We start from the raw sequence: 57,671 nt of genomic DNA on the forward strand, positions 1-57,671 counted from the left end.
TGGTAATTTTATTTCAAATCTACTCTCTGGCTTAATAGCATACTCGTTTTTTCAAAAGAAACCAGCTATAAAATATGAAGCCGATTTTAACACGCTGCCACAACTATTTTAGAATCGAACTCAGGTTGTTAGTTATTTGTAAACAGTAAATTTCGATTGAATAATATTCATCCAAGATGCGTTGCATTGAGCGGCGTCGAAATGTGTATAGAGATTAGTTTAGGGATAGGGTACGGGAAGGCATTGAATAACAAGTATTTGACGAATCTAAATTCCCACAGATAGATAACAAATCCAAACTTCAATTATATTATTTTCGAGTCAACAATGAACTCTTTTTCGCTCTACGAAATTTATATTCAGCGAACTATAATAGGAAAACCAATCTCCTCCTTCCAAAAACCCTTAATCCTCTTAACTCCTTAATGGTTCATTTTTTAAAAAGCCATGAAGGCATTAATCCCCATTTTCAAAAAAAAAGCCGCTGCAAACTAATGCAACGGCTTCATAATAAGGTTATACTCTAGAGAATCAACTCCGATTAATTCATCGCCGGTTCCGGTTCTTTCTTCTCATTCATCCGCTCTCGTGGAGCTTCCGGCAGGGGTGCCTTTGCATTCATATCTTTTACCGATCTGGTTTTTACAAGCGTCATCTCGTCAATTAGGTTTTGAGCACCGCCCATCTTGTCGATAATGAAAAGCACATAGCGAATATCAACCGAAATGGTGCGCTGAATAGATTTTTCAAAATTAATGTCACCGCTCATGGCCTCCCAATTTCCGTCAAAGGCAATACCGATAAGCTCACCATTTCCGTTTATAACCGGGCTACCCGAGTTGCCACCGGTAATGTCGTTTGTGCTAATGAAGTTTACGTGCAGCTTTCCATCTTTGGCGGCATATTGTCCGTAATTTTTAGCTTCGTAAAGCTCTTTTAATTTGGCCGGTACAATAAACTCATCGTTGTTTGGATCTTCCTTATCCATCACCCCTTCAAGCGTAGTGTAAAAGTCATAAGTTACTCCGTCTCTTGGTTTGTAATTCGCTATATTTCCAAATGATGCACGCATTGTTGAATTAGCATCAGGATAGAAGTCTTTATTGGGTTCCATCTCTCTCAAACCTTCCTGAAAAAGGCGGTTTCCTTTTGTAATCAACTCTCTACCTTCAGCGTTTTGCTGTGCCTGTCCGCGGTAAATTTCAAATAGATCGTCAGCAACTTCTTTCATCATATCCTTTTCAAATTTCTTCTCATTTGGATTTTCGATAAAAGCAGTCAGTGTATTTTTATCAGTAAAGAAACTTTTTGAATATACTTTGTCAGCGAATTTATCCCACTTTCCATTGTACTTGTCACCAAGATCGCGCATGTATTGTGGTTGCTGATCTATAGGCACATTTTTAGCATAGAGATCCTGCGTTACCGCAAATAGCTTCTTATCAGTAGGAATGTTTGTTTCTTCAAAAAATTCGGCAGTAGCAATTTTAAGATTGTCTTTTGTCTCTTCTTTATCAATACCGGCTTCCATCGCCATATAGGCTTCTATTTGACGAGCCATTCTATAGGTAAACAAAATTATATCGGCGCCCACAAGTCCGCCTTCAATTACGTAAGTTCCGCTTATTACATTATTGTCGGTCTCTTTATAACCTTCTTCAATCATGCTAAGTGCATTTCCGTACTTCGCTTTACGTGTCTCATCGGCATCGGCCCATTCTTGAAACTGTGCTTCGAGTCGCTTTTTTGTACCGATTACGTCATTCTGATTCAGCTGCTCTGTTTGTCCAATAAAGTACTTCCAGTAGTTAGCAATTTGAGCGTATTTAGCAGCGTATTGCAGGCGCACTGCATCGCTGGCCTTCATATCTCCTCTAAGTGCAGCAAGCTTGGCATCTCGAATTTCAACAATTGTAGGGTTCTTTTTGGCAATAGCCTGATCCACACCGTAGCTTGTAAGGTAGCGGTCTGTACTTCCGGGATATCCAAAAGTCATTGTAAAATCACCATCTTCTAAACCGGCAATAGATACAGGCAAGAAGTGCTTGGGCTTCATTGGAATATTGTCTTTACTGTATTCTGCCGGTTTTCCGTCAGGACCGGAATACACTCTAAATACCGAGAAATCGCCTGTTTGGCGTGGCCACATCCAGTTGTCGGTATCGCCACCATATTTACCGATTGACGAAGGTGGGGTACCTACCAATCTTACATCGGTAAATCTTTCGTAAACAAAAAGGTAAAACTCTTTGCCTACATAAAAGCTCTTTACGTTCGCATCGTAATGTGTGCCTTCTTCTGCTTGATCTGAAATGGCGTCACTTAATTCGGCGATTTTTGCATTGCGTTCAGATTCTGATTCTATTCCTTCAAGTTGAGGTAAAATCTGATCGGTTACATCTTCCATGCGTACCAGAAACGATACGAATAGGCCTTCGTTGGGCTTCTCTTCTTCGTAAGATTTAGCCCAGAAACCATTGGTTAGAATATCATCTTCTACCGTACTGTTTTCACGAATGGCATCAAAACCACAGTGGTGATTTGTAAGCATCAATCCGTTTGGAGAAACTATTTCGCCGGTACAAAATCCACCCATCGATACTATTGCATCTTTTAGGCTGGAGTTGTTTACGCTGTAAATTTCTTCAGGCGTAAGCTGCAATCCCATTTTTTGAAGATCGCGCTGATTTAAACGCTTAATAAGCATGGGCAACCACATACCCTCGTCGGCCTTAACCGGGGCAATGGAAACAATCGCCAGCAAAAGGGCGAGGAGGAACGACTTTTTCATCATAATTCTTAATTTCTAAAAAGGTGTAAAGTTAAGTTTTTGAGAGTGCAATAATTAATTTCGATATTTATATTCGTATGTGGTGATTACAATTAGTTGATTTTCTTCTTCGCGTTTTAATTCAGCTTTTAAGTGCATGTTTTTACCGAGGTACACAAATTCGGTGCGATACATCACTGCATCATCTACTAGCTTTCGCTCTTCAAGCAGGTTGCCCACATCGTCGTAGCTGTATTGCAAGGTATAGGGATTTGAACCATCGCTTATGGTTTTTTCAGAAAGCCAGCCTCGATCATTGTAGGCGTAAGTTTCTTCCAATCTTCCACTGCTCATGATATACGTTTTGAGGTATTTTACCAAGTATTTATTTTCGTCGTAATAACGAATTTCCTTCAAATAAGGCCTTCCAACAGAGTTGTGCAAGGTGGAGTGAAGCTGGTTTTCGTAGGTTTTATAATCGTAAATCTCGGCGGTTATTTCGGTTCCCAGCGACCTGTCAAGCGAGGCAGTAAGTGAACTGTATCGTTCGGCACGGCCGTATCTCAATACAATGGGTCGCCCACTATTATCGTATTCGTAGCAATAGCTATACATACCTGCTGCGTCATTTCTCACCTCACATTCCAGTCGGCCATTGGTGTATTCAAAAAAAGTAATGCTCGTATCGCGGAGTTTTTGATTGATGTGCGAAATCATTTTCAAATCGCCATTCTCATAAAAATGATACACATCTATCCGGTAGCTGTCGCGAATGCGGTCACCGTCTTTCTTTACATCCACACTACAGCGTATTTCTGAAATCTTATTGGTGCGGATAAAAGTGCTATTAAACTTGGTGTGGAGACCGAATTCCATTCCTACAGGTGGTTGCACAAGCTGGCCAAAACCCGATGGGCTTAATGCGATTAGTGCTAAGAAAAGCAAAAGGAGTCTATTGGCTTTCAAACTTTTTTCTAAGTCTTATTATTTCAATTTTTGCAGCTTCTATGGTCTCTACCGGTTTCAAACAAGCGTGATTTTGACAGATATAGATCAATGTTTTTTCTGCTTCATAACGATCGGCGAAGATAGGCAACCTACTGTTTTTATCGCTTACAGCCAATATAAAATATGATAAATCGCCCTTTTTCATTTCTTGGTGATATTCATGAGCGTTTTCGCCAATAATTACAAGCTCCGGAGAGCCCATTACATTCTGCAAATACAGATTTGCCCAATTGCCATAACCTTCGGGATATTCTATCATACTTTTTTCTACTGCAGAGAGAAGTCTATTTGCGATTTCAGTATAATATGGCAAACTTAAATAAGCACCAAGTATGTGTAAACTCCTTGCCATTACAGAGTTTGACGATGGAATAACATTATCGCTAAGCTCTACCGGACGGTTTATTAAATCTGACTGATCTGAAGATGTAAAAAAGAAAATTCCTTTTTCTCTGTCGTAAAATTGGTCTATGGCAATAGCTGTAAATTCTTTAGCGCGATTAAGAGCTTCTTCATCAAAGGTGGTTTGATAGAGGTCTATCCACGCCGAAATCAGAAAAGCATAGTCTTCCAAAAATCCAAATTCACTTGCTTTACCGGTTTTCCATGAGTGCGTAAGTTTTCCGGTGGTTGCATCAAAAAACTCATTATCAATAAATTTTAGAATGCCTTTAGCATCGGTAAGTGCCGTTTCATCGCCTGTGGCGGCATAGGTTTTTAGTAGCCCGCTTGCTAGCATGGCGTTCCACGAACAAAGGGTCTTGTCGTCAGTAAGTGGTCGGGTACGCTTTCCGCGAATGGCTAATAATTGTTCATTTAGCGTATCGAAATTGGCTATGGTTTCCTTTTCAGAAATATTTATGGCGGAGGCTATTTCCTTGAAAGATCCTTTGCGCACCGGAATAAGCTTTCCTTCCCAAAGCGCATGACTATCAGTAAAATAAAATTTTGAAAATGCGTCAAGCAATCCTTCAGCTTTTAATTCTGCAGTTTCAAAAGTGTAAAATTTGCCTTCCACACCTTCGCTATCGGCATCGAGCGCACTGTAATAACTTCCATTTGCTTCTGCCATTTCGCGCCGCAGCCAGCCAGTAATCCCTTCTGAAATGTGCAGATAGTCTGATTTTTTATAATGATTATATGCCTCTGCATACAGGGTTAGCAACTGCGCATTGTCGTACAGCATTTTTTCAAAATGGGGCACTTTCCAGAATTTATCGGTTGAATATCTGGTAAAACCGCCACCCACCTGATCGTAAATTCCGCCTTGTGCCATTTTATCGAGGGTTAGCTCTACATGGTTTAAAAGCGACTTGTCGTTTTTGATTATTCCGTACCGAAGCAGGAAAATATAATTTACCGGAAGGGGAAATTTGGGAGCTTTATCAGGGCCGCCATATGTGTTGTCCATCCGCGACTCCCAGTTTTTTATTGCATCGCTAAGGCTTTTCTCTTCCCAGACTTTTCTGCTGTCGTGTACCGCAATTGAACCCGAAACCTGCATGCCTTCGGCTAATTTATCACCATATTCCTGCACATCTTTAGGTGTTTTTTGCCAAAGATCTGATAGCTGATTTAAAATATCAATCCAGTTGACTTTTGGAAAATAGGTGCCTCCATAAACCGGTTTCCCATCGGGTGTTGTAAAGCAATTGAGCGGCCAGCCGCCCTGTTTTCGCATGGCTTGCACGGCGTCCATATACACTTGATCTACATCGGGTCGTTCCTCGCGATCGACTTTTACGCATACGAAATTATCGTTCATTAGCTGTGCAACTTCTTCGTTTTCAAAGCTTTCTCGCTCCATTACATGGCACCAATGGCAAGCACTGTAGCCAATGCTTACTAGCATAAGCTTATTTTCGGCGGCAGCCTTCTGCCTCGCTTCATTGCCCCAGGGAAGCCAGTTTACGGGATTGTGCGCATGTTGCAGCAAGTAGGGGCTACTTTCCTTACTAAGTGCATTTGTGTGTTTCGGATCGTTTGGCATTGGAGAAGTTGATTAGGAAGAGTTTATGCACTTAGATGCTCACTATGACCGCTTCGCGGTTAAAAAACAAACATTGACGCATCAAAAAGTTGCTTTGTGCTCGTAATCGAAATCAAATTTCTTTCCGATAATAAACGTTTTGGCTTTCGCTGTTCCTTTAATTTCTATGTTAACGCTGCGCTTTACCGATGCTCCTATAATAATTGGAATAAGCTGAACACTTCCGGCAGTAAAATCGGTGCGTATTCTAAAATCGATAAAATCATCAAAATTAGCGGGTATCACCACTTTGTCGAGCAATTTGGCTTCACCTGCTTGCCTGCCGTCCAGAAAAAGATCAGCATCAGTGCTCTGCACTTTTATTTTGTAATTATTCGGATTGTAAACTTTTGCGCTTCCGCGAATTTCAATTCCGTTTTTATCGAGTTTTTCAATTTTTATCTCTCGAATGTCGCGCAATTCCACATCGCTGTAATCACATGCCGTGAGCAGGATTACAGCGACCAGGAATAAAAATTTACTTCGAAAGTTCAGCAAAGTGCTTGTAGAATAGCGGAATTGTTTCAATGCCTTTGTAGTAGTTAAAGAGTCCGTAATTTTCATTGGGTGAGTGGATTTTATTTGAATCCAACCCAAATCCCATCAGGATTGTTTTTAGACCCAGTGTTTTCTCGAAAAGTGATACGATAGGAATTGAACCACCTCCACGCATCGGAATCGGTTTCTTGCCAAAGGCTTCTTCCATAGCCATTTCAGCAGCGCGGTACGCTACAGAATCTATTGGCGTTACAGCAGGTTCACCACCGTGATGCGGAATGACTTTCACCTTCACGTAGTCTGGTGCAATATTATTGAAATGACGTGTAAACTTATCTGTTATTTCTTTGGAAGTCTGATTTGGAACCAATCGCATAGAAATTTTGGCGTAAGCCTTAGATGGCAATACCGTTTTGGCACCCGGCTGGGTATATCCACCCCAAATACCGTTTACATCAAGCGTAGGTCGAATGCTTCCGCGCTCTAAGGTGGTAAATCCTTTTTCTCCATGCACTTCATTAATTCCGAGGTCTTCGGTGTATTCCTTCTCATCAAATGGGGCAGAGTTAAGACCAATGCGCTCCTCTGGAGTTAAATCATTTACATTGTCATAAAATCCGGGAATGGTAATGCGGTTGTTGTCATCAGTTAGAGAGGCAATCATCTTGCAAAGCACATTTATTGGATTTGCAACGGCACCTCCATATATTCCGCTGTGCAGATCTCGGTTTGGGCCCGTAACTTCTACTTCCATATAGCTAAGCCCTCGCAAGCCCATAGTGAGGCTTGGAGTATCGTTAGAGAGCATGGCAGTATCAGATACAAGAACAACATCGGCCTTGAGCTTCTCCTTATTGGCTTCCAAAAATGGCCCCAGACTATCAGAACCCACTTCTTCTTCGCCCTCTATCATAAACTTGATATTGCAGGCGAGCGAATCGGTTTGCATCATGGCCTCAAATGCCTTCACGTGCATGTACACTTGCCCCTTATCGTCGGCAGATCCGCGCGCAATCACTGTACCGTCTTTTACCACTGGCTCAAATGGCGGTGAGTCCCACAGCTCAAGTGGGTCGGCCGGTTGCACATCATAATGTCCGTAAACCAAAACCGTAGGAAGATTTTCGTCGATAATTTTTTCACCATAAACAATTGGGTACCCACCTGTTTCACAAACTTCTACCTTGTCGGCTCCCGCTTCTTCGAGTTTCTTTTTCAGAAAATCGGCGGCTTTTAATATGTCACCTTTAAAAGATGCATCGGTACTTACCGAAGGTATTTTGAGTAAATCAATAAGTTCCTGAAGGAATCTGTCTTTATTTGATTCCAGGTATTTTGTAGTATCTGTCATATTATTGGATTTCTATAAGGTCGCCAAATATAAGAAATTCAAAACCCTTTTTGTTTTTAGGAACTACGGTACATTTTTACTAATTTTATAACTTTAACTTTAGGGCAACTTTGCGGATGGTGCGCCGTCAGGTAGAGTAGTATCAAATTAGTTTTTTGATTACATTAAAATCTATCATGCTGAAAAGACTTCTATCTACTTCATTTATATTTGCTTTCATAGCTGTTTCGACGAGTTTAACTGCTCAAATACAGATAGATACCACCTTAACTCCTGAGCAATTGGTTCAAGATGTTCTATTAGGAAATGGTGTTAGTGTGTCTAATATTACATTTAATGGACAGCCGGCCAATACACTAAATGCGCAAGCGGCTCATTATATCGGGCCAAGTAATTTCGTGGAATTTCCAGAAGGAATTCTACTTAAATCGGGTCATGCTTTTGATGTTCAGGATCCGACGTTTTTTCCACCCTTTAACCCCCCTTTTCCGGACCCCAATATTCAAAGCGATAATGACTTAGAAGATATTTGCGGTCAAAACATTAATAACGCCGCCATTTTGGAGTTTGATTTTGTTCCTAATGGCGATTCGCTGGTGTTTCGATACGTGTTCGCATCCCAAGAATATCCCTCTTTTACATGTTCAAGTTTTAATGATGCTTTTGGTTTCTTTATCAGTGGTCCCGGAATTAATGGCCCGTTTGAAAACAATGCGATAAATCTTGCTCTTATTCCGGGAACCAATATTCCGGTTGCAATCAATACTGTGAACTCAGGAACACCCAGCGGTGGAAATGCACAACCCTGTCTTAATGCCAATCCGAATTTTGTTGAAGATAGCCAATACTTCGTTGAGAATGGGGATGAGCCGGAAGGTGATATTCAGTTTCCGGGTATGACGGTTGCTCTTTCGGCTTTCGCCAATGTGCTGTGTGGTGAAACTTACCACATAAAACTTGCCATTGCAGATGCATCTGATGGTGCACTCGATTCAGGCGTTTTCCTCGAAGCGGGTTCATTTACATCAAATAGCTCCGTGCAAGTTAATCTAGACATTCCTGTAGGTGTTAACGACTCTACACTCTACGAAGGTTGTGGTAGCGCAAATCTTCAATTTATCCGTCCCGGCGAAGGTGCAGGTCTTCTGGAAATTGCCTATCTCGATATTTCCGGTTCAGCAATTAATGGCGTTGACTACATACCGATGCTGCCAGATAGTGTAATCTTTCCTGCTGGGGTTGATACAGTTACTTTTGAGCTCTTTGCCCCAAACGACGCCAACTTTGAAGGCGAAGAATTTGCGCATATCCAAATTACCAATATCGCATCAGATTGTTCCGGAGCAGTAGTTACTTCCGAATTTCAATTTTATGTTAATGAAGCCGAACCGCTTCAAGTATCCGGATTTGACGGAACTCTGATAGATTGCCACGACGATATTCAACTTTTCCCAACCGTTTCGGGTGGGTATGGCGAATACAATTATTCATGGAGCAATGGCATGAATACCGATTCCGTAACAGTTTCTCCGGGGCAAACTACGACCTTTTTTCTGGTCGTATCAGATACCTGTGGTGTAAACGCGGTGCAAACCACTTTCGATGTGGAAGTGCCTGTTTATCCACCTGTTCAAGTTGTCTTGCCCGAAGATTTTGAAGTCGCCCAATGCGATGTTACTGTAAATCTTATCCCCCAAGTATCAGGCGGTTTTGGAAATTATGACTATTACTGGACAGGCAATGGTGCTTTGATTAGCGAAAATCCTGCGCTTAACTTTCTGGTAGAAGAAACAACTGATATTGTGCTTGTTGCCACCGATGATTGCGATGCCACAGGAAGTGATGATATACGCGTAACCATTCCACAGGTTGAAATCACCGCTTTCCTTCCCGATGCTTTCGAAGCAAATTCATGTTTAGAAGATATATTATTACCGGCTATTGCCGAAGGTGGAATAGGACAGAAAAAATATGTTTGGATAGTAGATGGTATTTCTCAAGACACCACACTTTCTACCTACTTTATGTATAGTCCGTCTATGGGTCAAAATGTGGTAATAAAGGCAATTGATGAATGTGAAAATTTTGGTTCCGATAGTACCTTTATTCCATTTAATTTTCCGGAAGTAGAAATTACTGCTTCTGCAGATACCTCTATCTGTCCCAAAACTACTGCACTGCTTCAAGTAGATGTGCTTAATGGATCGGGAGGATACCATATAGATTGGGGAGATTCAGACTCAACCTCTTATTTGGTCAAGCCAAAAGGCGATCAAAACTACACAGTAGTGGTAACCGATACCTGCGGAATGCGTGCCGAGAAAAGGATAAATGTAAGGGTACGAGAGGTAAAAGCCGATTTCGATTATATATATAAGGACTATTACGGTCTTGAATTTACCAACTATTCCAGAGCCATTAACCCAACTTTCTTTTGGAATTTTGGAGATGAAGAAACCAGTACCGAGCGCAACCCCATTCATTTCTATGAGGAATCTCTACCTTACAGGGTTATGCTTACCACTACGGACGACATAGGGTGCAGAGACTCTGTATTTTTTAGAACTATACCTCCACTAGAAATTTTTATTCCAACATCATTTACACCAAATGGCGATGGAATCAATGATCTTTTTGGTGTGGAAGGCTCTAATATCAAAGAATTTTCAATGCGCATTTACGACCGTTGGGGGCATCTTGTATTCCATGCCAACGACATAGATGAGAAATGGAATGGTGCAAATAATGACGATGGTTACCATTCAGGTGCGGCAATTTACTCTTATTTTATTCGCTATAAAGGTGAAAAAGAGGAAGATGCAATAGAAGTAACAGGAAATATTACTGTAATCCGCTAAAAGCGTATATTTACCGACTCTTAATCTTATTTATTATGAAATTACGATTACTCTTAATTAGTTTTATTATTGTATTGTTTGGTTATAACGCCCATTCTCAGGTAACTGTTGATAATACCTTGACCGTTCAACAACTCGTTGAAGAGTATTTCTTGGGTGAGGGAATCTTTGTTTCAAATATTACATTTAACGGGCTACCAGCGGATTCTGCATTTATACAGATAGGACTTTATGAAGGAAATGGTAGCAGCAATGTAATTGATTTTGAGAGTGGCTTGGCCATGGTTACTGCCGATGCGGCGGCTCAAATTACTGGTGAAGGATTGGTTGCGAATCCTGTAGATACCGATAATTCTGGTAATGGATATGGGAATGATGATAGCGATCTTGTAACAATAGCCAATCCTTCGGGAACCAGTTTTAACGTTAATGATGCCGCTATACTTGAATTCGATTTCGTTGTAGTTGGAGACTCAATTACCTTTAAATATGTCTTTGCTTCTGACGAATATCCTAGCTTCACATGCAGTAATTATAATGATGCTTTTGGTTTCTTTCTTAGTGGTCCAGATATTAGTGGACCATTTGAGAATGGAGCCATTAACCTTGCCTTAATACCCGGTTCTGATACTCCTGTTGCGATAAATACATTAAATTCGGGAGTTTCTTCTAGTCCCGGGAATGAGTCAAATTGCGCAGCTGCCAATCCGAATTGGGTTGAAGACAGTCAGTATTTCGTTAGTAACTCTGGTACGCCATTTGGAGATGTATCTTTCCCTGGAATGACCCAAACATTAACTGCTGCCGCTAACGTGATTCCGTGTGAAACATATCACATAAAAATGGCCATTGGCGACGTGTCTGATCAAGGCTTTAATTCAGGTGTTTTCCTAGAGGCTGGTTCTTTTGAACTTGAAGGTGATATAGAAGTAAATCTATCTCCAACTATTGATGGAGCTCCTGTTACTACTCCGGGATTTGAGAATGTGCTCATCCCAGGTTGTAGCACGATTGATATTTCAATTACAAAACCTAGTTGTCTTCCGGCTGATACGGCTTTTATAGTATATGGAGGAACAGCGATTCAGGGTGAAGATTACGAATTCCTAAACCAAGAAGATTCTATCACCTTTTTTCCGCCAAATATCAACGCAATAACGATCCAATTCGATATTCTTTGGGATGGTGTTCCAGATGAAAATGAAGTGTTGGAGATTTACGTAATCTGGGTAAATTTATTTGGCGAACTTGACACAGTTACTGCTTCAATCCCTTTTATCGATCCGTATTCTATTTCTTCTGAAACAGAAGACGTGGTGGTAACATGCCCTGCAGATCAGGTACAAATTGCTGCTCAGGGACTTGATGGAATTGAGCCTTATTATTACGATTGGATTGACAATCTCGCAGGAGAAGACCTTACGGAAGTCATGGTGGATGTTCCACCAGACTCTGTTTATTATTTGGTGGGTATTTCAGATCAATGCGCCTTTGAAGTTATATATGATAGCGTGTTGGTTACCAATAACATTCCGCCGCCGCTCCAAGCTACAATAGATGGGTTTACTCAACCGGAGTGTACCAATGAACCCGTAGGTCTGCATACCAGTATTCAAGATGGAAATGGAGAATATACCATTGTTTGGACAGATGGTAATGACAATGGATACTTTCCAAATGAGAACATTACAGTGCAAAATATCAATAGTACCATCGTTTTTAATCCCGATCCGATTGGATATACAGAAGTGCTGCCGGTTTACCTGATGGTTATAGACACCTGTGGAACGATTGTTACTGATACCATCCAAATTAACTATCCATTCTTTGAGCCGCTTACTGCCAATTTTACGCCTCTTACAGACAATTGTCCGGAAGAGCCTGTAGTCATTACATCACAGCCTGAATTTGGAGCCGGAGATTACTTTTATGCGTGGGAAAAGACAAATGGTGAATTTGGTGTGGGTGCCGATCTAAATGCATCTTTCATCCATGTTGTTCCTGCCGGAGGGATGAATAATTATACGCTCACCGTTACAGATTTTTGTGCGCGCGAAGGGTATAGCTATAATTATGTAGAGGGAGATTCCGGAGATCTATTCTCAGGTGGACTTGCGGTTTACGAAGATTCTTTGCGCGTAATTAAGCTCGATAAAATAATGAACATTATTACACCGAATGGTGACAATAGAAACGACTTCTTTGCCATAGAAGGCGTAGAAGAGTTTGAAGATGCTCGCCTGGAAGTGTACGACCGTTGGGGTAAGCTTATTTTCGAAACAGATAATTATATGGCCGGAAAACCACAAATTAAAACCGACAACGCCTTTGATGCGGACGGTTTTGGCGATGGCACCTACTTTTATATTATCAATGTTGAAAGTGGCGAATGTGTAACTTCAGGTACGATTGAGGTTCTTCGTGGAAGTAATTAGTAGAGATTGCAATTTGGGAAGTTTCCGAAATCTAAAAAATAAGTATGATAAACCTCGTTTCTCGGAAAGAAACGGGGTTTTTACTTTATCTTCTTTAATGAAATTTGATCGAATCCAGACCAGGTTTCTAAACTTAGCGGAGCGATCTCACAACCGAAGGGCGTAAACCTGGCAGGTCTTTGACTTTGGCGATTTCAGTATTGAAATGACGCCGTATTTTCTTGGCTGTAAGTTCGCAATAGATTGCGGAGGCTAATATGAATTCGCTGTACTTGATACTCAACAGGTAATTGAATCTATCTAAAAACCAAAAACTAAAAACCAAAAACTCGCTATTCACTACTCACTCCTAACGCACGCGCCTCCTCCTGTGCCTCCACAAAAGTCTTGTGAGCAGCAATTTCGTTCTCCCAAATACTTCCGTGAAAAGCGGCACCGTGAAAACCATAATCATTTACTTCCTTAAGGCGTTGAACCGTAATGCCACCCAGCGCATAAATAGGCTGTTTAGCCTGGGGAATAATAATGAGTAAAGCGCGTTTGCTAAACCCTCCCGCCAGCGAGCTTCTGGTTACGCTGTCAAAAACGGGGCTTAAAAAGGCGTAGCTATAGCGGCGCCGGTCACTTGTAATATCTGTAAGTTTATGAAAAGTTCTGGTTACAATCAATTCAGGATTCATTTTGCGTTTTAGCCATAAGCGAAATGAATAAAACTTATTTCGCCTGCGGTGCTCACGGCTTAGGTGAATGCCGCCAAGATTAAACTGTTTAGCCAGGCCGTGGTAGGAATGCAAAATCATTTGACTGCGAAATTTATTCGGAAATCGCTGGATATAATTGGCGAGCTGTTGCTTATTCATCCGTGGTTTTCGGATATGAAAATGCTTTAAGCCGGAATCAAACATACGCACCACATCTTCTATTTCGGTGAGTTCATCGTCAGCCGATGATATGACAGTAATTTCCATATTACACCCTTATTTCGCTTAATTCAGAAATAAACTCCGGCCTTTTTTCAGCGCCGTTTCCAATAACCAGAATATCTGCACCAGCATCGCGAAGTGCCGCAGCATCTTTTGTTGTTTTAATTCCACCACCAACAATAATGGGAGTGGAGACCCATGCTTTTACCTTGGCGACCATTTCGGGAGAAACTGGTTTTTCTGCTCCGCTGCCACCATCTAAATAAATGAGTTTTAATCCAAGCATTTCGCCGGCAAGAGCAGTAGCGGCAGCAATCTCGGGCTTGTTATATGGAACGGGGCTTGTATTACTTATATACTGAGCAGTAGTGGCTGCACCGCAACCCACAAGTATATAGCCGGTGGGTAAAATTTCTAAACTAGATTTCTTCAAAATCGGGGCGGCAGCTACATGATTTCCAATCAGGAATTCTGAATTGCGCCCACTAATTAAGGATAAAAACAGAATCGCATCGGCACTTTCGTCTATATGAGCAGGCGATGAAGGAAAAAGAATTACCGGTATATCAGATATATCTTTTAAGGCTTTTACAATGTCAAATTTGGGATTAGCCGTTATTAGGCTTCCGCCAAAAAAGAATAGGTCCACTCCGGCACTCGCTGCACGATTTACAATATCGCTCAAATGATCGAAATCGCGTATGTAATCGGGATCAATAAGTTGTGCGATGAGCATCCGCCCTGCTTCCCGTGCCTGATATATATGTGATAGGATTTTCAATTTTCCGCAAAAGTCCAAATGTAATTTTATTCTATCACATAAGCCAGACTCATTCCATCAATATAATCCACAATGAGTTTATGGGTTTGCTTTTCACCATTTCTATTGGCTACAGCCAGTGCAGTATCGCTTACGGGATCATAGTGTTTAACCTCGATATGCTTAAAAGTCAAACCGGTGCCGTAGTATTTAAAAACAGCTTCTTTTATTGACCAGATAATGCTAAGAGATATTATTTCATCAGAGGTTTTTACCGTTTCCATATCCATATCATTCAGAAACCTAGCGGAAATAACTTTTAGTTTCGGGTCTGCCCACTGCACATCTATTCCAGATTTGTAATGAGAAATCTGAACGGCCACAACATCTTGCGAATGGCTAAAACTTATTTCGGGACCGTTAAACAGATAGGGTTTTCTTTGCGAATAAAGCTGAATGGCAGCGGGATAAATCCGGCAAAGCAAAAAACGAGAAGCGTACCATTGGTGAATTTTTTCGGGATGGTGAATCTGCTCTACCTGATCTGTCGGAAAGTCCTGCTCCTTTAAATTATCTCTAAAAAAGTCGCTGTGTTCCGTGGCTTTCCAGAGAGCTATTTCCGCATTTTGCAATGATCGGTAGTATAGTAGAGGCATATTTTTAAATCCTTTTCGAGTCAGATTAGATTCGTCAAATATAGTCAAGACGATTTTGTATCTTTGCCCCTTAAAATTTAAAAGCATTTATATACATGAGCAATTCTGCCGAAACGAAGAAATCACCTTATAAAGTAAAAGACATCAATCTCGCTGATTGGGGTCGGAAAGAAATTAGACTAGCCGAGGCTGAAATGCCGGGACTTATGGCTCTGCGTGAAGAGTACGGAAAGGAAAAACCGCTTAAAGGAGCGCGTATTGCAGGATGTCTTCACATGACCATTCAAACTGCTGTTCTTATCGAAACCCTTGTAGATCTAGGTGCCGATGTAACCTGGAGCAGTTGTAATATTTTCTCTACCCAAGACCATGCCGCCGCTGCGGTTGCTGCCGCTGGCGTTCCGGTTTATGCGTGGAAGGGAATGACTGAAGAAGAATTTAACTGGTGTATAGAGCAAACCTTGTTCTTTCCGAACGGCGAGCCGCTAAACATGATTTTGGATGATGGTGGCGACCTTACCAATATGGTTTTTGATGAATATCCAGAGCTTGCCGCAGGCATTCGCGGACTTTCTGAAGAGACTACAACAGGTGTGCACCGCTTGTATGAGCGCATGCGCAATGGTACGCTGGTTATGCCTGCTATCAATGTTAACGACTCTGTAACGAAGTCTAAATTTGACAATAAATACGGCTGTAAAGAATCATTGGTTGATGCAATTCGCCGTGCTACTGATATAATGATGGCCGGAAAAGTTGCTGTAGTTGCCGGTTACGGTGATGTAGGTAAAGGATCTGCCGCATCTCTTCGCGGAGCAGGTGCACGTGTAATCGTTACCGAAATCGATCCAATTTGTGCGCTTCAGGCTGCAATGGACGGTTTTGAAGTAAAGAAAATGATCGATGCTGTGCAAGAAGTTGATATCGTAGTTACTGCTACTGGTAACAAGGATATTATTGGCGGAGAACATTTCGAAAAAATGAAGGATAAAGTGATCGTTTGTAATATCGGTCACTTTGATAATGAGATAGATGTATCATGGTTGAATAAAAATCATGGAAGCACTAAATCTGAGATCAAGCCGCAGGTTGATATGTACACCATTAATGGCAAAGACATTATTCTTCTTGCCGAAGGCCGTTTGGTAAATCTTGGATGTGCCACCGGACACCCTTCATTTGTGATGTCAAACTCATTTACGAATCAAACATTGGCGCAAATTGAGTTGTGGAAAAATCACGATAATTACGAAAATAAAGTATATACACTGCCAAAATATCTTGATGAAAAAGTAGCACGCTTGCACCTGGAAAAGATTGGTGTAACGCTTGAAACGCTTCGCAAAGATCAGGCAGATTATATAGGAGTGGAAGTTGAAGGGCCGTACAAGCCAGAGCAATACCGCTACTAAGCCTTTTAAGATTATATTTTTTTTTACGCCCCGGCAATTTGTCGGGGCTTTTTTGTGTGGTGATATAAATGGAGATTTATACTGAAGAAACCCGGCAAGATGCCGGATAAGTAGTCCCCAAGTTAAACGGCTTGGCGACTGCGCTCGCCCACGCTCGCGTCCCGCGAGGGTGTCTTCATCTGGCGTCCCGCCAGGCTTGTTTTAACTAAACTTCGTGCATAAGTCGGCGCGGATTATTTCTTGGCTTCTTGTAAGGAATTTTATAGAAGGAAACCCGGCAAGATGCCGCTTGAGTCGTCCCCAAGCTAAAAAGCTTGGCGACTGCGCTCGCCCACGCTCGCATTGCGAGAATACTGGTCACCAAAAACCAATCACCAAACACCAATCACCAAACACCAAACACCAAAAACTAATTATAAATCCTCAATAAATTCGCATTTGGATTGTACTGTGTATTAAAGTATTGAAGGGGGCGTGTAGCTTCGCCAGAAACCGGAGTTCCGGTTATTATCTCAAATGTAGAGTGGCAGCATTCTTCATCTTCGGCTATGGTTCCATCTAAAACATTTACCTTGCAGCGTTTTTCTACCTGATAGGTACAGTGCCTGTCAAAAGCAGAAAATTCATCAATAGATGATCTGTACACAATAATTCCCTGCGATCCGCCATTTACATATACCCAGCCGCCGGGATTTGCCAAAGCACTGAATCCGGGAAGGTTAATGTTAATTGTTACGTCTGTGGAAACCCTGGGAACTTGCAATTCATCGCTGTTGTCCTTTTTGCAACCAAAGGCGACCGTTAATAAAATAAGAGAAAAATAAATCGTACGTTTCACGAAAGTTTATTTCAAGATGATAAAACGCAAAAATACATTCATTATTTCACTCTTTATCTTTTTTACTGTTTTTGCTGCTTCAGCACATGCACAAAAGCCGGAAAAGCAAAAATCGGTAGAGAAACAACGTAAGGAATTTCTTCAATTGCAGGATGACCGCGATGCAGAGCTTAGTAAAAAAATGGGTGAGGATCGTGAAAAGCATGTAAAGATACAGACCAAAGAAACACAGAAACGAATGAAGAAAAACCGCAAAAAGATGCGCAGACGCAAGGAAGGAAAGCATGAAAAATCATTTTTTGAAAGATTGTTTACAAAAAAACCACATTAAAAGGGGCCTCCTAACTTGATAAAAACGTGAAGTTTCTGTTTAAGGATTCATGCTGTAATTTAAAGTCTATGTGTATGTTTACATACCGAACAGCCTATTATTGAGCCGAAAAGGGTAACTCGATTTTTAGTAAAATGAGGAGTGTAATATGTTAGGATTGTAAGAGGAGTGATAAAATTCATTTGAACCGTTTCTCAAATGGTCTTGGTTAGGTGGGTTAAAAATCTATATATTTACCGCCTTGTTGCAAAAAAGTTAAAAATACGTAAACTATACTATATGTTGCGAAATCTCTACCTACTGGGTTTAGTATTCCTGTTATCTACTTCTTCTTTACTCGCACAGGTTGGTGCGGGAACACTAAAAGGGAAGCTTACCGATTCTGAAACAGGGGAACCCCTACCTTTTGTTAACATCGTTTTACAGAGCGGCGACCAGCAGGTTGCCGGTGGGTCAACCGATTTTGATGGGAACTACACCATCAAACCGATCCCGCCGGGATCGTATAATGTTCTAATCTCTTACGTAGGTTACAACGCTAAGAGAATTGAAGGAGTGATCATTAATAACTCCAAAATTACCTTTTTGGACATCGATATGGATTCTGGTATTAAACTTACCGAATTTGAAGTAGTGGAATATTCTGTTCCGCTTATTGATAAAGATGGAGGTTCTACCGGGGGTACTGTTACCCGCGAAGATATTGCGCGTATGCCCGGTCGGTCTGCTACTTCTATCGCTGCAACCGTTGGTGGAGTGCAGGAAACCAGCGGTGGAGATATTTCAATTCGCGGAGCCAGAACAGACAACACCTATTATTATATAGATGGAATTAAGGTAAGGGGCTCAAGCAACTTGCCTAAAGCCGCCATTGAAGAGGTATCTGTTTTAACAGGAGGTATTCCGGCCAACTACGGTGACGCCACCGGTGGTATTATTGCGATTACTACGCGTGGTGCCAGCAGCCAATACTTTGGTAGTATCGATGTACTAACATCGGGTTTTGCAAATGAAGATGGAGACGGAATTGGTCTCGACCGTTTTTCACAAACGCAGGTAGAAGGTGTTATTTCAGGCCCGCTTATTTGGAAAAAAGACGCCGAAGGAAACAAAGACAAACCTCTTATCGGATTTTTTGCATCAGGGAACTACAGGGACTTTTTGGATGGTCGACCGACCATTGGTAACTATAGAATTAAACAATCGGTAAAAGATCAATTGGTTAACAATCCGCTGGATTTTAGTTTAATTAATTTCGATGTTAACCCTTCCGCAGACGTTTATATTAATGATCAGGGTGAGTTAGTTAACGCAACGGTAGTAAGTCCTTCTGTTCAGGGAATTTCAAATTCTGAATTTCTAAATTCTTCAGATTGGGAAGAAGTACCTGCGAGACAAAATGATAGACAACAAGGAGTCTCGGCAACATTAAAATTTGATGTGGCTACAGCGCCGAATTTTGATGTGTCTTTCGGAGGTACATACGACTGGGAAAAAGATAATTTATACAACTATGAAAACAGCCTGCTGAACGCACAAAACAATGGTGAATCCACAGATCAAACCTGGAGAGCGTTTGGTAGATTTACACAGCGGTTTAACTCTGATGCCGTTCAAGGCGAAGAAGAAGGCCTTATAAAGAATGCGTTTTACAGCATAATGGTAGATTATAGCCGCAGAGAGCGTGTACGCCAGGATCCAATTCACAAAGACAAGCTATTTAATTATGGATATGTTGGCAGTTTTGAAACACAGACTGCACCTAACTATCGTTTTAGACAGGATACCTCAGCATTTGGATTTTATCAGGAAGGTTTGCGTGAGATTGCTACTACTTTTACACCTAGTGAGGTGAACAGCGATTTGGCTTCATATACATCTGCACTTTACAATTATTACAACGAGTTGGGATTTGTGCCTAGAACACTGAACGATATTCAGGCCGCAGGTGGTTTGATAAATGGACAGGCTGCTCCTAGCGTTTATGGACTTTACAATGCAATAGGTCGGCCGTATAACAATTATGCATTCTTTAATCAAAACCAGTTTCGAATTACAGGTTCAGGTTCTGCCGATATAGGCGACCATGCAATTACTCTTGGCTTTGAATTTGAACAATATACTGAGCGTAATTTTGGTGCCAACCCTATTGAGTTGTGGATCCAAGCTCGCGGTCTTGCCAATCGCCACCTTCAGGAATTTGATAAATCATCTGTTGCAAACCAGTTTGATGTTAACGGGACTACTTTCTTTACTTATGACCGCATCAATGATCTTGCAAGCCAAACTACTTTTGATAGAAATCTGCGGATTTCCCTTGGTATGGATCCCAATGGAAGTGAACTTATAAACGTCGATGGTCTTGATCCCGATGTTTTTGAGTTAGATATGTTCAGCGCCGATGAGCTTTTGCGTCAGGGTGGAACTTCTTCGCTGGTAAATTATTACGGGTATGACTACAAAGGCAATGTGCTGACGGGAAGCCGCCCAACAATTGTAGATTTCTTTAATGAAAGAGACGAAAACGGGGTGCTTACAAGACCAATTGCTGCATTTGAGCCGGTTTATATTGCCGGATACATTATGGACAAGTTTGCTTTTGATGACATTATCTTTAACGTTGGGGTTCGCATCGACCGCTTTGACGCAAACCAGTCTGTACTAAAGGATAAATATGTAATTGGTGATGCACGCACTGCAGGCGAAATTAGAAATGCCGATCCGGAATCAAATCTCTTCTTTGGAGAATTGCCTAATAATGTTGGCGACGACTGGGTGGTGTATGTAAATGACCTACAAAATCCTACCGCAATAAATGGGTATCGCGACGACGAAACCTGGTATAATGCACAGGGTGTTGTTATTTCTGATCCAAGAGCCATTAAAACAGCGTCTGGAATAGCACCTTTACTTCGCGATCCTAGTGCAGTTGGTGAAAATTTAACGAGCGATGCTTTCGAGGATTACAAGCCGCAAATTAATGTTATGCCACGGGTTTCTTTCTCTTTCCCGATTTCTGATGAAGCTGTTTTCTTTGCACATTACGATATCCTTACGCAAAGACCAACAGGCCAAAATATTACCAATCCGGCAGATTATCTGTTTATTCAGAACTTGGGAAATCGCGCGGTTAATAATCCAAATCTTCGACCTACCAAAACAATCGATTATGAACTGGGTTTCCAGCAAGTGCTTTCCAGGAGCTCTTCGCTCAAAATATCAGCTTTTTATCGCGAAACCCGCGATGAAATTCAGGCGCGAAGATTGCTCGAAGCTTTCCCGGTTACTTATACCTCTTTCGACAATTTTGACTTTGGTACTACAAAAGGACTTACACTTACGTATGATTTGCGTAGAACAGGAAACATCACTTTGCGTTTGGCTTATACGTTGCAGTTTGCTTCAGCCACTGGTTCAAGCGCTGGATCATCGCTTAACCTTGTAAACTCAGGCGAGCCTAACCTTCGGGTTATCTTCCCTACCGATCGTGATCAGCGCCACGTTTTTGTTGGAACATTTGATTACCGTTATGGATCTGGTAAAGATTATAACGGACCCACCATCGGCGGAAGCCAAATTTTTGCAAATGCCGGCCTAAATTTAGTTGGAAACTTGGGTACAGGTACACCGTATTCACAGCAGCAGCGCGCTACCGGTGAGGCATTTATTAATACCGCAGGTTCGCCACAGCTTGAAGGTACTGTAAATGGTTCCAGACTTCCCACTCAATTTAGAATCAACGCTCAGATTGATAAGTCATTTCAATTGAAATTTGGCAAAGAAGGCGAAGAGCAAAAACAAGCTTCACTAAATGTTTACTTACTAATTAACAATTTACTCAACACCCAAAACATTTTTGGTGTATATAGATATACTGGTAATGCTGATGATGATGGATATCTTGCCTCTCCTCAGTTTGCTCCTGGTATTGAGTCGCAAATAGACCCGCAGTCGTTTAGAGATATGTATGCGCTAAAGGTTGCTACACCATTTAATTATTCTTCTCCACGCACCATTCAGCTTGGGGTAAGATTAGACTTTTAATATTATTGAAATTCAATTATAAATAACTTATGAGAGTGTTTAATTACAGTTTATTAATCGCAGCTCTGCTCACAGTTAGCGTAAACTCCACTCAGGCACGAGAATATATGGGTCCGAAATCGAACTCAAATAAGGGTGTAAAAGCCAAAGCTGCCGGATGTTCACCCGCTCAAACACTTACCGAGTTTTTCGTAAATAACGTACGAACATCTGCGGAAACAGGCGGTAATACCTGGTATGATCGTGGAAATGGCCAGCCTTATTATGAAGTTCCGGCAAACGAAGGCAACCACGCTATTTTTGCAGGTGCCTTGTGGATGGGTGGTGAAGACCCTGCAGGAAATCTAAAACTTGCGGCAATTCGCTTTCGCCAAAACGGAAACGATTTCTGGCCAGGCCCACTTTCTGTTGACGGTACGGCTTCTATTGACGAAGCTACTTGTCAGTTATGGGATCGTTTTTTCCTCATGTCAAGGCAGATGGTCGAAACCCATAGATATTATTTTACACTACTAAACTCTGGTGTAGATCCAACAACAGATCCGCTATTTGAAAATGGATACCAGATACCGACAGAAATTTTGGAATGGCCTTCGCAGGGTGATGCCAACCTGGGTCAAAGCCCGACTATAGCTCCATTTGGAGATTTGCGCGATCCGGAAACCGGAGAGATTGTTACTACCCCCGGTTTGTATGAACCACTTTTGGGAGATTACCCGCTTTACGATTTAGATCAGGAAATTGATTGTAGAACCAGACTGGTAACAGATCCTGTTCCACTTTTTGGTGACTTTACCATGTATTGGGTATTTAACGATAAAGGAAACGTACACACAGAATCGAATGGTGATCCGATCGGAATGGAAATTCAGGCGCAGATGTTTGGGTTTACTACCAATGATGAGATCAATAATATGACATTCGTTAACTATGTATTAATTAACCGTGGTACCTTAACACTTGAAGATACTTATTTTGCCCAATGGGTAGATACTGATCTTGGAAATCCGCAAGACGACTTTATTGGTTGTGATGTAATGAGAGGTCTCGGTTATTCTTACAATGGAGATAACGATGATGAAGGATCGTCGGTTGGTCCCGGTTATGGTACACAGCCTCCTGCTATTGGAGTAGATTTCTTTGAAGGACCGTATCAAGATCCCGATGGAATAAACAATGCTTATGGTATAGGCGAAGGGCAAGCTTTAAATGGTTTAGGTTATAGAAATCCGCTTGATTCTTTATTGCCAAATGGAATTGATACAATTATTGACAATGAGCGCTTTGGAATGCGTAGATTCCTTTTTCACAACAATTCATCAGGTCCGGTTCCTACTCAGGATCCGCAAAATGCTGTAGAGTATTACAATATGATGCGCGGAATTTGGAAAAATGGTACGCCAATGACTTTTGGTGGTACAGGTTATAACCCTACATGCCAGGCTTGTCTTACCGCAGATTTCATGTTTCCCGGCGATACAGACCCACTTCACTGGGGTACTGAAGGAGTAGATCCCAACTATCCTGAAACGGGTGGATGGACTGAAGAGAATGAAGGAAATGAGGCCGGTGACAGACGTTTTGTGCAATCGGCCGGGCCATTTACGCTCGACCCGGGTGAGTTTAACAATATTACTGTTGGGGTAGTTTACGCTCGCGCCTCTAATGGTGGTCCGTTTGCGTCAGTTACCGAACTACTTCAGGCAGATGACAAAGCACAGTCTCTGTTTGACAACTGTTTTAGATTGCTCGATGGGCCTGATGCTCCTGATCTTACAGGTCAGGAACTAGATAGAGAACTGATTCTTTATCTCAGAAATACGAGTCCTTTGAGTAATAATAACCAGGAAAAATATACAGAACTAGATCCAACTATACCGCCGCAAAACACAGAAGGTGAAGCGAATGACCAGTTCTATAGATTTCAGGGATATGAGGTTTATCAATTGAAAAATTCCGGAGTTTCTGTATCAGATATAGAAGACCAGAGTTTGGCTCGCCGAATCTTTCAATCAGATATACGTGATTTTAAAAACGGTGGTGAAGCTATTGGGCAAATCATTAATTACGAATTACAGCAAGACATAGGATTGCCGGTTCCAAGAGAGATGGTGAACGGTGCCAATGAAGGGATTAGACATTCATATCAAGTTACAACAGATCAGTTTGCCTCTGGAGATACGCGCTTGATCAATTTCAAGAAATATTATTTTCTTGCGATTGCGTATGGATATAACGAGTATGAACCTTATAATCCTGATCCAAACATACTTTCAGGTCAGGCGAGACCATATTTACGTGGTAGATCAGGTGCTGTTGGCGATATTCAGGCTATCACCCTTATTCCTCACAAGCCTGTACCAGAACAGTTTGGTACAGTGATTAACGCTGAATATGGTGATGGAGTTCAAATTACACGCTTAGAGGGAACAGGGAATGGTAATAACAACCTTGTACTTACAAAAGAGACGGTAGATGCCATAATGGATGAGGCTCCTTTTAAAGCTGATCAACTTACATATGAGCCGGGCGAAGGCCCTATAAATGTCCGAGTAATTGATCCGTTAAATGTTAAACCGGCGAACTTTACACTTCGATTTTACAACGAGAAAGACCCGAGTGGAGAAGGTTATATAGGCGATTTTAATACTTCCAGCTGGTATATGGTAGATGCAAATAATCCTGGAGATACCATTTTTAGTGAAACGACTATTCAAACCCAGAGCGAGCAAATTGTACCCGAGTATGGTATATCTGTATCTGTTGGTCAATATGAATACGATATTGTAAACAGAGAATTAAGTGCTAACGAAATTAAGCGGTATCCGCTTCTACTTGGAAATAGCATTGAGTTTACAAGCGGCCCCGATGGCTGGCTGGCAGGCGTTGCTGATCAGGAAGGCGCTAATCCGCTTAATTGGATTAGATCAGGCTCTAACGTTGTTACTCCTGAAACTAATTCAGGTGACCCGTGCTTCCTTCTGCCTGATGGTACAACAGATCCATCTGTATTTAATGACTATAGAGGGATTGATAACGCTCAAATATTTGAAGATGTTGTGGGTGGTACATTTGCTCCGGCGCGTTTGGTTGCCGGGTATGACTGCGGTATTGCACCATTCTCGAACGAAGCTTCGGCAGCTGTAATTAAAGATGCGAAAGATCTCAGCTTAACAAAATCAGTTGATATTTTCATTACTCAAGATAAGAGTAGATGGAGTCGTGTACCGGTTTTCGAAATGCAATTCCAAAAGGAATTTGCACAGTTAGAGAAGAAGAAAATGCAGCTGCGTGGTGCTTTATCGGTAGATAAAAACGGTAGAAATCAACTTGAGCCCGGAGCCAATATTGATGAATGTACATACAATGGTGCGCAAGTGCTTACAGAAGAAGAAGTATTTGGATGGACCGAAGCCAAGCGCATGGCATTTCTTGCACTTGTAAGTGGTCAATACACCGAAATTCAAAGTGCCGATCAATTGGTTGGCTTGTCATTTGGAATGGGATACTTTCCGGGGTATGCTATTTCTCCCGAAAGCGGTGAACGCCTGAATATGGGATTTGGTGAAAACTCATACCTGTCTGGTGACAACGGAAGAGACATGTTGTGGAACCCGACTTCTAGAGTTACTACACAGCTCAATGATCAGTTTATTGTTGGTGGCGAACACTACATATATACTTTCCGCAACAAGAAATATGACGAGAGTTTGAAAACTAGTCCTGATCCACGTCAGGCGATGCCTGCTTATGATGGAGGTCAAACAGTTTACGATGTAATGACTGAGTTTGAGAAACCTACGTTCTCTAATGAAATTGACCGTTTGTATCGAGCATTTGCATGGGTAGGTTTCCCGCTTCTTGCCAACGGCTTTGAATTTTTATCGCCCGAAGAAGGCCTTGTGCCCGGTAATGTTAAAGTTTCGGCTCATGTGGCGCAGCCTTACTCGCCGTATGCTACCGTTAGAGACGAGCTAGGAGATGCTTCAATGCCTCAGCCGCTTCCAACTACGAATTACAATCTTAGCTCCAATTTCTGGTATCCTGAATACGCGTTCTCAACAGAGGGCAGTGAAACGCTTAGAAACCAAACAGAAGTAGGTACAACAGCGCTTGATCTGATTGATATAGTTCCAAACCCATACTACGCTTACTCGGCTTATGAGCAAAGCAGGGTTGATAATAGAGTGAAATTTGTAAACCTTCCTCCTGAATGTAAAATTTCAATCTTTACCATAAATGGAACGCTTATCAATGTATTTGAAAAGGATAATCCGAATACTTATTTGGAGTGGAATTTACAAAATGAGAGCTTTATTCCAATTAGTGGAGGTATGTACTTAATACATGTACAATCACCGGGTCTTGGCGAAAGAGTACTTAAATTCTTCGCTGCTACGCGACCTACCGACCTAAGAAACTTCTAAAAATACAACTACAGCGATTAACTGTCGAAATATGAAATACATTTCTAGAAATATAGTAAAAGCCTTTGTCGTTGCGACTTCATTGCTTACAGTTTCAACTGCCTTTGCAGGCAATCCCGATCGTGCAGGATCTGCCGGCGGAATGCAGCTTCTAATTAACCCTTGGGCGCGGAGCAATGGACTGGCTGGAGCCAATATGGCCGATGGTACACCCGTTGAATCTATGTTCCTGAATGTTGGGGGTCTCGCTTTTGTTGAAAAAACGGAAGTGGCTTTTACCAATGTAAATTATCTGTCAGGTTCAGATGTGTCAATCAATTCAGTTGCTCTGGCACAGCGAATTGGCGAAACAGGTGCAATTGGAGTATCGGTTAGTGCATACAACTTTGGTGATATCCGAAGAACGACGACAAACTCGCCCGATGGTGATGGCACCACTTTTAATGTGAATATGGTGAATATAGGCCTATCTTACTCCAAGGCTTTTTCCAATAGTATCTATGGTGGGCTTACATTAAAAGTGCTTAATGAAAGCGTTGCCGACCTTAAATCTACCGGTATTGCAATAGACGCAGGTATTAAATATATAACCGGAGACCGCGATCAGGTGAAATTTGGAATTACCCTTAAAAACGTTGGTCCTCCAATGTCGTTTAGCGGAGATGGACTTAGTTTTGATACTCAGTCACCTACACAAGAATATCCGCTTACGGCAGAGCTGAGAAGTGAAAATTACGAGCTTCCGTCATTGGTAGCTATCGGATTTAGCTATGACTTTTTACTTGCCGAAGATCACAATCTTACAGCGCACGGTACCTTTATAGCCAATTCTTTTACAGAAGATAATTTTCTGATTGGTGCTGCCTATGACTTTAAGAAAATGTTGTTTCTAAGAGCTGGATACCACTACGAGCCAAACATTACAAGTGACGAAGACAGAAGATTTGTGTATACTGGTTTTGCTGCCGGTGCTGGTTTGCAATTTGCCTTTGGAGCTAATAAAACACGTATAGCACTTGATTATTCTTACCGTGCTTCTCAGCCGTTTAACGGAACCCATGCAATTGGAGCAAGAATTCATGTCGGTAGTTCTGAATAAGATTTAAAATAGTTCTATCTTTGTATTAAATTGAGAAAGCCCTTCGTGGGTTTTCTCTTTTTTGCATGTATATACCTTTCCTTAATTCATTTTATTATGTCGCAAATTAACTACTACACAGAAGGTGGGCTAAAAAAGCTTAAAGACGAGATTCACAAGTTGAAAACTGTTGATAGACCTTCTATATCTAAACAAATCGCTGAGGCACGCGATAAAGGAGATCTTTCTGAAAATGCAGAATACGATGCTGCGAAAGAGGCGCAAGGGCTTCTGGAAGCACGTATTTCAAAATTAGATAATGTAATTGCAAATGCCCGTGTGGTTGACGAATCTAAAATGGATACGTCAAAGGCATATATATTGAGCAAGGTTAAAATAAAAAATCTCAATAATAATATGATGGTAGATTATCAGCTCGTAGCAGAAAATGAGGCTGATCTTAAAAGCAAAAAGTTATCTATTGAATCGCCTATTGGAAAAGGATTACTCGGAAAAGAAAAAGGTGAAGTAGTAGAAATTGAAATTCCTTCTGGAATAGTGAAGTTTGAAATTGTAGAAATTACAAGGTAATATGTCTTCAATTTTTACCAAAATCCTCTCAGGTGAAATCCCTTCTCATAAAGTAGCAGAGAATGACAAGTTTTTGGCCTTTTTGGATATTAGCCCCTTGGCAAAAGGTCATGTACTGGTTATTCCAAAGGAAGAGATAAATTATATTTTTGATATTCCTGACGAACTTTTAGGTGAGCTGATGGTCTTTGCAAAGGGCGTTGCGAAGAAAATGGAGAAAGTTGTGCAGTGCGAGCGGATTGGTGTAACCGTTATAGGATTAGAAGTCCCACACGCGCATGTACACTTAATTCCAATCAACTCGGTAAGCGATATGAACTTTGCCAAGCCTAAATTAAGCATTGAGGCTGATGAGCTGGCAGAGATTGCAGCAAAAATCAGAAATGCGTGAGATTAACTTATCTTACGTTTTGGATTCTGACTTAAAAATGCCTTCCACGAACCGGCCGATCCACTGGTCTTAGCCCCACCTTGGAAATAATGGCATATAGCTGCCGCTAATCCATCAGAAGCATCCAGAAACTCCGGAAGGTCTTTCATGCTTAGCAAAGATTGAATCATCTTAGCAACCTGCTCTTTGCTGGCATTACCATTGCCGGTTACAGCTTGTTTTATTTTGCGCGGAGCATATTCTGTATAAGGAATTTCGCGGCTTAATGCTGCCGCAATCGAAACCCCCTGTGCGCGACCCAGCTTGAGCATTGACTGAACGTTTTTACCAAAAAATGGCGCTTCAATTGACAATTCATCAGGATTGTACTGATCAATTAAGCTGATTACCCTGTCATAAATTATTTTTAGGCGCAATGCATGGTCAGCGTATTTGCTCAGCTTTATTACCCCTTGAGTTATCAAAGTCATTTTATTAGACTTGCAAAGTATTATGCCGTAACCCATAACTGAAGTCCCGGGATCAATTCCTAAAATGATGCGTTCTGCCGACAATATTTTACCTTTAGCCTCAAATGTATAAAACTGTTTCTACAGCGCTGCAAAGTAAACAAGTTAAGCTGGTAATTCCCGCTATTATTTTGGGAACTCTGGCTTACGTATTTTGGCGGAATATAAGCTCTTTTGAGATTTTTTCGTGGCAGCTCCTTCGCGATCATGCCACAGTGCTTATACTTATCACATCACTTACCTTTGTAAATCTATATTTCGAAATGCGAAAGTGGACTGCATTGATTAATTCGCCTGTGGTAAAACCAAAAACGGCATTTACAGGTATTCTTTTAGGAATGTGTTCGGGATTTGTAACGCCAAACAGGCTCGGTGAGTTTGCGGGGCGATCTGCGGCTCTCCCAAAAGCGGCGCGCAAAAAGGGTGCTCTAATGACTTTTGCAGGTTCAGGTATTCAGGGCGCCGTTACACTTTTAGCCGGAGCGATCGGTTTCATTTTTTATCCAATTCTTCCTCAAATAGCTTCTTTAGCAAAGCTATGGCCTCAGGTTTTTTATATCGTAATCGCCTCTATTGCCTTGGCAGCTCTATTCCTTTGGTTTAAAAAGCCGCTTAAACCCCATATCGCAATTGTGCTGAAGCATCTTAAATCTATAAAGACGCCTATCTTAATTAAAGCCTGGTTTTGGGCAATTGGCAGATACGCCATTTTCAGTACTCAGTTTGTCCTGGCCTTGTACTGCGTAGGATTTACCAGCGATATATGGATGTGCTATACCGGTGTTTTTCTGCTTTATTTCTGCCAGAGTTATTTGCCTTTTACAGCCATGGGCGAACTGGGAATTCGCGAGGTTCTTGCTATTTTTATTTTTGGTGCGTTTTTACCTGAACCTATGCTCGCTGCCGTCGCTTCTTTAATCGTATGGGTGGCGAATATTGGAATTCCGGTTTTAATGGGACTCTTGAAAATGAAACTTACTAAGACCAGGCTTATTGGAATCAGCTGATCTTTATGGATTGGCGTTTTTTCTAATCGCCGGCATTTTTGTGAGTATTCTGATTTTCCTACTATTTCATGGATGTCGCTCAAAGGAAATTCCCAGTGATAAATTAAACGGGCTTACCATTCTCATACCTTTTAAAAATGAAAAGGCCGTTTTGCCCCATCTGATCAAGCAATTGACCACTAAATTAAAGCTAAATCCAACCGTTTGCGTTTGGCTTTTAAACGATCATTCTACAGATTTGTCTGCTACCGATTTGGAAAAGCTAGAACTCCCTGCTCAAATAAAACTTTTCCCGCCTATTAAAGGGGTTACCGGAAAAAAAGCTGTTTGGAGAGAAGCAATAAAGCGTGTAGAAACAGAGTGGGTACTCATAATGGATGCTGATACCGAGCCGTCGGAATTGTTGTTTACTAGTGGGGTTAGGTTGATTCCAAAAGGAGCGAAATGTCTGCTTATACCAATTATACCGTCAAAAAGAATGGGTGCAATAGCGTCGTTTTTTGATCTGGATTTTTTGAGTTTGCACTTTGCAGGTCTCGCTTCCGCGAAAGCGAACAAACCACTTCTCGCAAATGCCGCTTGCATGTTGATGCAACGCGAGGCATTTCTGAAAAGCGCTAAAGAGCGCAATGACTGGTCAGAGCCTGGGGGAGATGATGTATTTGCGATGTTTGCAATTGCCAAAATGTTTGGCGCAAACTCTATTACTACGGTGCAGAATGCGAGTTTATTTACCAAAGTACATTTTCCGAAACAGGCTGCATCCCTGTGGTATCAGCGTTTGCGATGGATTTCGAAAACCGGAAAAATAAAAAATGCTTGGTTTCAATTTATAGCATGGACGGTTCTTTTTGCCCAGATTCTGTTTTTAATTGGCTTATTCTTTCTTTTTAAATCAATGGCTGGGTTTCTTACATTAGTTGCCGCTGCGATGATTATTATTGCAGAAATCGTTTATCTCGCTCTTATTTCCGCAAAATTGAAAAGACGGGATTTGTGGCCTTATATTTTGCCGGCAATATTTATTTATCCTTTTTATCTTTTGGCTCTCGTTATTTTCGGCACTTTTGCCAAACCAAAATGGAAATAGATTCAAAAGAAAACATTTCGCCGTCGAGGCTGGCATGGTTGCGCTTTAAGCAAAACCGAATGGCCGTTGCGGGGCTCTATATTCTTGCTATGGCAACACTTATTGCCATTCTGGGTGGAGCCATAAGACCAGATTCTACCAAAAATGCCAATAGTCAACAGGTATCACTTGCAAAAAAGGGAATTAACTTTTCAGTGAAAACACTCCAGGTGCGCAAAAACGCCGAAGTTGCGAATGAGGGTTTCCTCAAACAATTTTTCTTTGGAGGAAAAGAAAACCCGCACCGCATCATTCCGATTCATTCCTATTCTTTTTCGGGCGACTCTATTTCGGGATATATTTATGGGGGCACAGACCAGGCGAGGGGAGAGCCTTTTGCCTTTAATTTGCTCGATGTTGTAGAACCTATCGACATCGCAACCCTAAACCAGCGCGGCGAAGAAATCTTTGCAAATTCAGTATCAGGCGAAAGGATTTCAGCAACAAGAAGCCATCTCGAAAGCGAAATTCTTACAAACAACCTGAGCACCACACGCTATTTGTTCGGCACGGATAAGTTTGGTCGCGATATGCTTAGCCGACTAATGGCTGGAACGATTGTATCTCTTTCGGTGGGGCTCATTTCGGTTTTGATATCGCTCCTGCTTGGAATTTCACTGGGCGCCATTGCCGGATATTTTGGTGGTTGGATTGATGATTTTATTACATGGATAATTAACGTGGTATGGTCTATCCCCACTTTATTGCTCGTTATCGCCATTACATTCGCACTTGGAAAAGGGTTTGTACAGGTGTTTATAGCAGTAGGTCTCACCATGTGGGTTGAAGTGGCAAGGGTGGTGCGCGGACAGGTGCTTTCGCTAAAAAACATGGAGTATATTGAGGCTTCCAGAGCATTGGGATACAGCACTTTTAGAATTATTTCCCGACATATAATACCCAATATCATGGGGCCGGTAATCGTAATTTCTGCTGCTAATTTCGCATCGGCAATACTGCTTGAAGCTGGTTTGAGCTTTTTGGGAATCGGCGCACAAATTCCAATGGCCTCGTGGGGACAGATGATAAAAGATCATTACGCATATATTACCACCGATATGGCTTATCTGGCCATTTTACCGGGTCTCTGTATTTCTTTGCTCGTATTGGCTTTTATGCTGATAGGCAATGGCTTGCGCGACAGCCTCGATACACGATTTACGGCTTAAAAAAACAGAAGCGCGGTAAGAAATATTACAGACCCGATTATCATAAAGAAAAGGGTATAGGGCAGAATATCGCGCGCGCGCAAACCTGTAATTGATAAAAGTGGTAGCGCCCAAAAGGGTTGGATCATATTCGTAATCTGATCGCCGTAGGCCATGGCGAGAATGCTCTTGCCGAGAGGTAAGCCCAATTTTGTTGAGGCCTCTACAATGATAGGCCCCTGCACCATCCATTGCCCGCCACCACTGGGAACGAGAATATTGATAAAACCAGCGCTGAAAAAGGTGAAAATCGGATAAGTACGAGCTGTTGAAATGGATACAAAGAATTCAGAAATTCCCGATACAATTCCCGAGTGTTGCATTACACCCATAATTCCAAAATACAGAGGAAACTGAATTAAAATTCCGGCAGCTCCTGTAATTGCCTCGCCTACCGCTTCTGCAAATTTCGATAAACTGCCGTGTCCGATTAATCCAAACGCGAGAAAAATAAGATTTAGAAAATTGGGATCTACAAAGTTGGCATTTCCGTTCACAATAGAATTGGTGGCTACAATTGCAGCGGCCATTAATGCGAGAAAACCCAGAAATAAGGCGGGAAATTGATAATCATCAAACCGTTCAGCCCATCCTGATTTCATTCCGGTCTCGGCGGTGGAATGAAAACGCTTGAGCTGATAAGGAGCTGGCACGGCGTTTTTGCCGAGAGCATAAGCACTAAAGGGCAAAATAATTACAAGTGCCAGTGCCACGCTTATGTTCATTGGTGAAAAAACAGTTTCTGAAAAACCCACAATATCGGGCAACACAATTCCGGCGAATGCAGCATTGCCCTGCATTAAATTAGTAAGGTGTCCGCTTTCAGCCACTTTAATAAGCGAGCTTCCCGATATTCCGCCATGAAAGACCATTAAACCCACGTATCCGCTCGCGGCAATAAGCGGATAGTTGATTCTAAATCCTTTTTTGGTGGCGTACTCGGCGACTTTTCGGGCGAAAATTGCACCGAAAATTAAAGCCAACCCCCAATTTAAAAGTCCCAGTATAACGCTGAACGCTGTAACTATGGCGGCAGCCCGAGCTGTAGTTGTGCAGTAACTCGCGGCTTTTTCAATAAGGAGGCTCGCCGATTTTGTAAGCGCCAATACATGCCCCAATACTAAGATGAGAATCATTTGGTATGCAAAAACCAAAAATGGGCCATTCCAAATACCCCGATACCAATATACGAGTATATCAACACCATGATTTAAGAAACCCTGGTCTGTAGGTTTGAAAAAAAGAAAGGCTACCAGAAGCACAAAAAATGTGAGCCCAACGGCCAGAGTAAACGGGCTGGGCAACACATTGTGAAAAAGTCGTTCAAACTTTTGAGAGAACGACATTTAGGCAAAAATCAGATTCAGATTAAAACGGCAAATCATCGCTGTCATCGTTGTTTCCAGCATGAGCAGGCTCCTGCGTAGGCAACGGTGGCAGATTATTAGCTGCAGATTCTTGTGAAACTTTCTCTAAGCGCCACGCATCCAGAGAAACAAAAAACTTGGTTTCGTTTGTTTTTGGATTTTCCCATCTTCTTCCGCGAAGGTTAAAGTTTACTTTTATCTCATCGCCAATATTGTAGGCTTCAATCAGGTCGCATTTATCCTGAACCAATTGAAACATAATTTCTTGCGGGTACTGACTTCCATCATCTGAAATTACAAACTCGCGTTTTTTGAAAGAATCTGTGATTTGCTCTGCGTCATTTTTTACAATGAGCTTTCCATTAATTGTAAACATAATGTCTTGATTTTTAATTGTTAAAACTTAATAAGGTCATCCAGGCTTCATCTATTTTACCACCTGTAATTAATTCTTTTGCTTTATTGTGAAGCACTGCTTCGAGCGTATTTGGATCATCTTCATTATCAACAAAACACTGGCTCAATTCAGTGAGTCGATATTCATTTACATCGGTCTCATTTGGCAATTCTTCAACATTTCCGAGCTGGCCGAGGTCATTACCGCTCAAGATACTACTATTTTTTATGTCTTCAGGTATTTTATCTACACCAATTCCTGATTTGGAGATTGGCTTGACAACCTGAAAAAGAGCGTTGCCATTTGCGCGGCAATAATAAGCGCCACCCATACGCCCCACCAGGTCTATTTTTTCCTGATCTACATGTAGGTTTTCATCTAGCAAATTTGCTCTCACATGCACTTTTACCACTTCGCAAATTACCAGGTTTCCCGCGCCACCTTCTGTTCCCAATTCTACCACTTCTTTTACCACACATTCAAATTGTGCCGGCGATTCCTTTACTCTAAAAGGTTTTACCTTTTCGGAAGGGAGCATTGTAAACCCTGCTTTTTCAAATTCGTTAACCCCTTTTGGGTAAGCCGTACTTGCAAGGGAGGTTTGCTGAACCATCGCAAAATCGACGATATTAATAACCACCTCTTTATGCACTTTTACGTTTTGATACGTATGCTTTGTAGAATTGTCTATTCCGCTTCGCGCCGGCGAAAAAATCAAAATCGGCGGGTTGGCACTAAACATATTAAAGAAGCTGAAAGGTGCAAGGTTTGGTTTTCCATTTTCATCAATTGTACTGGCAAAAGCGATAGGTCTGGGGCCAATAACGCCCAGCATTAAGCCATGCAATTTAGATACAGAAATGTCAGACGGATTGAAACTTTGCATTAAAAGTGGATTTCCTGCAAAGGTAAAAACTTTAGAATCTTAATCAGTGCTCAAGCGGTTTTGATTGCCTCTATTGTGGAAAAGTTATTTGTTTTTAGGAATGCAAATATTTTCACTTAGTGAATTATGCTGATGGCTCAAAAAAATAATTTTGAGAATAACATTATCTCATTATCTTTGCCCTCGCTTTCAAAAATCACCTATTGCGGATGTGATGAAATTGGTAGACATGCCAGACTTAGGATCTGGTGCCGTGAGGTGTGTGGGTTCGAGTCCCTCCATCCGCACTAAAAGCCCCAAATTGGGGCTTTTTTCATTTATAGTCATTTCTTGTTGTATTTTTGTACCAGATGTTTTAAGAATTGCGCAACAAGTAAACTAACCGCTTAAAAGGAGTAAATGAAAAATTATAAAAAGGCATATATTGCGGGAGGATGTTTTTGGGGGGTGGAAGACTTATTTAGAGTTAGACCGGGAATAAAAGATACGGAAGTTGGCTACCTGGGTGGAGACAATGAAAATCCCACCTATAGAAATCATCCGGGACACGCGGAAGGGATTGAGCTCACTTATGACCCGAATGAAACCTCCTTCAATATCATATTAGACTATTTCTTTAGAATTCACGATCCATCTACAGTAGATAGGCAAGGAAATGATAGAGGGTCAAGTTATAGGTCTGCCATATTTTTTCAGAATCAAGATGAAAAAAGGGATGCAAAAAAGATGATAGAGATCGTTGATGACTCTAGGAAATGGGAAGGTAAAGTTGTAACCACATTAGAGCCATTCACAAAATTTTGGCCTGCAGAGCCAGAGCATCAAGATTATTTGGTCAAACAACCTAACGGTTATACCTGTCATTTTGAGAGGTTTGAAGAAAGCTTTGTTTAGGGGGCGTCACTGCGCTTTTATTGAAATTTTAGCTCTTGTAAAAAAGAAACTTATGACTGCTTTTGATTAATCCAGATTTGGTCCGACTTGTACTTAGTGCTAGGATTGGGCAATAAAAATGGCTGCTGCCTGAACCAGTAATGAAAGTTTTTTTCAAAAATAAAGGCATAAGTTAGTTAGATATCAGTCCTTGTGTTGAACTCAGAATTAATTTGCGCCCTTATTTTCAAAAGTCAAATTATAAAAATCCCCAAATTGGGGCTTTTTTCATTTATAGGCTTTTTGTACTAGCCTAGTTTCGTAACAAATACGTATATTTGCATCCCAAAATAAAAAGGAAATTTCAAAGCCTTAACTACTTGTTAATATGAATATTACCGAAGAAAAGATAGACAGCCAAAATGCATTGTTGAAAATAAAATTGGAGCCGAACGACTATTCAGCTCAATATGACAGTGCGCTTAAGAAATATAGACAGCAAATTACGCTTCCCGGTTTCAGAGCCGGTAAGGTGCCAATGGGCATGGTAAAGCAGCGCTATGGTAGGTCTCTTCTGGTAGAAGAACTAAATAAAGTGCTGAACGAAAACATTCAGAAGTACATTAAAGATAAAGAGCTTCAGGTGCTTGGAAGTCCTATTCCCAGTGAGTCTCATAAAGAGCAGGGCAATTGGGATAATCCGGCAGATTTTGAGTTTGTTTACGAACTCGGTCTGGCTCCTGAACTGAAAGTGGAGATATCTAAAAAAGATAAATTTGACTTCCATACGATTAAAGTAGAAGGTAAAATGCTCGATGAGCAGATTAATAATGTTGCACGCCGCTACGGCAAAATGTCTGAAGCCATGAAAGCCGGAGCAAATGATATGCTTGTTGGCGATTTTGTAGAGCTTGATGAGAATGATGAAATTGTGCCAGGTGGGATTATGAACCAGGCCACTGTTTCGCTTGAGTTTGTTGATAAGGCCGAGCAAAAGAAATTTTTAGATAAAAAAGCGGGTGATGATGTTGTGGTAGATCCACACAAAGTATCTCGCGGTCACGACGATTTAGCTAAAATGCTGGGTGTTGCCCATCACGATGTTCACGATATCAATACAAACTTCAAATTTATGATTCGTGAAATCAAGCATCTGGAGCCTGCCGTATTAAATCAGGAGTTTTTTGATAAAATCTTTGGTGAAGGAGAAGTAAAAGACGAAAAGGAGTTTCGTGAAAAAATAACCAAAGACCTCGAAAAAGGGTTTGTGGCCGATAGCGAGCGCCTTTTTAAAAGAGACATTACAAATAAACTTATTGCAGATTACAATCCTTCACTTCCCGATGCCTTCCTGAAAAAATGGATACGCATGACGAATGAGAAGCCTGTGACGGCCGAAGAGGTAGAAAACGATTATGATCAATACCAAAAAAGTCTTCAATGGCAGTTGATTTTTAATAAACTCGTAGAAAACGAAGCAATTAAAATAAAAAGTGATGAAGTTATTGAGCGCACGAAACAACTAATGATCAGCCAATACGCTCAATACGGCATGCCTGCACCAGAAGAAGAGGAGCTAAAGCAAACGGCTCTTCGCGTTTTGTCAAATCAGGATGAGTCGCGCAAGGTTTACGATATGCTTTACGATGAAAAATTGATTGCATACATTCGTGAAAACGCCACAGTAAAGGAAAAACCTGTAACTTACGACGAGTTTGTGGAGATGGCCAATAAGGCATAATCTTCTGACTATCAAATTTTAAGAAAGTAGAATAGAAAAAATTTATGGCAAATAAATCAGAATTTGAACGCTATGCCACCGGGCATCACAGAATTAACAGTCTATATCTTAACGATTACGTAAAAAATCTAACTCCCTATATTATAGAGGAACGCCAGCTTAACGTAGCGCAGATGGACGTATTTTCGAGACTCATGATGGATCGAATTATTTTTCTGGGCACAGGAATAGACGATCAGGTAGCAAATATTATTCAGGCGCAACTTTTGTTTTTGGAAAGTACTGACCCTAAAAAAGATATTCAGATTTATCTGAATTCTCCGGGAGGATCTGTTTATGCGGGTCTCGGTATTTACGATACTATGCAATATATTGCTCCTGATGTAGCAACGATCTGTACAGGTATGGCTGCATCTATGGGTGCTGTATTGCTATGTGCTGGCACCAAGGGTAAACGAACTGCACTAAAGCATTCGCGTGTTATGATTCACCAGCCTCTTGGTGGTGCTCAAGGTCAGGCATCTGATATTGAGATTACTGCACGTGAGATTATTAAGTTGAAAAAAGAACTTTACGATATTATTGCCGAACACAGCGGACAGTCTTACGAAAAGGTAAACGAAGACAGCGACCGGGATTATTGGATGCGCGCAGAAGAGGCAAAAGAATACGGAATGATTGACGAAGTGCTCGTAAGAAATACGAAATAATTGCACGATTAATCAATTGATAAAAATGACTTATGTCAGATAAGAAGGAAATAAAATGCTCTTTTTGCGGACGCGGAAAAAGTGAAGTGAACGTGCTAATCGCAGGTGTGACAGGCCATATATGCGATAATTGTATTACACAGGCGCAGAGCATTATTAAAGAGGAGATTGCACAAAAAGCACAAAAACAGCTCGAATCAAATCTGGTGCTTCAGAAGCCTTACGAGATTAAGAATTACATGGATAATTATGTAATTGGACAAGATCAGGCCAAAAAGGTACTAAGCGTGGCCGTGTATAATCACTACAAGCGTTTGCTCCAAAAAGCAGACGATGATGAAGTGGAGATTGAAAAGTCGAATATTGTACTTGTAGGAGAGACCGGTACCGGTAAAACCTTAATGGCCAAAACGATAGCAAAAATGCTTAATGTGCCATTTTGTATTGCCGATGCTACAATTCTTACTGAAGCCGGATATGTTGGCGAAGATGTGGAGAGCATTTTGTCTAGACTTTTGCAAGCTGCAGATTATGACGTAGCGCTGGCAGAACGAGGAATTGTGTTTGTAGATGAGATTGACAAAATAGCCCGCAAAAGCGATAATGCCAGTATTACGAGAGATGTAAGTGGTGAAGGTGTGCAGCAGGCGTTGCTTAAATTACTCGAAGGGTCTGAGGTAAATGTGCCGCCGCAAGGGGGTAGAAAACACCCCGAGCAAAAGCTTATTCAGATAAATACTCAGAATATTCTATTTATTTGCGGAGGTGCTTTTGACGGTATCCAGCGCATTATTGAAAGAAGGGTAAAGAGTTCAACTATTGGCTATAGCTCGAGCGTTGAAAATGATAATTTTGATAAGGAGAACATTCTTCAATATGTTTCACCGCAAGATTTGAAATCTTTTGGGTTAATCCCAGAGCTGATTGGTCGTTTTCCGGTTTTGAGTTATCTCAACCCTTTAGATAAAGAAACCTTGCGCAGAATTCTTACAGAGCCTAAAAATGCATTGGTTAAGCAATATGTCAAGCTTTTCGATATGGATGGGGTTAAACTTTCATTCGATAAGAAAACCCTTGATTTTATTGTTGACAAGGCAATGGAATATAAACTTGGAGCGCGGGGTTTGCGCTCAATTTGCGAGGCTATTCTTACCGATTTGATGTTTGAACTTCCATCAGACAACAAGATGAAAGCATTTAATGTAACGGTAGATTACGCAAATGAAAAATTCAGTAAATCAAAAATTTCTCAACTTAAAGCTGCTTGATAATCGAGTAGAATTCACTAAACAAATATCCTTAAAAATGAAAAAACTATTGATTTTGGCCATGATGGCCTTTACTTTTGGAGCAAATGCACAGACATTCCCACAACCAAGCCCACTCGCTAAAGTGTATCAGGTGGTAGGCCTTAATGAAATGGAAATTGTGTACAGCAGTCCTGCAGTGCGCGAGCGCAAAGTATTTGGTGAGATGTTGCCAAATAACGAGCTTTGGAGAACAGGAGCAAACAGTGCAACGAAACTCACGGCCTCTGATAAATTTATGGTTGGAGATAAGGTAGTAGAAGCTGGTTCTTACTCTATTTTCACAATCCCTGCTGAAAAGGATATTACTTTTATCCTTAATTCAGATGAGAATGCTTCTGGTGGAAGCTATGATGAAACGAAGGATGTTGCACGAGTAAAAGTTCCATTTAACACTAGCGAAAAAAATATGGAGCGCCTGCAGTTTACGTTTGCCAACACAACGCCAAGCGGTTCAGACATCATGTTCAGATGGGCAGATCGCAGTTTTGTTGTTCCTGTAAAGGTTATGACTGATGAGGCTGTTAAAATGAATTATGATGCTAAACTTAAAGAGTATGAAGGTGAGTTTTCATTGTACAGCGAAGCGGCAAATTACTACCTTGAAACAGGAAATAATAAGCTGGCGCTTGAAATGGCTAAGAAATCAACAGATTTGAACAAGAAATTCTGGAATACGCACACTCTTGCGAAAGCTTATGTGGCCAATGGAGACAAAAAGAACGCTAAGATTGCAGCAGAAGAGTCATTGAAATTAGCCCAAGAAGCTAATTATGATCACTACATCAAATTAAATGAAAAGATGATTTCTGAATTGTAATCAACTTATAATACTTTATGTAAAAAGCTGCTTCGAAACCGAGGTAGCTTTTTTTTGGCTCTTAACTTTATTGGCGTCCCAAACCTGGCAGACTTTTTTCAGATTATCTTTTCTTATTCAACTACCGGTTTTCGATTCTCAATAGCCGAAAAGAGTATTCCAAACAGAATTACCAGGCCGCAACCTATAATATTGAAATACAAGTAAGAGATATATTCACTGAAAAATATAAAGGTCAGGATTACCGAAATTTGAGCGAGAAGCGCCGCTATAAATACACTTCTGCCTCTTACAAATTTGAAAAAGAAAGCCACCAGAAAAATTCCAAGGATAGTTCCATAAAAAATACTTCCCAAAATATTTACTGCCTCAATCAGGTTTTCAAATAAATCTGCTGTTAGTGCAAACCCCAAAGCTATGGCTCCCCACAGAGCGGTAAGCCACTTTGAAGCTATTAAATAGTGTTTTTCTGATTTCCCGGGTTGGATTACGCGCTTGTAAAAATCTACCGAGCTCGTTGATCCCAAAGCGTTAAGCTCTCCCGCTGTGCTCGACATAGCCGCCGAGAGAATTACTGCCAGCAAAAGCCCTATGAGACCGGCCGGCATGAAATTGAGAATATAGGTAATGAACACGTAATCTGAATCGCGCTGTGTGTTATTCGGAAATTCGGAAATAACCAATTCCTTTGCTGCATTGCGCAGTGATTTGCCTTCGGCATTAAGCTCTCTAAGATTAGTCGTTGCCCGATCTATCGCATCTTCATTGCCATTGTCCATCGCACTTATAAGTTCATACGAAGCAGCTTCCTTTTTATCGTGATTTGCATAGTGTTCCGATCGTAGTTCATCGAGTTGTCCTTTGCTTTCGGTATTTTCTAATAGCCCTAAAGAAGTGCTGTCAAAAAGTACGTCGTGCTGCTGAAACTGAAAGAATACAAATACCAGAACCCCCGTTAGCAAGATAAAAAACTGCATTGGAATTTTCAGAACGGCATTAAACATCAGCCCCATTCTGCTTTCGCGAACGCTGCTGCCACCGAGATACCGCTGCACCTGCGATTGATCAGTGCCAAAATAAGATAGTGCGAGAAACAAACCTCCCGTTATTCCGGACCAGAATGTGTAGCGCTCTTTAACGTCGAAACTAAAATTTATAGCGTCCGTTTTACCCATTTTGCCCGCCAGCTTTAGTCCGTCGATCACACCCACACCTTGAGGTAAATTATTAATTATAGTACCAAAGGCAATTCCCATCCCGATAAGGATAATTCCCATTTGCCATTTCTGGGTAAGGCTTACCGCCTTAGAACCACCGGAAACGGTATAGATAATTACTAAAACACCAACAACTAAAATCGTTAGTGTTAAGTTCCAGTTTAGTACTGATGAGAGTACGATTGCGGGCGCATAAATCGTTATTCCTGCCGCCAGCCCGCGCTGAATGAGAAAAAGAGAAGCCGCCAGCAATCTGCTTTTAAGATCAAATCGCCTCTCCAAATATTCATAAGCGGTATAAACCTTGAGCTTATAATAAATTGGAATAAATACTATAGAGATAATTATAAGTGCAATCGGCAATCCGAGGTAATTCTGCACAAATGCCATCCCCGATTCGAATGCCAGACCCGGAGTACTTAAAAACGTAATAGCACTGGCTTGAGTCGCCATGACCGAAAGACCAATAGTACCCCATTTTAACTTATTATCACCCAGAAAATAGCCTTCAATATTTTTGCTTTTTCGTGTTTTCAGGGTGCCGTAAATCACAATTGTCAAAAGCGTACCAAGCATTACGGCATAGTCTAATCCACTCATGCTGTAAGTACTGTAAATAAGTACATAAAAAGAGTAAATAGCGCAAACCAGCCTATTACCAGCAGGTAAACTTTTTTCCAGTTTGTTTTGTCAGATGGCAATTCCTTCTTGTCAATATGATCCTCCATATCAGTTTTTTGGGTCTTGACTGCCTAACGCCAAAATGTTAGCCAAGAGGCGATATGCGCCGGGCACGCCTGCGGGGAGCTGGCGGAAAAAAGAAATGCCGGAATAAACAAAATATCCGCTTCCATGTGGAGCTACAATTAAACCCCCGTCACGAGCTGGTTCACCACTATCGTTCCATGAGATAAGAGCTTGGAATTTCGGATCCCAGTCGGCAGCAAAATAGAGACCGCGCTCCTGCACCCAATTGTCAAAATCGGCTTGGGTAATTTTATTCGGATAGTTCATTAGGGCGTGATCCGGAAGCAACATACTAGCCACTGCATTTTCGTCTGTTACACGCTCACGTGTAATTGTAAACGGGTAGGGGCCAATTTTATCAGATTTCAATCCCCGATTTGTGTTGTACTGCACCAACCAGATGCCACCGGCCTCTACGTACGCATTAAGGTTATCATTGTCAAATCCCAGATCATCGCGGGTGTTAAAAGCCCGAATACCTGTTACAATGGCATCAAACCTGCTCAAATTTCCACTTCGCAAATCATCTGCGTTTATATGTTCTACTTTATAGCCGGCTGCACCGAGATATTTAGCAACATCATCGCCAGGGCCGTCTATATATCCAACTAATTGCACATCACCGGTCTTTAAGTCGATGGGAACGAGGTCAATAATAGCAGGTTTCAAAATAATCTGAGCAGGAATATGATCGTAATCTATTATTTCAAGACTCATAGCAGGCTTTCTCAAGGTTTTGTCAGATTTGATTACGCTTAATGAAGCTTTACCACTCTGCGCTCCAGCTATAGCGCGCACATCGAAATTAATGATTTTCGCATTTCCTGCTCCTTCCAAATCGAGAGATACGCTTGTGGGAGCGGCTTCCCAGCCTTTCGGTAAATTGAGCTGAACCTCACCGCTAAATGCTTCACCATGATTTGTTGCAGTAATCTGTACCGTTCGATAGTCGTTGCCTGCGGCAATGTTTACATTTTCAGAGAAATTGAAAGTCACACGCGGAACGATATAAGTAGGATTGAAAATTACGGCTTTTGCCGGATCAATAATTTTCTCCTTAACAGGCACATTCACCGAAAAGGTGTAACCGTCTTTTTCAAAGAATAGGTCTGCGAATACGGAAGGAGCGTTTTGTGGATTTCCCAAAAGGGAATAGTCATTCACTAAATAGATGTTTTCAAATGGCTCGTTAAGCCAGTAAGGGTTGCTCAATTCGGCATTTTCTTCAAGGTGCAATTTCACTTCTTCTGAGAAAAGAACGTTGTTCACCAAATTTGCTTCACCCAAAATTTCTTTATTCTGGTATACTGCTTTCTTAAGAGTAAGCGAACTAGCGCCCGGGTTTACAATATCAATACGTGCAAATACATCCTGCCCAGGCACGACAAGCATTTTATCAGTATTGAACTCAATTGACACACCCAGCATATGAAGCAATAAATCGTTCAGCTCTTTTTGTTTTTGAATGAAAAACGGAGTTTTCTTTTTGCTGTTCATTATTTTCCCAGCTTTGGCGAGGGTACCGGCTGTGGCCGAAGGATTTAAGGGATCAAAGTTTTTAATTGCTTCGTCGATTAAACTGCCGATATCACTGGCGTCGTAACGCGACCAATCATTGCCAATTCCATCGAGTATTTCGCCCCCTGGAATTACTTTATCGCCTTTTACATATTTAATGTATTCGATATTCGTGCCATACGGAAAGTCTGTACCAAATCCCTGACTTTGGTGCTGGCTTCTGCTGCGAGAGGCAATTTGGGCGTAGCTTTCGCCAAGTAGGCTGTTGTATTCGCCCACATCAATCGTTAGAAACTCGTCTGAATTTTTGGCTTGCTCTTCCAAATCTTTTATCCACCACGAACTGGTGTTGAAATACAATCTTTTTGGTTGCCATACTTCTACTGCACTTAGCTGTTCCGGAAAAGCATCGGGATCAGCAGCCAGATCAAAAGCTTCTTCGGCCAGCACGGCACTTGCCTCATGATGTCCGTGACCTGCGTAATTTGACGGTGGAAACCGGGTAATGATTACGTCGGGTCTGAATTTTCTGATTATGAAGACCACATCAGCAAGAATGTTTTCTTTGCCCCATTTCTCAAAAGTTTCTTCAGCCGATTTAGAATAACCAAAATCAACTGCACGTGAGAAGAATTGTTCGCCACCATCTATTTTTCGGGCTGCCAGTAATTCCTGGGTTCTCAAAATACCAATTCCCGGTCCTATTTCTGTACCGATCAAATTTTGACCTCCATCTCCACGTGTTAGCGACATGTACGCGGTACGCACATGTTGTTTGTTTTCGAAATAGGAAATCAATCTGGTGTTTTCATCATCGGGATGGGCAGCGAGATACAATACACTGGCGCCAGTATTAAGTTTTTCTAATTGATGATAAAGTTCTGAAGAAGTGTACGTGGTTGGAAACTGACCGAATAACCAGGAAAGGGATAAAGCAAAAATTGCCGTTAGCGAAATTCTCATTTTTAAAAGTACGAGTTAAGCGGCAAATATAACGAGAAGAAATAGAGTGAACCTTTAAGATATCTTAAAGTGGTCGAGAAATCTGCGCGTAGGACTTGAAAATAGCCTCGTCAGCACAGAAAGATTTAATTTGTTGGATTTGATCTGCATTTAGCGATGTTTCAAATCCGGGATTTGTTTCGATATCAATTCCAAAAATGTCTGAGCGTTCAATGCGGGTATTAAAAGACTCCATGGTAACGAAGAATGATGCATTGCTATTAATCATTTTTCGCTTAAGCGTGTATTTTTCAATCATTATGTTCAGCGACTTATTGGCTGGGCATGTTTTAATTGAAACGTTGTCGATATCTTCAAAGTCGCCATTTTTATTTTCGACTCTCACAACGGTTTTACTCAAAACATCAATTTGAGTATCATCTTCCTGAGTAGATTCAAGCTGATGAAACTCATAACACGGCTCTTCGCAGAAGCGGACAGTGTCTAAAACATGCTGAACAGCGGGCTCATCAAGCAATAAATTATGCTCTGCAATCTCCTCACTTTTCGAGAAATCGCTATTCAATCCATTGATTCCCAGTATTCCGGCTGAAACCAGAAGAAGAGAAGCGAGGCTGAAGAAGATGATATGACTAACTTGTTTTTTCATTTTGTTAATGATCGCTAAAAATACATTATCTTTTGGACATATCCAAATATCATTATAATTTTTGTTAACGGATCAATTTTAGAACGTGTTGGGTACAAAAATGTTTTACGGTCGTTGAAAAAAATAGTCATTCTGAGGCCGTTGATGTAAAATGTCGGAAGAAACGTAATCCTGTCTTTACTTCAAGCATCTATGAGCCAATGGATATGCTGATCTCCTTACAAATCGACTGTAAAAATTTCGATGATTACAATTAGGTTCTCTAAGTATTTCCAAATAATGCTTTCGCGCGCCCCTGGCAGGGGCGCGCTTGGGAATTGATTTACAATAGAATTCTACACATTTTTACATGAGTTCAGAAGCTTATAAATATTTGTATAAAAAGATTAGTCGGTTTTGTGGTTAAATATTTCTTTGTTTTCACCACATAGAAATAGGCACATTTGGGATGTTGCAATGGGTAACGCTATTTTTTATTCCGCCTATAAATTTTAAATGTAAATGAATAAGCGTGTTTAGCGTCTATGCCGTGCTCACCAAGAATTTCTTCATCCCAATCGCTTTTGTCAAATTCCGGAAAAAAGGCATCGGCATCAAACGCTGTGTGAATTTCAGTGATATACATACGGTCTATCAGGTCTTTTTCCAGAGCGAGTTTGTATATTTCACCTCCGCCTATTACACAAATTTCTTCTTTATTACGGCAGTGTTCTATGGCTTGTTCAATACTGTTTACCACTTTGCACCCGGGCGCAGTGTAGTCTTTTTTTCGGGTTATAACGATATTCTCCCTGCCTGGAAGCGGTCGGTATTTTTCGGGAATTGATTCATAGTTTTTACGACCCATAATAACCGGTTTCCCACGTGTTTTTTCTTTAAAAAACGCCATATCATCCGGTAGATTCCAAATTAGATCATTGTCTTTCCCAATAGCTTGATTTTCCGCGACAGCGGCAACAATAGTTACAATCATTCTTAAACGGCTATTGGTGCTTTAATGGTAGGCAATGGATCGTAATTAACCAATTCAAAATCTTCAAACTTAAAATCGAAAATATTGGCAACCTTGTGGTTAATTTTCATTTGTGGCAAATGTCTCGGACTTCGCGAAAGCTGTTCTTTGACCTGCTCAAAATGATTGGAGTAAATATGTGCATCGCCAAAGGAATGTACAAAATCGCCCGGTTTTAAGTTGCAAACCTGGGCTACCATTAGCGTAAGCAGAGCGTAAGAGGCAATATTAAACGGAACACCAAGAAAAGTGTCAGCACTGCGTTGATAAAGCTGGCAACTTAATTTTCCATCGGCTACATAAAATTGGAAAAGTGAATGGCAGGGTGGAAGAGCCATATCATCTACCAATGCCGGATTCCAGGCAGTTACGATGTGACGGCGGCTGTATGGATTTGATTTGATGTTCTCAATAAGTTTAGAAATCTGGTCGATATGCTCACCGTTAGGTGCCGGCCAGCTGCGCCATTGATAGCCATACACGGGGCCAAGATCGCCATTTTCGTCAGCCCAATCATCCCAGATTTTAACACCGTTTTCTTTTAAATAAGCAATGTTTGTATCGCCTTTCAAAAACCAAAGAAGCTCATGGATGATACTGCGCAAATGGAGTTTTTTGGTAGTAACCATCGGAAAACCTTCCGAAAGATCAAACCGCATTTGATAACCAAAAACGCTTCTGATTCCGGTTCCGGTTCTATCGGGCTTGTCCACACCATTTTTCATAATGTGGGTGAGCATGTTGAGATAAGCTTGCATGAAAATTTAATTTGCCCAAAAATAAAGAAAGCAGGCCTCAAGACGAAGCCATGTTAATAAGATTTGACAAGTTGTTTTGAGCTTCAAGCTGCAAGCCGAAAGCTGCAAGACTTGAATTAGCCGCAAGTCACCTTGAAGCCTGAAGCTTACGGCTTAAAGCTTTTTTAAAATTATTTCTCCTACACAAGTGATTCCATAAGTGCACTTTCCCTAATTTCTTTTGGCCTGTGTTTGTGTTTAAACAACACCATAAATAAAAGAGCGACAACCAAGGAGTAGCCTGCAAATGAAAGCCATATTCCTGTCCAGTCTTTGCTTCTATCGGGGTTGGTGAAAAATTCTTCTATCACATATCCACTCACTGCACTTCCCAATATGGCTCCAAACCCATTGGTCATCATCATAAATAAACCTTGAGCACTTGCTCTAATGCTTGAATCACTTTGTGTTTCTACAAAAAGAGAACCCGAAATATTGAAAAAATCAAATGCCATACCGTACACGATGCATGACAATATGATCATCCATAACCCATCGCCGGGGTTGCCATAAGCGAATAAGCCAAACCTCAATACCCAGGCAAACATACTGAAGAGCATCACCTTTTTAATGCCAAATCTTTTTAGAAAGAATGGAATGGCTAGGATAAATAGTGTTTCAGAAATTTGAGAAATAGACATGATGATGGCCGGATATTTCACTGCAATCAAATCCTTGTATTTGTCTACAGAAGCAAAGTCATGTAAAAAGGTATCACCATAAGCATTAGTCAATTGGAGTGCTGCTCCGAGTAATAATGCAAACATGAAAAAGATCGCCATCTTCTTTTCTTTAAATAGAGAAAAGGCCGAGAGTCCAAGCGCTTCTAATGTGGAAGTAGCTTTTGCACGATTGAGTAGCGGAGGACATTTGGGCAGTGTAAAAGCATATAATCCCAGTAACAAAGCCGCCCCCGAAGCAATATAAAATTGATTGGCAGAAGTCTCATAATGCAATAAGCTCACCGTCCAAAGTGCAGCAATAAATCCAATTGTTCCCCACACCCTGATTGGCGGATAATCTATTACCACATCTTTCCCTGCTTTTTTTAATGCGGAATAAGCTATTGCAATGGACAAAGAAATTGTTGGCATGTAGAAACACATGTTTAATAGCATTACCCAAAAGAGGGTAACGGGATCTTGAATCAATGGAAGTGAAAAAAGAACTACAGCTCCCAGAATATGTGCAATACCATATAGTTTTTCAGCATTGACCCACTTATCAGCAATAATACCTAAGAGTGCAGGCATAAATAGCGAAGCAATGCCCATGGTAGAAAAAAGTGCACCAAAGGCAGAACCTGTCCATACCGATACCTTGGTGATCGGGTCTAAAACCGGATATAAATTTGGCAATGTTTGAAACCAATAAGCACCAATAGTAATTAGCCAGGAACTCCACACAAAAAATTGTAGAAAGTTCATTATGATAAGACGAAGCTTAAGACTCATAAGTGATGAAATAGATAGTGGTTTGAAATAAAGTGGATCAAAAAAAAGAGGAAAGATAAACCAATTGAGTTAAGAATAACAAACGTTTTTTATTCTGATGTTGGAAGATGGATGTTGGAGGTTGGATGGCGTGCTTCCCTTATGGGCTGAGGCGGAAGAATGATGTTGGATGCTGAAAAAAGTTCAGGATCACGCAGTTGTTGTAGGTTGGAGCTGCCTATTGGAGCCTATCATCCTTGCCTATATGGCCCTACGGTCATCTAATCTCTACACACATCGTGAATGAAAGTTAAACTATAAGAATTTCAAACTACCAAACACCTGCTTCTTAACCCCTTCCCGCGCCCCAACCCTAAAGGGAGGTCACCGCTCACCTTATCCAAAATAAGTAGTTGTCTCATTTTTAAAGCTTTCTAGGCATTCCTAGAATAAGTCTTTTTACGGAACGTTGATGTGTGCGGCGGAAACTCCTTTTAAAGTTGTGGCGCGCGTAAGCATTGATAAATAGTTGTTTGATGTTTTTAAAAAAAAGATATTTATGTAATTATTCTTGCAATTTCAACCACTATTATACTAACCCAAATTGATTTAAAGCAAAAAGATGTGTGTAGAGATTAGTACGGTCATGAATCGTTGCACTAAGTTGCCTATTACTCCCTACGGTCATGAGATCGTTGCACTAAGTTGCCTATTGCAAATTGCCTATTTCTTCTTGCGCTTCTTCAATTCGTCGCGCAATTTTGAAGCTTTTTCGTAATCTTCCCTCTCCAAGGCTAATTCTAATTGTTTTTCTAAGTCGGCAAGAGTGTCAGCTTCACCTGCATCGAGCTCCGATACTTCTTCCATAGAGAAGTTACTGGTCTCATCTTCAGCTCCCTCATCTTCTTCGTCAATAATTATACCGGCTGATCCCAGAATAAAGTCATGGGTGTAAATGGGTTTTTCACATCTCAGAGCAATTGCAACCGCATCGCTCGAGCGTGCATCAATCTCCAGATTTTTAGCTCCTTGCGAACAAATAATCTTCGCAAAAAATATTCCTTCTACCAAATTGTAAATGACTACTTCATGCATTACAATATCAAAACTATCGAGAAAGCTCTTAAAAAGATCGTGCGTCAGCGGACGGCTGGGAGTCATCTTTTCCAAGGGAATTGCTATAGCCTGTGCTTCCGCACCACCAATAATAATAGGCAGCCTTCTGTTACCACTTTTCTCTTTCAGAATAAGCGCGTAGGCTCCCGTTTGGGTTTGGCTGTAGGAGAGACCGACTACTTTGAGTTCAATTTTATCCATTCAGCAGTGTAGAGACTGTTTTCAAATTTATTTTACTAATTTGCAAGTGCAAAGCTAATTTCGATTTATGCCAATTCAAAATATAGGCTTTGCTTTCTTACGGAATAGCCATTTAAAAATCCAAAATGTTCTTCATTCGTAAAAAAAAGAAGAACAGATATGGATCGAAAATGAAATATCTAAATTAAGGAAAAAATTTGATTAGTTATTGGCCTTAAATTTTTTCACGGCTGCGGTCAGTCGCGGAAGTACTTCAAAAGCATCTCCAACTACGCCATAATCAGCAGCTTTAAAGAACGGCGCTTCAGGGTCGGTATTGATTACAACGATAGTTTGACTATTATTCACACCGGCCAAATGCTGGATTGCACCGGATATTCCAGCAGCAATGTACAAGTTTGGTCTGATGGCAATACCTGTTTGCCCAACGTGCTCATGGTGGGGGCGCCAATCCATATCGGCTACCGGGCGCGAGCAGGCAGTGGCTGCACCGAGTGCTTTGGCCAAATCTTCTACAATACCCCAATTTTCCGGCCCCTTCAGGCCACGACCGGCCGAGACAACTAAATCTGCTTCGGGAAGTGGAATTCCGTCTCCACTATCCATTTTCATTTCTTTTACTTTGATTTTTCCCTCAGCAGCATCTGGAGTAAAACTTTCTACCTGAGCAGTTTCGCCACCTTTTACCGGCTTAATGCTATTTGGCATTAGCGATATAATCTTGATTTCTGTCTTTATGGCATTTTTTGAAAATGCCTTACCGGAGAAAACACTTTTTGTAACAGTAAAGTTATCGCCATCCATCTCGGGAAGTTCTGTAGCACCTGTAACCAAACCTGCTTGCAGGCGGGCAGATAAGCGAGGAGCCAAACTTTTACCCAACGGATCGAAAGAGAAAATGATCACTTTTGCTCCTTCTTTCTCTACAGCCGCAGCACCCATTGCGGTGAGCTGCTCGTCGTTGTCTTCTTTTATATTTTTATTAACCAATACTTTGGTTGCTCCATAATTACCTAAAGCGGCAAGATCAGAGTCAGACACATCACCATAGGTTAAAACCGTAACGGTAGATGAACTTTTATCGGCTATTTGTTTTCCGTAATACACAGCTTCATAAGCTGCTTTGGCAATTTTGCCTTTTGGGGCATCTGCAAATACGAGTATAGACATATCTTTAAATTTTCTTTTGCGGGTTCTTAAATTACTTTGGCTTCGTTGTGAAGCAGCTCTACCAATTCGTCCATATTATCAGGATCGATTAGTTTTACCGAACCTTTTTCGGGCGGAAGGGTAAAGCTTACGGTTTCAGTAAGCGATTTTACTTCTGCAGGCTCAATAACCTCAAGCTGTTTGGTGCGGGCAGCCATAATACCACGCATATTTGGAATGCGTTGTTCTGCCATTCCTTTGGCGCAGCTAACTACCATTGGCAGCGGTCCTTCCACTACTTCAACTCCACCTTGAATATCGCGTTCAAGCGTTGCTGTTTGTCCTTCTACCTCAAGCTTGCTGGCTATAGAAACGTAAGGCTGACCAAGTAATTCGGCTATCATTCCACCTACCTGTGCCCCATTGTAATTAATGGTTTCCTTTCCGGTTAGGATAAGGTCAAACCCTTTGTCTTTAGCATATTCGGCGATTTGTTTTGCTGTAAAGTAGGCATCTCCGGCATCGGCGTTTACACGTACTGCGCCGTCTGCTCCAATGGCGAGTGCCTTGCGAATAATCGGATCGTGATCAGCACCGCCAACAGTAATGGTTGTTACAGTTCCGCCGGCTTTTTCTTTAAGCTCAAGTCCGCGCACAAGCGCGTACCACTCATCATAAGGATTAACAATAAATTGAACTTTATCTTCATTAAACTTTGTGTTATTGTCAGTAAAGCTAATTTTGGTTGTGGTATCCGGGGCTTTGCTGATACATACTAGTATTTTCATGGTATATATTTTTTGTCGGAGTTCATTTAAGAGCACAAAAGTAAGATTTATGCGGTGAACTCTTGCTATGAAGTTTTTTGTATTTCTACAAAGGTATGCATGCATAACAAATTAGCAAGGTGAATGTTGCATTTGATTGAATTAGGAGATGTTAAAATAAGGCTTGCCAATGTTGTCTGAAACTAAACCAATCAGAATATACGGGATTCTGATTTTAGCTAAAAATGATGTAACTTTGATTAAAGATCAATTTAAATGGATATTCAATCAAGGAAAATAGTATTTATTCAAGAGTTTTTAAAAGTAAATGATGAGGAAGTAATTTCTCTTCTTGAAAAAATATTGGGCAGTATTAATAAACATCCATCAGAGGATGACTTCACCCCCATGTCAGTTCAGGAATTCCACGATAGAATTGACAAATCGATGAAGGATTCTTCAGAAGGACGTTTAATAAAAGCAAGTGATCTTAAGGAAAGAATCAAAAAATGGACTTAGAATTATTTTGGACGGAATTTGCAGAAAGTGAGCTTCAAAGAATTTTCAAGTACTATAATGATATAGCAAGTTATCGTGTTGCCTATAAGATTGTTAATGAGATATTAGATGAACCAGAGATATTAAAAACACACCCGGAAATAGGTCAATTAGAAGAACTACTTGCGGGTAAAGTGGAAGGATTTAGATACTTAGTGTACCGAAACCATCATAAAATTATCTATTGGGTTAATTCGGAAGAAAATAGAATTGAGATTGTTGATGTTTTTGATGTTCGGCAATATCCTGAAAAAATCAAGAGGACTATTTAGGGATCAGTATCAATTAAACTTCTAAACTCTTTATAAAATCATCCGATTCTTCTCTCTTAAACTCATTTGGAATGCATACTCAATGATATAAATTTAAGGCTTGATAATTAATGCATTATAGTGAAAACATTTTTAAATTAAGGAACACCATTAAAAACAACCAACCAAATTCAGTTTTATTAAAATACGAAAGAGAAAAGGGAGAAGGAATGAAACAACATGTATTCCTGCTCTCAATAATATTACTGCCACTAATATGCTCAATCCGGTAAGAAAGCATTCAGCAGGAATCAATAATCATTGGCTAATGCATAAAACATTAATCCGGTTAATAGAATATAATTTCTAATTTTGCTCCCACTCAAAAAGAAATCATGAGAGAAATACAATTCAGAGAAGCGGTTAACGAAGCCATGAGCGAAGAAATGCGCAATGACGACCGCGTGTTTTTGATGGGCGAAGAAGTCGCTGAATACAATGGTGCCTACAAAGCGAGTAAAGGTATGCTCGATGAGTTTGGCCCAAAACGCGTTATCGATACCCCAATTAGTGAACTCGGTTTTACAGGTATTGGCGTAGGTGCTGCAATGAACGGCCTTAGACCAATAATAGAATTTATGACCTGGAACTTCGCTGTTCTTGCCGCTGATCAAATTATTAATTCGGCTGCAAAAATGCTGCAAATGAGCGGTGGCCAATTTAATGTGCCTATTGTTTTTCGTGGTCCAAACGGCCCTGCCGGACAACTTGCTGCCACGCACTCATCAAGCTTTGAGGCTATGTACGCGCATATTCCAGGACTTAAAGTAGCTACTCCATTTACCCCATACGATGCCAAAGGCTTGCTAAAGGCGGCCATTCGCGATAACGATCCCGTTCTTATTATGGAATCTGAAAAAATGTATGGCGATAAAGGCGAAGTTCCTGAAGGAGAATACATCATTCCACTCGGTGTAGCCGAAGTGATGAAGAAAGGAAAGGACGTTACAATTGTTGGTTACGGAAAAATTCTGAAAGTAGCTTTAGAAGCTGCCGAAGTGCTTAAAAACGAAGGAATAGAAGTAGAGATTATCAATCTGCGCACCATTCGTCCGCTTGATATCGACACGATTATTCAAAGCGTAAAGAAAACCAATAGATTGGTAATCTTAGATGAAGATGTACCATTCGCAGGTGTTTCTGCAGAGATATCTCACCGTGTACAACGTCTTGCTTTTGATTATCTGGATGCACCTGTTCACCGAATTACTTTGGCTGATACACCTTTTGCTTTTGCGATTCCACTTATTGAAGAGGCACTCCCAAATGTGAAGCGTACTGTAAAAGCGGTTAAAGAAGTGATGTACATAGCAAAATAAAAATTTTTCAACTAATTTAAGTCTTTAGTCAGCTCTTTCGCGGATGCCTTTTTTTACTAAAACGATCTGTAAGTAAAGCATTAAAATTTAACTAGATTCTGTCTTTAAAATTAAGTGACTGGATCAAGAAGTTCAATAGCAAGGCGCACGTAGGGTTGAAAATCAAGGAGTTGACCCTTGTCAATGACTGTTTTCAAGACAAGTGCAACGCCGATAGTGGACTTTTTGGACAGGCACTAACTTATATTTGCAACCTATCTCATCTATTCCTATTTTTGCGCTCCTTTAAAATGGGTAATTAACAAAACTATTATGAACTTTTTGTACGAAAACATGATCTATTTGATACCGGTCATGGGAATTATTGGCCTGATCGTTATGGCCGTTAAGTCATCTTGGGTAACTAAGCAAGATGCGGGTGATGCCTCAATGGCACAATTAGCAAAATACATTGCCGATGGAGCAATGGCATTTTTGAAAGCCGAATGGAAGGTAATGACGTATTTCGTTGTTATTGCCGGATTGCTGCTCGCCTATTCAGGCACTCTTGTGGAGCATTCAAGCCCTATTATCGCCATTGCATTCGTAATTGGTGCGGTACTATCAGCTTTCGCCGGATTTATAGGTATGCGCATTGCTACAAAAACCAACGTCCGTACTACACAAGCCGCCCGTACCAGTTTGGTTCAGGCATTGAAAGTTTCTTTTAATGGTGGTTCTGTAATCGGTCTCGGTGTTGCCGGATTGGCTGTACTCGGTATGGGATCGCTTTTCATTATATTGTATCATTATTTTGTTCCCGAAGGAGCATTAATGACTGGTCCTGAAATGAGAACAGCCATCGAAGTTTTGGCTGGCTTCTCTCTTGGAGCCGAGTCTATTGCTCTTTTTGCGCGTGTAGGTGGTGGTATCTATACCAAAGCTGCCGATGTTGGTGCCGATCTTGTTGGAAAAGTTGAAGCGGGTATTCCCGAAGATGATCCACGAAATCCTGCCACCATTGCAGATAATGTTGGAGACAACGTAGGTGATGTAGCCGGAATGGGCGCCGACTTATTCGGTTCATACGTAGCTACAATTCTTGCTACAATGGTTTTGGGTCAGGAAATGACTTCCAATGATAATTTTGGCGGTATGGCCCCCATACTTTTGCCAATGGTAATCGCTGGTTTGGGTCTTATTTTCTCTATTCTGGCTATGGGGCTTGTGCGTATTTCGGGCGAAAACAGCTCGGTGCAAGCCGCTCTTAACCGCGGTAACTGGGCATCTATAATTATGGTGGTCCTGGTTGCTTATCCTTTAACTACCTGGATGCTTCCCGAAACTTTAAGCCTTCGCGGATATGAATTCACAAATGTAGATGTATTCCTTGCTATTCTGGTCGGTTCTATAGTAGGAGCCTTGATGAGTTGGGTTACAGAGTTTTATACGTCAATGGGTAAGCGTCCGGTAAATAGCATTATTCAGCAATCATCTACCGGTCACGCTACAAATATTATCGGCGGTTTGGCTATGGGTATGCAATCTACTGTAGCTCCTATTCTTATTCTGGCTGCCGGTATTATCTTTTCTTACACTTTCGCAGGTCTTTATGGTGTTGCTATCGCAGCAGCTGGTATGATGGCCACCACGGCTATGCAGCTGGCTATTGATGGGTTTGGCCCTATAGCAGATAATGCGGGTGGTATTGCCGAAATGAGCGGTTTGCCTGAAGAGGTTCGCGGACGAACAGATAATCTTGATGCCGTAGGAAATACTACTGCAGCTACCGGAAAAGGATTTGCAATTGCATCTGCTGCACTTACAGCGCTTGCCCTTTTTGCCGCCTTTGTGGGTATTGCAGGTATCGACTCTATTGATATTTACAAAGCGCCCGTTTTGGCTATGCTTTTTGTTGGTGGTATGATTCCATTTATCTTTTCATCGCTTTGTATCTCGGCTGTAGGTCGCGCTGCTATGGCGATGGTGCGGGAAGTACGTCGTCAGTTTAAAGAAATTCCGGGAATAATGGAAGGTACTGCCACTCCCGAATATGAAAAATGTGTTGATATTTCAACCAAAGCTTCAATCCGTGAAATGGTTCTTCCGGGGGCTATTGCTATTCTTGCTCCCGTATTGGTTGGTTTTGGTTTTCTGGGGGTTTTTCCTGAAACGTCTTCAGCCGAAATGTTGGGTGGTTTACTTGCAGGTATTACCGTGAGTGGTGTATTGATGGGGATTTTCCAAAACAATGCCGGTGGTGCATGGGATAATGCCAAAAAATCTTTTGAAGCCGGAGTAATGGTAGATGGTAAAATGGAATATAAAGGTTCTGAAGCACACAAAGCTTCTGTAACCGGAGATACTGTTGGAGATCCATTCAAAGATACTTCAGGGCCTTCTATGAATATCCTTATTAAACTTACCTCAATTGTTGCTTTGATTATTGCTCCCCATATCGCTGTAGATTCTGCTAACGGTGGAATGATCAACAACGAATCTTCTATTATTGGAACCGATGGCAGTTCAAATGAAAGAACAATCACTGATGGTTTTGAGGTTACGCCAAGCAACAGTTCATTTACCTGGGTGGCTAAAAAAGTTACCGGCCAGCACAATGGAAGCATTCACGCCATAGGTAAAGTGGAAATGGTAGAAAATCTTTTAATAGATGCAATGTTTGAGATTGATATGGAGTCTATTAAGGTGTTGGATTTGAAAGACGCTGAAAACAATGATAAACTCACCACGCATTTAATGAGCGAAGACTTTTTTGGTGTTGATCAATATCCAACTTCATTATTCCAAATCACCAATTCTTCAAAAGACGGAACGGGTGCGTACGTTTTTGAAGGAGAGCTTACTATTAAAGGCAATAAGCAAAAAGTAAGTGGAGTGTACGATGTTATAGCGAGAGGAGATGACAATGTTATTACCGGAGCTTTTGACTTTGATAGAACTGATTACGATATAAAATACCGTTCAGGTCAGTTTTTTAGCGATCTGGGTGATAAAATGATTTATGACGAGGTTTTAATCGGTTTTGAGATAAAACATTAAGTCTATTTGGGTGATAAAAAGCTAACTCATCTTTTAAAATATTTAATGCTTAAGGCGGCTTATGTCAGCCTGTGTAAGGAGTAGTTCTTCGGGGCTGCTCCTTATTTTTTATATGGGTTTTTAATTTCATTTCCCATTCGCCGTACACGCAATTCACTTCGTTCAAAAGGCAAAACCAACTGCAACGCCATTTGATAAACAACAATAGGCAACGCTTTTGAACTTTTGGGATGTTTTCTAATTTCTGCATTGTATATTTGCCAATCGAATTTGAAACACTATGGCAACGAAGACAAAAACGCCGCAAAAAAAGGCGGACGCAGCTAAGAAAACGAAGTTTCCGAAAACCACTTATTTAAAGTGGTATGAGAGCATGCTTCTAATGCGCCGCTTTGAAGAGAAATGCGGTCAGCTTTATATTCAACAAAAATTTGGTGGATTTTGCCACCTCTATATTGGTCAGGAAGCTATCCTTGCAGGTATGGTATCGGCAATGGATAAAAACGACAGAGTAATTACTG

The 57,671-nt window shown here is 41.1% G+C and carries 45 protein-coding genes, 1 tRNA gene and 1 pseudogene (1 of these 47 running past the window's edge); 24 read left to right on the forward strand and 23 right to left on the reverse strand.

The features are described 5' to 3' along the window. A pseudogene (locus G3O08_RS21980) lies at nucleotides 1–112 on the forward strand (IS982 family transposase); the annotation flags it as partial. A gap of 429 nt (nucleotides 113–541) precedes the next feature. Here the strand turns inward: G3O08_RS21980 and G3O08_RS10685 are convergent. The 5 genes from G3O08_RS10685 to G3O08_RS10705 form a co-directional block, all read right to left on the reverse strand. Continuing rightward, entirely contained in the window at nucleotides 542–2,794 is a 2,253-nt protein-coding gene (locus tag G3O08_RS10685; RefSeq protein ID WP_204336850.1) for a S46 family peptidase, read from the reverse strand. Nucleotides 2,795–2,845: 51 nt separating this feature from the next. Further along, entirely contained in the window at nucleotides 2,846–3,736 is an 891-nt protein-coding gene (locus tag G3O08_RS10690; RefSeq protein ID WP_163285361.1) for a hypothetical protein, read from the reverse strand. Beyond that, the gene (locus tag G3O08_RS10695) at nucleotides 3,723–5,768 is read right to left on the reverse strand and encodes a thioredoxin domain-containing protein (RefSeq protein ID WP_163285362.1); all 2,046 of its coding nucleotides are present in this window, start codon (nucleotides 5,766–5,768) and stop codon (nucleotides 3,723–3,725) included. The genes G3O08_RS10690 and G3O08_RS10695 overlap by 14 nt, the downstream gene beginning before the upstream one ends. A gap of 81 nt (nucleotides 5,769–5,849) precedes the next feature. Further along, nucleotides 5,850–6,335 (reverse strand): LEA type 2 family protein, encoded by a 486-nt coding sequence (locus tag G3O08_RS10700; RefSeq protein ID WP_163285363.1) that lies wholly within the window; start codon nucleotides 6,333–6,335, stop codon nucleotides 5,850–5,852. Further along, nucleotides 6,286–7,656, reverse strand: a complete 1,371-nt coding sequence (locus G3O08_RS10705; protein WP_163285364.1) for a dipeptidase — start codon at nucleotides 7,654–7,656, stop codon at nucleotides 6,286–6,288. Before G3O08_RS10705 ends, G3O08_RS10700 begins: the two co-directional genes overlap by 50 nt. A gap of 176 nt (nucleotides 7,657–7,832) precedes the next feature. Between G3O08_RS10705 and G3O08_RS10710 the strand changes: the two genes are divergently transcribed. Then, nucleotides 7,833–10,514 carry a choice-of-anchor L domain-containing protein gene (locus G3O08_RS10710; RefSeq protein WP_163285365.1) on the forward strand — a complete coding sequence of 894 codons (2,682 nt, stop codon included), beginning with the start codon at nucleotides 7,833–7,835 and terminating at the stop codon, nucleotides 10,512–10,514. A gap of 35 nt (nucleotides 10,515–10,549) precedes the next feature. Then, nucleotides 10,550–12,949 (forward strand): choice-of-anchor L domain-containing protein, encoded by a 2,400-nt coding sequence (locus tag G3O08_RS10715; protein WP_163285366.1) that lies wholly within the window; start codon nucleotides 10,550–10,552, stop codon nucleotides 12,947–12,949. A gap of 332 nt (nucleotides 12,950–13,281) precedes the next feature. On the opposite strand, the gene G3O08_RS10720 is transcribed toward G3O08_RS10715, so the two are convergent. Genes G3O08_RS10720 through G3O08_RS10730 form a run of 3 tightly spaced genes read right to left on the reverse strand, consistent with a single transcriptional unit; the run spans nucleotide 13,282 to nucleotide 15,288 of the window. Further along, entirely contained in the window at nucleotides 13,282–13,917 is a 636-nt protein-coding gene (locus tag G3O08_RS10720; RefSeq protein WP_163285367.1) for a thiamine phosphate synthase, read from the reverse strand. Between the two features lies 1 nt (nucleotide 13,918). Then, nucleotides 13,919–14,653 carry a geranylgeranylglyceryl/heptaprenylglyceryl phosphate synthase gene (locus G3O08_RS10725; RefSeq protein WP_239541159.1) on the reverse strand — a complete coding sequence of 245 codons (735 nt, stop codon included), beginning with the start codon at nucleotides 14,651–14,653 and terminating at the stop codon, nucleotides 13,919–13,921. Nucleotides 14,654–14,679: 26 nt separating this feature from the next. After that, nucleotides 14,680–15,288: a 4'-phosphopantetheinyl transferase superfamily protein gene (locus tag G3O08_RS10730; protein WP_163285368.1), complete on the reverse strand. Its 609-nt coding sequence runs from the start codon at nucleotides 15,286–15,288 to the stop codon at nucleotides 14,680–14,682. Between the two features lie 95 nt (nucleotides 15,289–15,383). On the opposite strand from G3O08_RS10730, the gene ahcY reads away from it, so the two are divergent. After that, nucleotides 15,384–16,700, forward strand: a complete 1,317-nt coding sequence (ahcY, locus tag G3O08_RS10735) for an adenosylhomocysteinase (RefSeq protein WP_163285369.1) — start codon at nucleotides 15,384–15,386, stop codon at nucleotides 16,698–16,700. Between the two features lie 409 nt (nucleotides 16,701–17,109). On the opposite strand, the gene G3O08_RS10740 is transcribed toward ahcY, so the two are convergent. After that, on the reverse strand, nucleotides 17,110–17,538 hold the full coding sequence (locus G3O08_RS10740) for a Rieske (2Fe-2S) protein (RefSeq protein ID WP_163285370.1): 429 nt from the start codon (nucleotides 17,536–17,538) through the stop codon (nucleotides 17,110–17,112). 16 nt (nucleotides 17,539–17,554) lie between these two features. Here G3O08_RS10740 and G3O08_RS10745 point away from each other — a divergent pair, with 16 nt between their 5' ends. From G3O08_RS10745 to G3O08_RS10770, 6 genes are all read left to right on the forward strand, one after another. Next, nucleotides 17,555–17,869 carry a hypothetical protein gene (locus G3O08_RS10745; protein WP_163285371.1) on the forward strand — a complete coding sequence of 105 codons (315 nt, stop codon included), beginning with the start codon at nucleotides 17,555–17,557 and terminating at the stop codon, nucleotides 17,867–17,869. Nucleotides 17,870–18,148: 279 nt separating this feature from the next. Continuing rightward, nucleotides 18,149–21,913: a TonB-dependent receptor gene (locus tag G3O08_RS10750; protein ID WP_163285372.1), complete on the forward strand. Its 3,765-nt coding sequence runs from the start codon at nucleotides 18,149–18,151 to the stop codon at nucleotides 21,911–21,913. Nucleotides 21,914–21,948: 35 nt separating this feature from the next. Beyond that, nucleotides 21,949–26,340 (forward strand): T9SS C-terminal target domain-containing protein, encoded by a 4,392-nt coding sequence (locus G3O08_RS10755; RefSeq protein ID WP_163285373.1) that lies wholly within the window; start codon nucleotides 21,949–21,951, stop codon nucleotides 26,338–26,340. A 31-nt stretch (nucleotides 26,341–26,371) separates the two neighbouring features. Then, nucleotides 26,372–27,439, forward strand: coding sequence for a PorV/PorQ family protein (locus G3O08_RS10760; protein ID WP_163285374.1), 1,068 nt, complete (start codon nucleotides 26,372–26,374; stop codon nucleotides 27,437–27,439). Between the two features lie 96 nt (nucleotides 27,440–27,535). Further along, nucleotides 27,536–28,009, forward strand: a complete 474-nt coding sequence (gene greA / locus G3O08_RS10765; protein WP_163285375.1) for a transcription elongation factor GreA — start codon at nucleotides 27,536–27,538, stop codon at nucleotides 28,007–28,009. 1 nt (nucleotide 28,010) lies between these two features. Further along, nucleotides 28,011–28,400, forward strand: a complete 390-nt coding sequence (locus G3O08_RS10770) for an HIT family protein (RefSeq protein WP_163285376.1) — start codon at nucleotides 28,011–28,013, stop codon at nucleotides 28,398–28,400. 2 nt (nucleotides 28,401–28,402) lie between these two features. On the opposite strand, the gene ruvC is transcribed toward G3O08_RS10770, so the two are convergent. Next, nucleotides 28,403–28,954, reverse strand: coding sequence for a crossover junction endodeoxyribonuclease RuvC (gene ruvC, locus G3O08_RS10775; RefSeq protein WP_163285377.1), 552 nt, complete (start codon nucleotides 28,952–28,954; stop codon nucleotides 28,403–28,405). A gap of 20 nt (nucleotides 28,955–28,974) precedes the next feature. Here ruvC and G3O08_RS10780 point away from each other — a divergent pair, with 20 nt between their 5' ends. Genes G3O08_RS10780 through G3O08_RS10790 form a run of 3 tightly spaced genes read left to right on the forward strand, consistent with a single transcriptional unit; the run spans nucleotide 28,975 to nucleotide 32,214 of the window. After that, complete coding sequence (locus G3O08_RS10780; RefSeq protein WP_163285378.1) at nucleotides 28,975–29,916, forward strand: hypothetical protein; 942 nt, start codon at nucleotides 28,975–28,977, stop codon at nucleotides 29,914–29,916. Next, nucleotides 29,903–31,006 carry a glycosyltransferase gene (locus G3O08_RS10785; RefSeq protein WP_163285379.1) on the forward strand — a complete coding sequence of 368 codons (1,104 nt, stop codon included), beginning with the start codon at nucleotides 29,903–29,905 and terminating at the stop codon, nucleotides 31,004–31,006. The genes G3O08_RS10780 and G3O08_RS10785 overlap by 14 nt, the downstream gene beginning before the upstream one ends. Further along, nucleotides 30,997–32,214, forward strand: coding sequence for an ABC transporter permease (locus G3O08_RS10790; protein WP_163285380.1), 1,218 nt, complete (start codon nucleotides 30,997–30,999; stop codon nucleotides 32,212–32,214). The genes G3O08_RS10785 and G3O08_RS10790 overlap by 10 nt, the downstream gene beginning before the upstream one ends. Here G3O08_RS10790 and G3O08_RS10795 read toward each other — a convergent pair. Genes G3O08_RS10795 through G3O08_RS10805 form a run of 3 tightly spaced genes read right to left on the reverse strand, consistent with a single transcriptional unit; the run spans nucleotide 32,211 to nucleotide 34,903 of the window. Then, nucleotides 32,211–33,599, reverse strand: coding sequence for a TIGR00366 family protein (locus tag G3O08_RS10795; RefSeq protein ID WP_163285381.1), 1,389 nt, complete (start codon nucleotides 33,597–33,599; stop codon nucleotides 32,211–32,213). The genes G3O08_RS10790 and G3O08_RS10795 overlap by 4 nt on opposite strands. 22 nt (nucleotides 33,600–33,621) lie before the next feature. Then, nucleotides 33,622–33,996, reverse strand: coding sequence for a DUF3127 domain-containing protein (locus G3O08_RS10800; protein ID WP_163285382.1), 375 nt, complete (start codon nucleotides 33,994–33,996; stop codon nucleotides 33,622–33,624). 13 nt (nucleotides 33,997–34,009) lie between these two features. Next, the gene (locus G3O08_RS10805; RefSeq protein ID WP_163285383.1) at nucleotides 34,010–34,903 is read right to left on the reverse strand and encodes a flavin reductase family protein; all 894 of its coding nucleotides are present in this window, start codon (nucleotides 34,901–34,903) and stop codon (nucleotides 34,010–34,012) included. A gap of 205 nt (nucleotides 34,904–35,108) precedes the next feature. Between G3O08_RS10805 and G3O08_RS10810 the strand changes: the two genes are divergently transcribed. The 6 genes from G3O08_RS10810 (at nucleotide 35,109) to G3O08_RS10835 (ending at nucleotide 40,354) form a co-directional block, all read left to right on the forward strand. Next, nucleotides 35,109–35,190 (forward strand) — tRNA-Leu (locus tag G3O08_RS10810). Nucleotides 35,191–35,302: 112 nt separating this feature from the next. Further along, the gene (msrA, locus tag G3O08_RS10815) at nucleotides 35,303–35,797 is read left to right on the forward strand and encodes a peptide-methionine (S)-S-oxide reductase MsrA (protein ID WP_163285384.1); all 495 of its coding nucleotides are present in this window, start codon (nucleotides 35,303–35,305) and stop codon (nucleotides 35,795–35,797) included. A gap of 367 nt (nucleotides 35,798–36,164) precedes the next feature. Beyond that, nucleotides 36,165–37,517, forward strand: coding sequence for a trigger factor (gene tig / locus G3O08_RS10820; protein WP_163285385.1), 1,353 nt, complete (start codon nucleotides 36,165–36,167; stop codon nucleotides 37,515–37,517). A gap of 44 nt (nucleotides 37,518–37,561) precedes the next feature. Then, the gene (gene clpP, locus G3O08_RS10825) at nucleotides 37,562–38,227 is read left to right on the forward strand and encodes an ATP-dependent Clp endopeptidase proteolytic subunit ClpP (RefSeq protein ID WP_163285386.1); all 666 of its coding nucleotides are present in this window, start codon (nucleotides 37,562–37,564) and stop codon (nucleotides 38,225–38,227) included. 32 nt (nucleotides 38,228–38,259) lie between these two features. Continuing rightward, a complete protein-coding gene (gene clpX, locus G3O08_RS10830; RefSeq protein WP_163285387.1) occupies nucleotides 38,260–39,495 on the forward strand; it encodes an ATP-dependent Clp protease ATP-binding subunit ClpX in 1,236 nt (411 codons plus the stop codon). A 37-nt stretch (nucleotides 39,496–39,532) separates the two neighbouring features. Next, nucleotides 39,533–40,354: a DUF2911 domain-containing protein gene (locus G3O08_RS10835; protein WP_163285388.1), complete on the forward strand. Its 822-nt coding sequence runs from the start codon at nucleotides 39,533–39,535 to the stop codon at nucleotides 40,352–40,354. A 113-nt stretch (nucleotides 40,355–40,467) separates the two neighbouring features. Here G3O08_RS10835 and G3O08_RS10840 read toward each other — a convergent pair whose 3' ends face one another. The 10 genes from G3O08_RS10840 to G3O08_RS10880 all read right to left on the reverse strand — a co-directional run bounded on the left by G3O08_RS10840 (nucleotide 40,468) and on the right by G3O08_RS10880 (nucleotide 51,944). Then, entirely contained in the window at nucleotides 40,468–42,171 is a 1,704-nt protein-coding gene (locus tag G3O08_RS10840; RefSeq protein WP_163285389.1) for a sodium:solute symporter, read from the reverse strand. Beyond that, entirely contained in the window at nucleotides 42,168–42,299 is a 132-nt protein-coding gene (locus tag G3O08_RS21495) for a hypothetical protein (protein ID WP_262888952.1), read from the reverse strand. Before G3O08_RS21495 ends, G3O08_RS10840 begins: the two co-directional genes overlap by 4 nt. Nucleotide 42,300: 1 nt before the next feature. Beyond that, nucleotides 42,301–44,799: a PIG-L family deacetylase gene (locus tag G3O08_RS10845; RefSeq protein ID WP_163285390.1), complete on the reverse strand. Its 2,499-nt coding sequence runs from the start codon at nucleotides 44,797–44,799 to the stop codon at nucleotides 42,301–42,303. Between the two features lie 64 nt (nucleotides 44,800–44,863). Continuing rightward, nucleotides 44,864–45,448, reverse strand: a complete 585-nt coding sequence (locus tag G3O08_RS10850; protein ID WP_163285391.1) for a hypothetical protein — start codon at nucleotides 45,446–45,448, stop codon at nucleotides 44,864–44,866. Between the two features lie 466 nt (nucleotides 45,449–45,914). Beyond that, nucleotides 45,915–46,421 (reverse strand): dihydrofolate reductase, encoded by a 507-nt coding sequence (locus tag G3O08_RS10855; RefSeq protein WP_163285392.1) that lies wholly within the window; start codon nucleotides 46,419–46,421, stop codon nucleotides 45,915–45,917. A 2-nt stretch (nucleotides 46,422–46,423) separates the two neighbouring features. Beyond that, entirely contained in the window at nucleotides 46,424–47,218 is a 795-nt protein-coding gene (locus G3O08_RS10860; RefSeq protein ID WP_163285393.1) for a thymidylate synthase, read from the reverse strand. 179 nt (nucleotides 47,219–47,397) lie between these two features. Further along, a complete protein-coding gene (locus tag G3O08_RS10865; RefSeq protein ID WP_163285394.1) occupies nucleotides 47,398–48,711 on the reverse strand; it encodes a nucleoside permease in 1,314 nt (437 codons plus the stop codon). A 702-nt stretch (nucleotides 48,712–49,413) separates the two neighbouring features. Then, nucleotides 49,414–50,007 (reverse strand): bifunctional nuclease family protein, encoded by a 594-nt coding sequence (locus tag G3O08_RS10870; protein WP_163285395.1) that lies wholly within the window; start codon nucleotides 50,005–50,007, stop codon nucleotides 49,414–49,416. A gap of 201 nt (nucleotides 50,008–50,208) precedes the next feature. After that, complete coding sequence (locus G3O08_RS10875) at nucleotides 50,209–51,177, reverse strand: electron transfer flavoprotein subunit alpha/FixB family protein (protein WP_163285396.1); 969 nt, start codon at nucleotides 51,175–51,177, stop codon at nucleotides 50,209–50,211. Between the two features lie 26 nt (nucleotides 51,178–51,203). After that, nucleotides 51,204–51,944 (reverse strand): electron transfer flavoprotein subunit beta/FixA family protein, encoded by a 741-nt coding sequence (locus G3O08_RS10880; RefSeq protein WP_163285397.1) that lies wholly within the window; start codon nucleotides 51,942–51,944, stop codon nucleotides 51,204–51,206. A gap of 255 nt (nucleotides 51,945–52,199) precedes the next feature. On the opposite strand from G3O08_RS10880, the gene G3O08_RS10885 reads away from it, so the two are divergent. The 5 genes from G3O08_RS10885 to pdhA all read left to right on the forward strand — a co-directional run. Then, on the forward strand, nucleotides 52,200–52,442 hold the full coding sequence (locus G3O08_RS10885) for a hypothetical protein (protein ID WP_163285398.1): 243 nt from the start codon (nucleotides 52,200–52,202) through the stop codon (nucleotides 52,440–52,442). After that, entirely contained in the window at nucleotides 52,433–52,753 is a 321-nt protein-coding gene (locus G3O08_RS10890; RefSeq protein ID WP_163285399.1) for a type II toxin-antitoxin system RelE/ParE family toxin, read from the forward strand. Before G3O08_RS10885 ends, G3O08_RS10890 begins: the two co-directional genes overlap by 10 nt. A 374-nt stretch (nucleotides 52,754–53,127) precedes the next feature. Then, nucleotides 53,128–54,111, forward strand: a complete 984-nt coding sequence (locus G3O08_RS10895) for a pyruvate dehydrogenase complex E1 component subunit beta (protein ID WP_163285400.1) — start codon at nucleotides 53,128–53,130, stop codon at nucleotides 54,109–54,111. Between the two features lie 312 nt (nucleotides 54,112–54,423). Continuing rightward, a complete protein-coding gene (locus G3O08_RS10900; RefSeq protein WP_163285401.1) occupies nucleotides 54,424–57,150 on the forward strand; it encodes a sodium-translocating pyrophosphatase in 2,727 nt (908 codons plus the stop codon). Nucleotides 57,151–57,430: 280 nt separating this feature from the next. Continuing rightward, a protein-coding gene (pdhA, locus tag G3O08_RS10905; RefSeq protein WP_163285402.1) for a pyruvate dehydrogenase (acetyl-transferring) E1 component subunit alpha crosses the window boundary here: on the forward strand, nucleotides 57,431–57,671 show its beginning. 797 nt of this gene lie beyond the right edge of the window; the window shows 241 of its 1,038 coding nt (coding positions 1–241); the start codon lies at nucleotides 57,431–57,433; its stop codon lies beyond the right edge, outside the window.

This window comes from Cryomorpha ignava (assembly GCF_010686655.1).
Lineage (GTDB): Bacteria > Bacteroidota > Bacteroidia > Flavobacteriales_D > Cryomorphaceae > Cryomorpha > Cryomorpha ignava.

What these genes read in the sequence shown, in the direction of transcription:
- G3O08_RS10760 (WP_163285374.1), top strand. Translation starts at nt 26,372, where the DNA reads ATGAAATACATTTCTAGAAATATAGTAAAAGCCTTTGTCGTTGCGACT.
- G3O08_RS10710 (WP_163285365.1), top strand. Translation starts at nt 7,833, where the DNA reads ATGCTGAAAAGACTTCTATCTACTTCATTTATATTTGCTTTCATAGCT.
- G3O08_RS10695 (WP_163285362.1), bottom strand. Translation starts at nt 5,768, where the DNA reads ATGCCAAACGATCCGAAACACACAAATGCACTTAGTAAGGAAAGTAGC.
- tig (WP_163285385.1), top strand. Translation starts at nt 36,165, where the DNA reads ATGAATATTACCGAAGAAAAGATAGACAGCCAAAATGCATTGTTGAAA.
- G3O08_RS10875 (WP_163285396.1), bottom strand. Translation starts at nt 51,177, where the DNA reads ATGTCTATACTCGTATTTGCAGATGCCCCAAAAGGCAAAATTGCCAAA.
- G3O08_RS10770 (WP_163285376.1), top strand. Translation starts at nt 28,011, where the DNA reads ATGTCTTCAATTTTTACCAAAATCCTCTCAGGTGAAATCCCTTCTCAT.
- msrA (WP_163285384.1), top strand. Translation starts at nt 35,303, where the DNA reads ATGAAAAATTATAAAAAGGCATATATTGCGGGAGGATGTTTTTGGGGG.
- G3O08_RS10865 (WP_163285394.1), bottom strand. Translation starts at nt 48,711, where the DNA reads ATGAGTCTTAAGCTTCGTCTTATCATAATGAACTTTCTACAATTTTTT.
- G3O08_RS10860 (WP_163285393.1), bottom strand. Translation starts at nt 47,218, where the DNA reads ATGCAAGCTTATCTCAACATGCTCACCCACATTATGAAAAATGGTGTG.
- G3O08_RS10795 (WP_163285381.1), bottom strand. Translation starts at nt 33,599, where the DNA reads ATGTCGTTCTCTCAAAAGTTTGAACGACTTTTTCACAATGTGTTGCCC.
- G3O08_RS10705 (WP_163285364.1), bottom strand. Translation starts at nt 7,656, where the DNA reads ATGACAGATACTACAAAATACCTGGAATCAAATAAAGACAGATTCCTT.
- G3O08_RS10790 (WP_163285380.1), top strand. Translation starts at nt 30,997, where the DNA reads ATGGAAATAGATTCAAAAGAAAACATTTCGCCGTCGAGGCTGGCATGG.
- G3O08_RS10895 (WP_163285400.1), top strand. Translation starts at nt 53,128, where the DNA reads ATGAGAGAAATACAATTCAGAGAAGCGGTTAACGAAGCCATGAGCGAA.
- G3O08_RS10880 (WP_163285397.1), bottom strand. Translation starts at nt 51,944, where the DNA reads ATGAAAATACTAGTATGTATCAGCAAAGCCCCGGATACCACAACCAAA.
- greA (WP_163285375.1), top strand. Translation starts at nt 27,536, where the DNA reads ATGTCGCAAATTAACTACTACACAGAAGGTGGGCTAAAAAAGCTTAAA.
- G3O08_RS10780 (WP_163285378.1), top strand. Translation starts at nt 28,975, where the DNA reads ATGTATAAAACTGTTTCTACAGCGCTGCAAAGTAAACAAGTTAAGCTG.
- G3O08_RS10840 (WP_163285389.1), bottom strand. Translation starts at nt 42,171, where the DNA reads ATGAGTGGATTAGACTATGCCGTAATGCTTGGTACGCTTTTGACAATT.
- G3O08_RS10900 (WP_163285401.1), top strand. Translation starts at nt 54,424, where the DNA reads ATGAACTTTTTGTACGAAAACATGATCTATTTGATACCGGTCATGGGA.
- G3O08_RS10890 (WP_163285399.1), top strand. Translation starts at nt 52,433, where the DNA reads ATGGACTTAGAATTATTTTGGACGGAATTTGCAGAAAGTGAGCTTCAA.
- G3O08_RS10845 (WP_163285390.1), bottom strand. Translation starts at nt 44,799, where the DNA reads ATGAGAATTTCGCTAACGGCAATTTTTGCTTTATCCCTTTCCTGGTTA.
- clpP (WP_163285386.1), top strand. Translation starts at nt 37,562, where the DNA reads ATGGCAAATAAATCAGAATTTGAACGCTATGCCACCGGGCATCACAGA.
- G3O08_RS10685 (WP_204336850.1), bottom strand. Translation starts at nt 2,794, where the DNA reads ATGATGAAAAAGTCGTTCCTCCTCGCCCTTTTGCTGGCGATTGTTTCC.
- G3O08_RS10800 (WP_163285382.1), bottom strand. Translation starts at nt 33,996, where the DNA reads ATGTTTACAATTAATGGAAAGCTCATTGTAAAAAATGACGCAGAGCAA.
- G3O08_RS10855 (WP_163285392.1), bottom strand. Translation starts at nt 46,421, where the DNA reads ATGATTGTAACTATTGTTGCCGCTGTCGCGGAAAATCAAGCTATTGGG.
- G3O08_RS10715 (WP_163285366.1), top strand. Translation starts at nt 10,550, where the DNA reads ATGAAATTACGATTACTCTTAATTAGTTTTATTATTGTATTGTTTGGT.
- G3O08_RS10805 (WP_163285383.1), bottom strand. Translation starts at nt 34,903, where the DNA reads ATGCAAAGTTTCAATCCGTCTGACATTTCTGTATCTAAATTGCATGGC.
- G3O08_RS10885 (WP_163285398.1), top strand. Translation starts at nt 52,200, where the DNA reads ATGGATATTCAATCAAGGAAAATAGTATTTATTCAAGAGTTTTTAAAA.
- G3O08_RS10720 (WP_163285367.1), bottom strand. Translation starts at nt 13,917, where the DNA reads ATGGAAATTACTGTCATATCATCGGCTGACGATGAACTCACCGAAATA.
- G3O08_RS21495 (WP_262888952.1), bottom strand. Translation starts at nt 42,299, where the DNA reads ATGGAGGATCATATTGACAAGAAGGAATTGCCATCTGACAAAACAAAC.
- G3O08_RS10745 (WP_163285371.1), top strand. Translation starts at nt 17,555, where the DNA reads ATGATAAAACGCAAAAATACATTCATTATTTCACTCTTTATCTTTTTT.
- G3O08_RS10750 (WP_163285372.1), top strand. Translation starts at nt 18,149, where the DNA reads ATGTTGCGAAATCTCTACCTACTGGGTTTAGTATTCCTGTTATCTACT.
- G3O08_RS10835 (WP_163285388.1), top strand. Translation starts at nt 39,533, where the DNA reads ATGAAAAAACTATTGATTTTGGCCATGATGGCCTTTACTTTTGGAGCA.
- G3O08_RS10850 (WP_163285391.1), bottom strand. Translation starts at nt 45,448, where the DNA reads ATGAAAAAACAAGTTAGTCATATCATCTTCTTCAGCCTCGCTTCTCTT.
- G3O08_RS10870 (WP_163285395.1), bottom strand. Translation starts at nt 50,007, where the DNA reads ATGGATAAAATTGAACTCAAAGTAGTCGGTCTCTCCTACAGCCAAACC.
- G3O08_RS10730 (WP_163285368.1), bottom strand. Translation starts at nt 15,288, where the DNA reads ATGCCTCTACTATACTACCGATCATTGCAAAATGCGGAAATAGCTCTC.
- ahcY (WP_163285369.1), top strand. Translation starts at nt 15,384, where the DNA reads ATGAGCAATTCTGCCGAAACGAAGAAATCACCTTATAAAGTAAAAGAC.
- clpX (WP_163285387.1), top strand. Translation starts at nt 38,260, where the DNA reads ATGTCAGATAAGAAGGAAATAAAATGCTCTTTTTGCGGACGCGGAAAA.